Raw genomic sequence first — 49581 nt, forward strand, 5'->3', positions numbered from 1 at the left:
AATCACATCCACCATAGGTGACAACGAAAGCATGCCTCCGATTTTTCGCATGCTGATAGCAGTTTGACGAGTTTTTTCTGCAGCCAGGTCAGTATTGAACGAACATGCCAAACCAATTTGCTGTGGGTAAACCGTTGCTTCTTTTGCAGCAATACCTGTTATGACTTCTTCATGAAATAAGGCCGGTATTCCAGTTGGTGTATTCTTCACCAGCCACTCCTGCACTTGTTTTACCATATCGCGAAGCTCTTCGGGTCCATCTAACGAATTGCTGGCATACTGAGCAAAATGTCCTATTCCGTTAGGAATAAGTTCATAGCATCGGACTGTATCAAGCTGATTGTTTTTGTCGAAAAGTTCCGATAGATACATGCTCTGAAGTTGAGCTGCACGTTCATCCATACTCATGCGTTGATATATGTTATCGATTATCTTCTCGGTAAACTCATTTGACAACGGTATTTCCTGTGCTTTGTGTCGAAAGAAAACGGATGTCGATTTATTATCAGAGGCACAACCAGCCAGAATCAACGCTCCACATGCTAAAGCAATCAATTTATTGTATTTCATTCTATTGTCAAAAATGTTTTGGAGGGGTTATCGCTCCGCATCAGGCTTTAGAATGGCTCACTTACTGTTTATGCCTAATTCCTAATACCTAAATGCTTTATTTCAGATTAATGAATCCATTTCTGCTTGAGCGAGCGATAACTCCCATCTATTTTATATACTGTAAATTATGTACTATCGGGTACTTCCGACTTGGCTTCATGGTTTTGGTTTGAAGCACCAGAAGGTGCAAGCTGCCCATGGATAAAGTGCTTGCCCTTCTTCGGCAGGCGCAGCCAATACAAGATTATTGGCATCACACTTCACAATGAAGAACTCAGTGGGCAGGTACGTAGGCGCGGCACCCTCGCCAACCAGGGCTATGGCCGTACCATAAAGGATGGGGGCCGTTACCTTAAGCTTGCCTACCGACCAGTTGGGCACGATGTCGTCGAAGTCGTACGTGAAGGTGCCGGTGCGACCTGTGGGAGCGACAGAGAAATTGCCGTCTATATCGAGCGTCATGCTGCCGGTGGACTCACCCGTCAGGTGATTGATGGTGGGCATATACAGAGTAAACATGTCCATAATCTCTACACTGGCGGCAAACCACGCGGGGCCGGGGTCGGCCTCGTAACCGCCTAAGCCAAAGAAACTTTGGTCGGCCCAGGTCCATGTCTTCTCGCCATCCTCGCCTATCAGGTCGAGCACTATTTGCGGTAGATTGAAGTCCTTGACAATGACTGTACCCAGTTCTTCTGTCACCTGCTCGCCGTTGGCAAGGGTAAAGGTTGCCGAAAGGGGAAACTCACCCGCACCCGTCAGTCGCATCTGAGCCACATTCTTGTCTGAAGTGACACCGCCGCAGCTCCACACGGTCAATACGGGGTTGCCGTTCTTCACGGTGAGGAGATCTTCTTCGTTGGAGAACTCAATCTTTCCCAGGTCGATAGTTGTGCCAAAGTAGGTGGGGGCCCCCTCCTGACCGATGCACAGCCGGGTGGCTATATTGGCCGGAATCGTCGAGATGGTATCTACCTTTACGGTAAACGAGGTCTCGGTGAATGCCTTTCCACCCGAATTCAATCCACGGAAGTTGACGGTATGCTGCCCGGTGAAAGATACCGAAAGTTCGGCATACGCCTTGCGTGCGACAGACTCGCCTACACTCCATTCAGAGAGTATCGGAGAATTGTTTTCTACAACAATGATGTTACCATTTTTGCCATCGACCACCTTCGGAGCCACACTGAGTTGGAGCTCATCAGCGGGGATGGTGCTATCGTCTATGGTATATGTGTCGGTGATAGGGTCGCAAGATGCGAATGCTCCCATCACAGCGATTATACTGATGTATTTGCAAAAGTTTTTCATGATGATATTTTTAATAATTTAGAGCTACAAATTACTTAATCGAAATTCCAAGTGGTGTAGCGCGCGTCCGGAGTGTCCCAGCCGGGATTTTGCGTGAGTACACCGTCGGACAACTGAATTTGCGCGGGCGGAATAGGCCAGAATCCGCCGGTGGCTTGATAACGTGCGGCATACTTGCCATCGCGCATCACGGTACTTACGCCCAGATTCTTTAGCGTGGTATTGTTCTGTTTGTTGAGTTCAGTCTCTGCAATGTGCCAGCGACGAATGTCCTGAAAGCGCTGTCCCTCGAAGGCAAGTTCGTGGCGGCGCTCCTGCTGCAATGCCTCCAGCGAATAGCCGATGGCGGGCAGGCCAGCGCGGGCGCGCACCCGGTTCATGTTGTCGGCATTGCCGGTTAATTCACTGTGCATAAGCAGCACGTCGGCAAAGCGGATGATGTAAAGGTCCTCGAACATGGCTGCCCAACGGGGCTGAATGTAGGGATCGTTCATACCCGCAAATTCAGGATGGGCTATCCAAAAGAGCGAGTTGCCCCAGGAACCCATCTTGTCGTATGCTTGCTTGGAGAGAATGGGCTGTAATTTCTTGTTCCACAGACCGGTCTCTTCCCACTGTTGGCGCACCTCGCCACTTTCATAATTGGCCATATCGAATTCATCTTCGTCTACGATAACAGATGCTCTGCGACGGATATCATCAGGCTCGGCTGCTTCCCAGGAGTCCCAGAGACTGGTAGGAACCGTTCCAAAGGAGTTGGTGTTGCCAAAGGGGAAAGCAGCCCCATTGTCGCTTTTGCTCATGATGCCGAAGAAACTCAGATAGAGATTGCAGTAGCCGCCCTGATTTTCGTAGGAATAACCGGCAAAGTTGCCGAACTTCACGGCAAACACAGCCTCGGCATTGCCGTTGCCTGCCCAGCGGAGGGGCTGGCCATCTACTCCTGTTACACCGGCCGTATATGCGTAGTCGTCTACCGTATATTCGTTGGTGTATGCCCATAGGTTGCGGAAATCGCCCACCAACTGGTGTCCGGAGTTAGCGATGCAGTCTTCCAGCCAGGTTACCACTTGTTGCTTGGTTATGCTGCCACCGTCGGCCGTGGGCATAGCCTCTTTCTGGTAGTAGCCGGTATAGAAGAGGAAGCAGCGGGCCATCAGCGCCTGGGCTGCCCATTTGGTGGCGTGTCCGGACTCTATTTCGTGATACTTCTTATCGCTCATAAGGCTGATAGCTTGCTGCAAATCGGTAGCTATCTGCGCCCACACCTCGTCGGCAGTAGCACGGGGCGTGTTAGTCTCTTGCGTAGTGCTGAGTATCAGGGGTACGCCGCCAAACAGTTCGGCCAGTTCGTAGTACTGGAAGGCACGCATGAAACAGGCTTCGCCCTTACGTTGGCTGAAGAGTCCGGCATCGGGCACGTTGTCGGCAGCCTCCATCAGGTCAAGACCCTCCAGGCAGGTATTGGCGGCATAGATGCCCTTATAGTGAATATCCCAGCAGAAGTCAAACTGTGAATCACTCTTATACATCAGATGGTCGAGTTCCGCATCTTGACTTCCGGCAAACATATCGTCGCTGGCATAGAGGTTGGTGAGCAAATAGGAGGATTCGGGCTTTGCCGCCTGATGATTCAGGTTGGCGTACATAGATGTCACAAGCATTTCCACATCATCCATCGATGTGGGGAAATTTTGCGTGTTGGACTGTGTATAGTTCTTGGTATCGAGCAGATCCTCGCACGAGCAGAGCGTCATCGCGGCCAGCGCGACTATCCCCATATATTTCGTTACTTTTTTTGTTTTCATTGTTTTATTTTAATTTAGAGTTAACAGTGTCTTAGAACTTCAGATTGGCGCCAATCAGCCAGGTACGGGCGATCGGATAAGATCCCATATCTATGCCGCTCACCCACGAAGTGGCGTTTTCGCCATAACGGTCGGTACCGCCGAAACCTACCTCCGGATCCATTCCTTTATAGCCGGTGAAGGTGTAGAGATTCTGTACACTTACATAGAGGCGCAGTTGCGACAGTGGGCAATTCTTCCAGAGGCGCTTGAAGTCATATCCCAATGTCATGTTCTGAATGCGGAGATAGTCGCCGTTCTCTATGTCAATATCAGTCACATGTTCTGCAATCATGGCACTGTTGCCCAGACGCGGGTAGCGGTTGGATGTACCTTCGCCATGCCAGCGGTCAAATGCCTCGATGGTGTGCTGGCGCGTGCCATAGTAGAGTTGTTGCCCAAAGGCTCCGGAAGTGGTGACCGAGAAGTCGAAGCCCTTCCATCCGAGATTGACCGAGAAGCCCAGACGCCAGTCGGGGTGTGGATTGCCAATCATGGTCTTGTCTTTTTCGTCGATAACTCCATCGTGGTGGCGATCCACATAAATCAGGTCGCCGGGTTGAGGGTTGGCCTGTGCCACACCGTTGCCTGCTGCCTTCCAATCATCAATCTGCTTTTGGTTTTGGAAAACACCGGCTGTCTGATAGCCCCAGAAGTAACCGATGGGATAACCAACCTGTGCCCGGTAGAACTCGGCGGCGTTGACGGAAGCAATAGCTCCTTCATTGCCGTGGATGATGCCCTCTGAGTTGGCAATACGGGTGACTTCATTCTTGTTATACGAGGCATTTAGGCTCAATCCGTATGTGAAGTCCTTACCCACACGGTCGTTCCAGGCGAGTGAGAGTTCCACACCCTTGTTGCTCACGTCGCCACCATTGATGTAGGGGGCCTGGGTACCTGCTGTGGAGAGTACCGGAGCCTGTACGAGCCAGTCCTTGGTCTTCTTGTTGTACCAGTCGGCGCTTACCCGCAAGCGGTTGCCCAAGAATACGGCATCAATACCCAAGTTGATTTGTTCGGACTTCTCCCACGTCACATTTTCATTGGCCAATGTGGTGGCATAGGCACCGGTGGTAGGAAGCTTCCCCGTTGCGATGTGTGTCTGTCCAAACTGGTAGCCATGCGAGAGGTCGAAAGCAATGGGCGACACATACTGAAAGTTAGGTATCGACTGATTACCATTCTGTCCCCAACTGGCACGCAGTTTCAGGAAGTCGAGCCAGCCACGGGTGCTTTCCATAAACTTTTCCTCGCTGATAAGCCATCCGGCCGATACAGAGGGGAAGATGCCCCAGCGATTTCCACGGGCAAAGTTACTAGAGCCATCGGCACGAATAATCAGCGTAGCCATGTACTTGTCTTTGTAATTGTAGTTGATACGACCGAAGAACGAGGCCAGCGCCCATTCGTCAAACGGATAGCCCTCGATGTCGGTGGCGGCGTTTCCGATGGTGTTGGATATCCACGCATGATCCATATCGGGTTTCATCGTGGGCAATTGTTGCCCTTCCGTCACGCTGTTGATTATAGAAAGGTTTTCGCCCGGTATGGTCTTCTCAAACGACTGGCCTACCAGTACATCAAAGAGGTGACCGTTCCAATTGGGAAGGATGTAAGAGATTGTATTCTCCTGCGAAATGTTATGTCCCAATGCTGAGCTCTGGGCCACAATATATGAGGCACTTCCCTCGTTTGTAGCAGCCTGATAGGGAGCGGTAAGTGAACGGTAGGAGCTGTTGGTCATACGGTAACTGAACGAACTGCGCCACTTAAGATTCTTAATGGGTTCTACCTCCAGATAGGCAGTCGCGTTGAGGCCGTATGTGCGGTTCTTGTTCAGCCCATGCGCCTTCTGCATCATCAGAATAGGATTGCCCTGTTTATCGTCATACACCCAGCCCGTTTGCTGCATGTCGTGGTAGTCGAACAGTTCTCCTTCGGCATTGTGCATAGGCAATAGCGGAGTAGTCTTTATGGAATTATAGACATCGTTATAGAGAGTAGATGTCTGTGCTATCGTGCTCTGGTTTGAGTAGTAGAACAGTAAATTCTCGCCAATCTTGATGATGTCCCGATCGCTTCCCTTGAGGAGCACATGATCGGAGTTAATACGGGCGGTATAACGCGTATAGTTGGGCACAGTACCCTTGCCTATAATACCGTCTTGCGAGGTAAAACTGAAACCGGCTGAGAACTTGCTCATCTCGTTACCACCTGTCAGATTGATGGCATGGTTCTGCATCGCTGCATTCTCGTTGCGCATCTCGTCGAGCCAGTTAGTACCTTGCCAACCGTTCTGAAGCATATTCCAAGTGTATTCGCCCAATTGTGTCTGCCAGTTCAGCGCCGGAACACCGTTATTGAAGTTGGTTTCATCAGTAATTGCCATGAATTGCTGCGCATTGAGCGTGTTGGGCATCTTATATACGTTCTGCCAACCGTAATACATGTCGTAACTGAGCTGTATCTTGCCCGTCTTACCTTGTTTGGTCGTAACCAGGATAACACCATTAGCGGCACGCGAACCATAAATAGCAGCCGAAGCAGCATCTTTGAGCACATCGATAGACTCAATATCTGCCGGGTTGAGCGTATTGATGTCGCTACCGGCCACACCGTCAATCACATACAGCGGTGCAGAGTCGCCCACGGTACCGATACCGCGAATATTCACCTTGAAACCTTCGCCGGGCAGACCGTTGTTGGCTGTAATGTTGATGCCGGGCGTCTGGTTCTGTAATGCACCCAGTGCACTGGTGGTATTGAGTTTTGTCACATCATCACCCTTCACTTGTACGGTGGCGCCGGTAACGAGTTTCTTCTTCTGTACACCGTAGCCCACTACTACCACTTCTTCCAGTTCCCGATAGTCTTCTTCCAACGTAATCTGGAGATGAGTGACATCTGTTACTTCTATAACGCGGGTCTTATAGCCTACATAGGAGATTTCGAGTTTGGCTCCCCGGTTGACCGTTAGCGTGAAATTACCTTCAATATCGGTAATCACACCGTTGGTTGTACCTTGTTCTATCACACTGGCGCCGATAATGGCACCCATTGCATCGGATACATTGCCTGTCAACTTTACCGTCTGTTGCTGCATCTTCTGCACATCAGGACTCTGAACTGCATAGACCTGAGAGGTTGCTCCCAGTGTCATGGCAGACAATAATCCTGCAAATAGCATAGACTTGTTAAAACTAAATTTACGATTCATTGTTCTGTTTTTTAAGTATTAGTAATTAGTATAAAGTTACCTTATCTCAAGTTTCGGATTTAGGTTTATTAGTTTGTAATAGATATGTGAATTATGATACCCATTATCTTCTGCGACACCGTATGTTCATTCTTACCACACTTCTGCAACTGTGCCCACAAAGCTTCGGATGACACTTTGCAACCTGCTCCCTACGCAAACATAAACGATATGGGGTGCAAAGTCCGTTTCGATGCGACGCAATCTTAGAATAAAGGATTTATTTCTATGAATAAAGGCTTTAGTTATAGAAACAAAGGCTTTATTTTTGCGAACAAATCCTTTATTCTAAGATTTCATAGGCACAAAAGACACTTTGCGCAGACACGAGATACACTCTGCATAGGCACGGAAGATGGGTGATTTTCCCTTTTCACCATGCAAAGAGGTTTCAATCCTAACTTCTGATTCTAAATCCGAAACTCTTGCCTTATTCATTGTAATTTCCTCTAATGAATTTCCGTTTCTGCTGCTAAATTACGATATTAATATAGATGACCTAACTGCGGGTAGCTGGTGACGGTAGATTCTAATTCAGTATATTTATTTTATAATCAATGATTTATGCTTTGCATTGGACGATAAAAAAGTAGATTTTATAGACGATTTGATGAGGCTAATTTCCTTATCCGGATGAAAAAGTGTAGTGAAAAATTCTGCTTTTTACGTCATAGGATAATGAAAATTGTAGTGTTTCCAAATATCTTAGTATCTTTAGGGCAAAATAAGAATATAAGTATGAAAACAGTTGCCAGAACCTTTTTGTTACTTTTCCTATGTAGCCTACAAGGTAAAGCAGCATTCTATAGCGACAAGGCTGCAAACCTGTTGAACACACTGGATTCACTGATAGAGAACTACCCTCAAGTCATCGAACAGCGCCAATCGGCTATCAACCGGATAGCTAGTAAACCTATGCCCAATACGCTACAGGCGCGCTATGAACACAACAAACGTTTGTTTCAGGAATATCAATATTTCAATATAGATTCGGCACTCGTATATGTCAATGCCAATATTGTCATTGCCCAACAGACGGGTGATGACAACATGATGAACCTATGTCGTATACAGAGGTCATATATTTATGCCATTATTGGACAACTGCATGAATCTGTTGAAGAGATGCGACAAATAGACCACGACAAACTAACAGGAGGTATGCTTATAGAATATTTGGGACAGATGTCTCTGCTCTACTCCCGATTTGCCGAATATACAGACGGTGGTAGCGATAAGCGAGATTATTATTACGAGAGAGAACACTTTTATATAGATTCTACCTTGAATGTACTACCTCATGAAAATCCCTATTACATTCTTTATAAAGGATTAAAAGACTTACGAGCCGGGAACTATTCCGGTTCCATCGTTGCAATAAAAGTATATTTGGAAACATCAAAGACAATCAGCATCGCTAACAGCAAATTGCTATATATACTATCCACACTATATCGGGACAACAATCAACCGGATCTGAGGCTGGAGTGTTTGGCAGAAGCCGCCATCATGGATATGACACTGGCCAACAACGATAACGTTACATTGCATGACTTGGCTACGCTACTCAATGAAAAAGGGGATAATGAGCGCGCTTACAAATATATCTCCCTATGTCTGGAAATGGCCCATATCATGAACAATCGGGTCCGTATGGTTTCTTGTCTCTCTACATTTGATGCCATACAGAAGACAAGTCTGCAAATTAAGAAAGCTAAAAACAGACAGTTAAGCTGGTCGCTATGGGTTATCGGATTCGTTTCTTGCCTGCTCACCCTTACTCTGATATATACGTACAGAATTTTGAAACACCGTAGCCGGCAACGGATAGAACTGAAGAATCTGAATGGACTGCTTTCTGCTTCGAATACAGAGTTGGAGTCGGCCAATGAACGGTTGAAGAACAGCCTGCATGAAATTACCGTACTTCACCAGCAGATTACAGAAACCAACAACCTGCTGAAAGAAGCCAATGAAAAACTCTATGACCAGAATATCATCAAAGAAGAATATATAGGATTTGTGCTCACCCTCTGTTCTGACTACATCAGTAAGCTTGACCAATACCGAAAAAACATCAACAACAAGGTGAAAACCCAGCAGTATAAAGACCTACTGAAATTTACGGATTCTCCCATCATGATAGAATCTGAATTAAAGGAGTTTTATCGGACTTTCGATGCTATTTTCTTACATGTCTATCCTTCTTTCGTGAGCGACTTCAACTCTTTACTTCAACCCGAATACCGTATCATCCCCAAGGAAGAGGGGCGGCTAAACACGGAATTGCGCATATTCGCACTAATGCATCTCGGCGTTACGGATTCCAGCAAAATTGCAGATTTCTTCCACTGGTCAACCCAGACGGTCTATAACAAACGGGTGTACATCCGTCAGAAGGCTATTGACCGTGAAACCTTCAATGACCAAGTGCGCAAGCTGGGAAAATAGAAAGGAAGCAGCGTCTACTTACGAATTTCTGTATAGCTTTGGCGACATTCCTGTATGATTTCTGAAATATCGACCAAAATGGGATTGAGTCGAGAAATTCAAGTCATAGGCTATTTGTTGGATGGAGAGAGTGGACGATTTAAGCAAGGTCTTGGCTTCTAAAATAGTATATTTGTCAATCCAATCCGTTGCATGTTTTCCCGTTTGTTGTTGAATCACAGTAGAAAGATATTTCGGGGTCAGATTCAGCTTGTCTGCATAAAAACCGACACTCCTTTCCTTGCGAAAGTATTTTTCTACATTCTTTATGAACTCCTGAAAAATGGATTCGCTTCGGGATAAAACTGCCGGAGCGTAGTTGGTTAAAAGCAAATTAAAGATATTACAAGCCAAGATATATAAATAGTATTGAATGATCTGTTGACGAAATATATTTCCGGTATCTGTCATCGTTTGTTTCAAACATTTCAATAGGACTTCAAACTCCTGCTTTTTGGAAGCCAATACCGGTTGACAGGGATTTTCTCTGATTAAGTGGAGGAATCTTAGTATATGACTTCCCTGCAACTCGAAGAGGCTTTCTTTTAAGCACATCAATTCTGCCTTGAAGTTCTTGCTTAATTCCAACACCTCGAAAGGTTTGCCTTCCATCACTATCAAAAAGTGGTTTTCCAGCACTGTAATCTCTTCAAAACCGACTATTAACCGGGCATACCCCTCCGAGCATATTACAATTAAGAGGCTATCTAATTTGACAGGGTGTCCGGTAATGGCAAAAGTTCCCAGATGTTCCATCGGAGACGTATAGTTATCAAAAATAAGGAACTTGTCTGATAACGCTTCTGTAGAGGCGAACTCCTGCACCATTCGTAAACCAATATTCTGTGCTTTGTCTTTCATGAACGTCTAATTTGGTCAACAAAAATAATCATTTTTTCTTTTGTATGACTCGATTCCGACTTTTTGGTCAATAATGACGACTATAATGCCTAAATGGCATGTGAGAATTCTTCACCTTTACACAAAAATAATAATAACAGTAATAACAATGAAACTATTCAGCTTGTCTCTCCTTTGTTTTGCGCTACTCTGTTCTTGTGGGAACCATGGCGTCAAAGAAAAACCGATTGTAAAAAACGTGCATATCGTACATGCCGAGCCTATCGCAGGAAATACATTCCGGTCGTTCCCCGGAGTGGTCAAAGCAGCGCAGCAGATTGAACTCGGTTTTAAAACAGCCGGACAAATCAAGCAATTGTGCGTTGATGAGGGTGACTATATCCGTGAAGGACAGCTCATTGCCAGGTTGGACGATACGGATTATCAACTGCAACTGGCAGCTACCGAAAGCCAGTACCGACAGTTGAGTACGGAAATGACAAGACTGGAAGAACTACACCGTCGAAATAATATAACCGACAATGATTATGAAAAAGCCGTAGCCGGATTGGAGCAGTTGAAAGCACAACTGGAATCGAACCGGAACACCGTCAACTACACCCAACTTCATTCTCCTATATCGGGCTATATCCAGGCTGTTCATTTTGAAAAAGCAGAAATGGTCAATACGGGAACAGCCGTTGTTACATTGGTCGATGTAAATAACATAGAAATAGAGAGCGAACTCCCTGCATCTGTTTACCTGCAAAAAGATAACTTTATAAGTTATTCATGTCATTCCCGGTTATTGGCAGATAATAACTTCTCTTTGAAATTAGCCTCGATAAATCCCAAATCTAACAGCAATCAGTTATACAGGATGCGCCTGTTTCCCGAAACAGATGCGAAGAACGCTCTTTCGATAGGAATGAATGTAGAGGTAACGGTGGAAATTCGCAATGGAGAACATTCAGGTGGTTATACCCTTTGGCCCAGATCTGTATTTATGCAGAACGGTAAAAGTTATGTATGGGTCGTGAATGACCGTTCCGAAGTGAAGTTAAAACCCGTGGAGATATCCGGTCTCGACAGCAAAGGGCGAATCATCATCCTGTCTGGTCTGAACGAAACAGACAATATTGTCGAATCGGGGTTGAGCGCCCTCGATGAAGGTGATATAGTACGGGTAATCGCACAACCCGCCAAAACAAATGTAGGAGGGATACTATAATGAAACTGACTGATTTTTTCTTCAGAAACGCCACGTTCTTCTGGACGTGCGTGGTAATGATCGTATTCAGCGGTATATACGCCTACATTATTATGCCGAAACTGGAAGACCCTGAATTGTCTGTCAAGCAAGCAATGGTGGTAACTTACTATCCGGGGGCTTCTGCACACGAAGTCGAACTCGAAGTTACATCGGTACTCGAAGATGAACTACGGACACTCAGTAATATTTCCGATATGGAATCGGTCTCTTCGGAAAATATGTCAACTATCACTATCAATATCGACATGGCTGTTCCGGTCGAGGGTCTCGAACAACGTTGGGATATTCTTCGTAGAAAGGTGGAGTCAGCCGCGCAACGGTTGCCGTCAGGGGCTTATCCTCCAGTGGTGGTAGACGATGTAAGTGATATCTACGGAATGTTCTATGCCCTTTCCGCCGAAGGCTATACGCTTGCGGAAATGGAAGAATATGCCGGGCTTATTAAACGTGAACTCCTTGAATTGAAAGGAGTAAGGCGGATTTCATTCTTTGGCACAAGGAATGAAAATGTAAATATAAAGCTCCCCAAAGAAATGATTGCACGCAACAGCATCTACCCTGTGCAAATTATGACTACTATCGATGCCCGCAATCAGCCAGTCAATGCCGGGCATTACTATTCGGATGGTCAATTGCTGCGTAATGAGGTCGGTGGCAAACTAAGGAGCGCTGAAGATGTGAAAGACCTTATTATGCAAACGCCTTCCGGCGGGCAGGTAAAGTTAGGCGATATTGCCGAAGTCGCAAAGGAGTATGCCGATCCGCAGACCAGGGGCTTTTGGGTGAACGGCCATCCGGCAATCGCTCTTTGCGTTTCGATGGAGCCGGGCGTTGTGGTTACGGATGTAGGTAAGCTGGTCGAGGCGCGAATGACGGAGCTCCAAGAGCGGTTGCCTGCCGGATTTGAGTATGAAAAGATATATTTCCAACCGGATAGGGTATCGAACGCAATAGGCTCTTTCAACTGGAACCTCGTAATATCGGTAGTCATCGTAGTGCTTGTACTGATTCTTACAATGGGCATCAGAGGTGGGCTAATTATCGGTGCAGGACTGATTTTGACCGTATTGATGACTTTTCCCGTATTACTGATGACAGGAGGAACATTACAACGCATATCATTGGGGGCATTCATTGTGGCAATGGGTATGCTGGTTGATAACGCGGTTGTGGTTCTCGACGGTATACTTGTAGACAGGGGAAATGGTCTGCCGCCAAAGAAAGCATTGTTCCGGACAGCGGAAAACACAGCGTGGCCTTTAATGGGTGCAACTTTAATCGCCATAATGACTTTCCTTCCTGTCGGATTATCCAACGATACCGCTGGAGAATATGCACGTGATCTGTTTTTTGTGCTGGCCATATCATTGTTGGTAAGTTGGGTGCTTGCCATGACACAGATACCTGTCTTTGCAAAACTATTCTTATCGGCACGTGCAAACGGCGGTAAAAACCCAGAGAAGATAAAAGATCAACTCAACACACCCCTTCATAAGGTTATCCGAAAGGCGCTTCATTTTTTTATGAACCATAAAATATCAACTTTTTTGGTAAGTTTCGGATGTTTGGTTCTGGCTTTCGTTGGATTCTTTTCGGTTAAGTCGATATTCTTCCCCGACTTCGATTATAACCAGTTATATGTAGAATATACCCTGCCACCGCAAACGCACCCTGACAGGGTAAAACATGATTTGCTGGAAATATCGGAAAAACTCTCGGACTATGACGAGATAAACAAGATAACGGCAAGTCAGGCACAAACCCCCACCCGATATTGCCTTGTGCGTTCCATCAATGCGGTGGGCGACAATTACGGAGAATTGATTATCGACTTCGAGGATTACCGCGATGCATACAGACTTCTTCCGGAAATTCAGACACGACTGCGGGAAGAATATCCCGATGCGTATGTTCGGGTACGGAAATACAACTTCGCAGTCAGTACGAGCCACACGGTTGAGGCCATATTCTCCGGTCCCGATCCGCAGATATTAAGAGAGCTGGCCGGGCAAGGCAAAGAAATTATGCGCGATTGTGCAATAGTGGATGCTTATTCGGTTACCGACAACTGGCAACCTCAGGGAAAATCCATATATAGGGATTATTCCGAGCAATCTGCCAAACGTAGCGGAATGAACCGCAGCGATATTGCGAACGCTTTATTGGCTTCAGCAGAAGGCTTGCCCGTAGGTCTTATTTACGAAAATGACAAATCGGTTATTATTAATCTGAAAGTCCAAAATTCGGATGACAGTCGCATTACAGACCAGAATGACATACCGGTATGGGGGATGATTCCAAATACCAGCCTTGAAGAAGTAAATATAGGTAGAGTATTGCAGGGTACGGCGACACCCGACGATATAACTGACAATATGTTCCGCACAATCCCTTTAAGTCAGATAACGAATAACGAACGCGTTAAGTGGGAAGAAACAAGCGTGGCGCGTTACGACGGTAAACGGGCGATAAAAGTACAGTGTGACCCTCTTGCCGGCGAAGCTCCCGGCGAGATACTGTCGGAAATCCAGGATCGGTTTGAACAAATAGAACTCCCTGCCGGGTATTCACTCAAATGGTTAGGAGAACAGAAATTACAGAACAGCGCATTTGAAAATATTTTCGGATTCGTGCCGATAGCCCTTGTGTTGATTGTGCTGATTCTTGTATGGTTGTTCAATGATATGCGCAAGGTTCTGCTGGTTATTCTGTGTCTGCCTTTCGCATTCATAGGAATCACCCCCCTTTTGCTTGTAACAGGTACACCATTCACATTTATGGGTATAATCGGAGCGATGGGATTGATGGGAATGCTGATTAAGAACTCTATCGTATTGGTAGACGAGATTACGCGCCTTACAAAAGAAGGAATGGTTCCCTATGATGCGGTCATTAATTCGACAGTAAATCGTACCCGTCCGGTAATAATGGCTTCGGCCACGACCATACTTGGCATGCTCCCGCTTCTGTTCGACCCTATGTATTCCAGTCTGGCAGTTGTGGTAGTTGCCGGTTTGACAGCAGGCACCATAATTACGCTGATTCTGCTGCCTATTTTTTATTCATTATTTTTCAAAATTAAAAAAACTTCGCTAATAAATATTTACGAATGAAAAAGAAAACAATCATCCTTGTAACTCTGGCACTTATGCTTTTGGGAGTGAACACCAATGCTCAAATGTCAGAAAAGCCTCGTGTCATTGCAATGACTGACGGAGAGATAGATGACCAATGTTCTATGATCCGCTTCCTGCTCCATGCTAACGATATGGAAGTTGTAGCTATTATCCAAACCAATTCCATTTTTCAACGGGGTGGATGGAGTAATGCCGGATGGATAGAAAAGCAACTTGATGCTTACGAACAGGTATATCCCAACCTCATCGTACACGATCCTGCTTATCCTACTGCCAACGAACTAAGAAGCAAACTCTTCCTTGGTGACCAAGATTCAACACATATTGTGGTCGATACAGATGTCATCCGTCGTGTACCCGGAACTGAATCCATGATAGACCCCACGCATTGGGCTGATACACCCGGTTCCGATAAGATTGTTGAAACTCTTTTGGAAAACGATCCTCGCAAAGTCTATATACAGGCTTGGGGAGGTGGTAACACCGCAGCCAAAGCTTTCCAAAAGTTAAAAACCCAATACCCTTCCGAGTATGAGCGTGCTGTGAAGAAAGCAGTTATGTATAACATCTGGTATCAGGATGGCGCTGGAAACTACATTGAAACTTACCACCCCGACGTCACTCTGCTGGTGTCTTACTACTTTAGTGGAACTTGGGATTACGGTAGCCAACGTTATACCGACGGTTTTGCCAAAAACTATCTGCACAACGGTCACGGTCCATTGGCAGCCCTTTATCCACAGGATTACATCAGCGAAGGCGATTCACCTGCGTTCCTTTATACGCTTGGTAGCGGATTACGTGGTTATGAAGACCCTACTTACGGTGGTTGGGGCGGACAGTTCTATAAAATAGAAGGACTAAAAAACGTATATCGTGATGTAGACCGTGGTAGTTACCTGCGGTGGGTAGAAGTAGCCAACCGTGATTTTGAATCCAGACTCCGGTGGTGTGTAGCTGGCAAATATGAAGATGCTAACCACAAACCGGTAATCGCCATACCCGGCGGGCTGGAAAAAACAGTGAAATCCGGTGAAACCGTAACCCTAAATGCCGATATCACAGAACCAGATTCCCTCGATATTGACGGAATCTGGGCGAAATACTCTGCCCTTTATGAGCAGCTCGGCTTTAATAAAGAAAGTTTTGTCGAAATAGCTCCGCAACGTTATCCCAAATATAACGCTTACTGGTGGCAATATAAAGAAGCAGGAACATACAATGGCTATATCGACATTGTCGCCGTTGACTCAGGCAAATCTACCTTTGTTGCTCCCAAAGTCGACAAACCCGAAACCCTGCACCTCATCCTTGAAGTGACCGATACGGGGATTCCGGCGTTGACCACCTTCGCCCGCGTTATTGTTACTATCTTCCCCACAGATAAATAAGAACCAATAAGAAAATGTCATGTTAAGAAAAACGATACTTATGATTCCTGCCATCTTTTTATGGTTGGGCATCAATGCTGTACAAGCCCAAACCCGTTTATCAATCGAAGATTGCCGGAGAATGGCACTTGAGAACAGCGACGATATAAAAATATCATCCCGCAAGGTAGGCAAGGCGGTATCAGATCGACAAGCAGCAAAAACAGCCTATTTCCCGAAAATATCAGGATCGGCAACCTATGCCTATATTTTCGAAAACATCGATATGGGTATGGTGGGTATGGAAATGAGTATGAAAGGTATGTATATGGCAGGTATTACCCTGCAACAGCCTGTATATGCAGGAGGGAAAATTGTCAACGCAAACAAAATGGCAAAAACCGGCGTAGCAATCTCGGAAGAAAACAAAAGGCTTACCCGAATCAATACCCTGGTAGAGGTGGAGCAGACGTATTGGATGTATGTTTCGGTAGCGGAAAAGGTAAAACTGCTTACACAATATACTCAATTGTTGGATTCGTTGCATCAGCAGGTCAGCAGTTTTTTTGAACTCAAAATGGCTACTGCTCAGGATTTGCATAAAGTACGCACCCGACGAAGCAATGTGACATACGAACTCCAACGGGCGGAAAGCGGACGGGAACTGACTCGTATGTCCCTGTGCCATCTGATCGGACTGGAGTTGGATGCTCAAATAATTGCCACCGACACACTTATTTTAACTCAAAACTACAACAATCAATTATCACACGATATTGTCAATCGCCCGGAATACCGTATACAGGAAATGCAAGTGGAATTGAAGGATTTGGAGATAAAAAATACCCGTGCCGATTTTTTCCCTACAGTGGGGATTAGTGCTGGTTATCAATATATGGGGGGCATGAAATTAGCCGGTTCATCTCTCGATATGAAAATACCGATGGTAATGGCCAGTATAAGCATTCCTATATTCAATTTCGGGGAAGGACGTAAAAAAATAAGGAGCGCACGACTGGCACACGAAATCAGCACAGTGGAACTCAACAAAAATCGTTCATTGATGGATATAGAAGCACAGCAATCCAAATCCGCTTATGAAAGTGCATTGCTACTTATTCGTACAGCAGAGCATGGCCTTGAAGAATCAGAACATAATCTTTCTCAGACCCAAAACAATTATGAAATGGGAATGGCCACGATCCTTGATGTTATGGAAGCGCAGACACAATGGCAGGAGGCTTACAGCAACAATATTGAAGCCCGTACAAATTACAAAATACGAGAAATAGAATACCTTAGGGCGATTGGACAGTTGGAGTGATTTTTAATGACAGAAAACCTTAGATGCCCCCTTCTTATTAAGTACATCCCCAATCATCGCTTTCGCCTCCAGCCCAACCTCCACAAAGTTCCTGTAGAGAATCTGTTCCCGCTCTTCTTTCGAATTGAAAGTATAAAACCGTGGCAGCGGATAGTTTTACAGTCCGCTTCCTCTTTCTTTTCTTGTAATAGGACAGATAAAATGCCGCAACATCCGTATATTTGTTACGGGGAAGCCTTATGCCGAGCTTCCTGCAATGCATGCAGATGTGCCGGTAGAGCCTATTCGATGCTCTCCCAAAGGAGCTTCATGTCCGTAGGAAAACGCATATGACTTTCATAGCATGTGGTAAGAATCATCATTCTCCTTTCCGTTCTGTTCTCCGGCGAGACTACAAAAAAGGAGGAAATCCATTTCGGATTTCCTCCTTTTTTAGTTTATAGTTTTTTGTCTAAATTCTTATTTGGCTACTTCTACAACTGGCTCGGTACCTTTCTTGTTCTTCATCAGCAGATATGCGATAGGAGATGCAACGAACAGAGAAGACATTGTACCGAATACAACACCCAGAATCATGGCGAATGCGAAGCTGCGGATAGAGTCACCACCGAGGATGAAGATACACAGCAATACAATCAAGGTACTCAGTGAAGTATTGATGGTGCGTGCCAAAGTTGTATTCAATGAGTCATTGAACAACTGGAACTTGTCACGCTTCGGATAGAGACCGAAGAATTCACGTACACGGTCGAAGATTACCACCTTGTCGTTGATAGAGTAACCGATAGCTGTCAGGATGGCGCCGATAAAGGTCTGGTCGATTTCCAGAGAGAACGGCATCCAGCCCCAACAGATGGAGTAGGCACCCAGGATGATGGTGGTGTCACACGCCAGTGCGGCTACTGAACCGATACTGTATGCAATATTGCGGAAACGGATCAGGATATAGATACCGATGGCAATCAATGCAAGTACAACAGACCAGATGGCTGAAACCTTGATGTCGTCTGCGATACTCGGACCTACCTTCTGGGAACTGATGATACTTCCGCCCGTATGGTTTTCGCGGTCGATGAAGGTTTCCAAAGTGATGTTCTGAGTCAATACCGGCTTCAGAGTCTCATACAGATATGCTTCGATTTCAGAGTCGATGTTGTTACCTTCTTCTTCAATGCGGTAGTTCGTGCTGATACGTACAGTCTTGCCGTCTGTACCGATAGCGATAACGCTGACATTGGCATCGCCGAACTTGCTGGAGATAAGTTCACGAATCTGTTCCGGTTCCACTTTGTTCTCAAACTGTACCTTGAAGTTACGTCCACCGGTGAAGTCGATGCTCTGGCTCAGTCCACGGGTAGCGAGGAAAGCGATGCATACAACTACGGCAGCTCCGGTGATGGTCAACCACAGCTTGTTTCTGCCCATGAAGTCGAAGTGTACGTTCGCCATTAGGTTCTTGGAAATCTTGGAAGAGAATGTCAGGTTCAGCAATTTGTCTTTGCCCATGAAATAATCATAGAACAGACGTGTCATGAACACGGCAGTAAAGAACGAAATCAAGATACCGATAATCAGTGTAGTGGCAAAACCGCGGATAGGACCTGTACCGAAGTTGAACAGGATGATACCGGTGATGATAGACGTCAAGTTGGAGTCGAAGATAGCAGAGAAGGCGTTGGAGTAACCGTCAGCCAATGCTTTCTTCACACCCTTGCCTGCACGGAGTTCTTCTTTGGTACGCTCGTAAATCAATACGTTGGCATCCACAGCCATACCCAGCGCCAACACCATACCGGCAATACCGGACATCGTCAATGCTGCCTGGAAAGAAGAAAGGATACCCAACGTGAAGAACAAGTTCAGCACCAGAGCGCCGTTGGCCACCATACCCGGAATGAATCCGTACATGGAGCACATGTAAACCATCAGCAGAATCAATGCTACGATGAATGACATGATACCGGCATTGATGGAAGCTTGTCCCAGTGAAGGACCAACGATGTCTTCTTGTACGATATGTGCGGGAGCCGGCATCTTACCTGATCTCAATACGTTTGCCAAGTCTTTTGCTTGTTCCGGAGTAAAGTGACCGGTAATCTGTGAGTTACCACCAGTGATTTCATTGTTTACGTTCGGTGCGGAGTAAACGTAACCGTCCAGCACGATAGCGATGCTCTTGCCGATATTCTGCTTGGTGAGCTGAGCCCAACGGCGTGCACCGTCAGTGTTCATGGACATACTTACGGCAGGTTTACCGTAATGGTCGTATTCGTCTTTGGCGCTAACCACTACATCACCTTCCAGAGGCGCCTTGCCGTTACGTTCTGTAGAACGGATGGCATAAAGTTCGAAAGTCTGAGCTTTCGGATCATATTCATAAGGAGATACTCCCCATTTCAGACGCAAGTCTTTCGGCATTTCGGCTTGAACTTCCGGCATGGAAAGGTATCTGTTGATTTCAGCTGTATCCTTGTAGTTGGCATAGGCTACAACAGGACCTTGTCCGCTGGGGTTGACTTGCAAGATTGCGAACAGCGGGTGTTCTTTCTTTATTTGTGCAAGGTCAGCGGTTTGTGTCTTGTTTTCACCCTTTAAAGCAGCGGCAAGACTGTCGGCTGTGCTGGTAGCTTGGGCTACGGCAGGAGCTTCGGTAGCTGCGCTGTCTGCCTCTTCTGCCGGAGTTTCGCTTGCAACGATGGCACGCAACTTGGTGTCGGCAGCTTGCAGATAGGGAGTAACGTCTTTTGCTGTGTATGTTTCCCAGAATTCCAGATTGGCGGAACCTTGTAATAATTTTCTTACACGTTCAGGTTCTTTGATACCCGGAAGTTCTACCATGATACGGCCCATTTTGTCTTCCAGACTCTGGATATTGGGCTGAACTACACCGAAACGGTCGATACGGGTACGAAGTACATTGTAGGAGTTGTCAACAGCTGCCTTTACTTCTTCGCGCAATACTTTCTCAACTTCCGCGTCGGTAGATTTCTGAGTTACCTTGTCTTTTAATTGTTGGGTTGCGAACAGTTGTGAAAGAGGAGCACCCGGAGCAAGCTTGTGATACTCTCTGACGAATAGGGTGATCACGTCATCCTGGCTTGTGGTAGCTTGCTTGGCGGCAGTGGCCAATGCTTGGTTGAATGCTTCGTCAGTCTTGTTGTCAGCCAATACTTTGATGACATCGGGTACGGAAACTTCAAGGATGACGTTCATACCACCCTTCAAGTCCAAACCTAAACTGACTTCCATCTCACGACATTGTTTCAGCGTCCAATTGCCGAAATACACTTTCTCATTAGCCAGAGAATCGAGGTAGTCCTGCTCTACTTTCACATCGCCTTTTGCAAACTCTTTGGCCTTATTTGTGTAATGGCGAGTTACAAAAGAGAAGGAGAGATAGAACACACACACCAGTGTGAGCAATATCGCAAAAACCCTTACAAATCCTTTGTTTTGCATGTTACTTTTAGTTTATTATGATTACTTTTTAATTAAATTCTGTTGCATACAAGGCTGCAAATATAGCTTTTTTTTCACAAATCTTACTTCATACCGCGATTTTTTAACATCGGGTCTAATTGAGGCTCAGTTCCTCTGAAGTTTTTATAGAGAGTCATCGGGTCTTCGCTGTCTCCTTTTTCCAGAACATTCTGGCGGAAGAGGTCGGCTGTCTGCTTGTCGAAGATACCGTGTTCCTTGAAAGCTTCGAAGGCATCGTTGTCCAGAACATTGGCCCAGAGATAGCTGTAGTAGCCTGCAGCATAACCGCCGATGATGTGGTTGAAGTATGTGGTACGGTAGCGGGGAGCTATTTCCGGAATCAGCCCCAGTTGGTCCATCGCTTCTTTTTCGTATGCAACGACATCAAGACCTTCGGTATCAGTCAGGTTATGCAGGTTCATGTCGAGGATGGCGGCGGCCAGCAATTCGGTAGTCATGAAACCCTGGTTGAATGTTTTCTGGTTCAGTATCTTTTCAATCAGGCTGTCGGGAATGACTTCGCCGGTCTTGTAATGCTTGGCATACATTTTCAACACTTCGGGTTCGGTAGCCCAATGCTCGTTGATTTGAGAGGGGAGTTCCACGAAGTCGCGTACGACATTGGTGCCTGAAGTACCTTTATACTGGCATTGGGTCAATAATCCGTGCAGGGCATGGCCGAATTCATGGAACAAAGTTTCCACTTCGTCGATAGTCAGCAGGGAAGGAGTGTCGCCTACGGGCTTGGTGAAGCTGCATACGTTGCATACCAATGGACGTATGCTGCCTTGTTGTTCGCGGTAATTGCTCATCCAGGCACCACCGCTTTTGCCGGGACGGGGGAAGTAATCTACATAGAAGATACCTACTTGTGAGCCGTCTGCGGCTTTCACTTCAAACACTTCTACATCGGGATGATAGACGGGGATACCTTCGAGCTTTGTCAGCGTGATGCCATAGAGCTTATTGGCAACGGCAAAGGCGCCTTCACGTACGTTTTCCAGTTTGAAGTAGGGCTTAATCTCTTCTTCTTCGAGGTTATATTTCTCCTTACGGAGTTTTTCGGTGTAGTACCACCAATCCCATGCTTCCAGTTTCTCTCCTTTGCCTTCCTTGTCCATCAGCTTTTGCAGTTCGGCTGCTTCGGCTTTTGCTTTGGGGAGTGCATAACTCCACAAGTTGTTGAGGAAGTCCATCACGGCGGTGGAATTCTTTGCCATTGTATTGTCCAATACAAAGTTGGAGTAACAGTCGAAACCCAGCAGTTGCGCCTTTTCAAGTCTCAGGCGTACGATGTCGGTAATGATTTTCTTGTTGTCGTTCTTGTCATTGTTATTGCCGCGGTTGATGTAGGCCTTGTACATCTGTTCGCGTAGCGGCCGGTTAGCAGAGTATTGAAGGAAAGGCAGGCGGCTTGCATTATGGAGGGTAAACAGCCATTTGCCTTCCTGTCCGGTGGCACGGGCTTCAGCCATGGCGCTTTCGCGGAACCATTGGGGAAGTCCGGCGAGGTCTTCCTCTTTTCCTACATAAAGCTTGAAGTCGTTGTTTTCGTTCAGGATGTTGTTGCTGAACGTGATTCCGAGTGTGGAAAGCTGCTTGTTGATCTCACGCAGACGGGCTTGTTTGTCGGCCGGAAGATTGGCGCCGGAACGGATAAATTTCTTATGGGTTTTTTCCAGCAGCCTTTGTTGTTCGCGGGTCAGGCCGAGAGCATCTTTCTGGCTGTAGACAGCATCCACTTTCTTGAAAAGCTCCTGGTTGAGGGAGATGTTGTCTTCGTGTTCGGCCAATGTCGGAGCCAGTTTCATGGAAAGGGCTGTCAGTTCATCGGTAGTTTCGGCCTCCGTCAGGTTGAAAAATACACCACCTACACGGTCCAGGGTGGGAGAGCTGTTGTCAAGGGCAACAATGACATTTTCGAAAGTAGGGGCTTCCGTATTGTCAATGATGGCTTGGATGTTGGCATTTTGCTCTTCCATGCCTTTCTGGAATGCGGGTTCATAGTGCTCCAACTTGATTTTATCGAATGGAGGCACGCCATTGGGTGTTTGAAACTCGGTAAGGAACGGATTGCTTTCCGTCTGGGTGGCACAGGAGTACATCATACAACTTACTGCTAAAATTAGAATACATTTCTTGAACATTGTTTTCTAAGTATTAAATGGTTAAGTATTAATTTTCAATATCTCTTAGTGATATAGCACCATATCGGATAGTGGTCTGACTCTTTGATGGAACGGTCTACTGTACAATTGTAGGCTCTCAGGTTCTTGCTTGTCAGTATGTTGTCTATCCGGAAATAGAATCTGTTCTGGTTGTAGGAGATGCCCAGCCCCCGTCCTGATTGGGTGAATGCGTCGTCCAAATCCTGGGCGATGGTGCGGTGGGTATAGGAGATGGGGGTATCGTTGAAATCGCCGCATACAATAATGTAAGGATGCGGTGAAGCGGCTATTTCATGTGCAATAGTGTCAGCTTGCGGGGCACGGATGGCCGATGCTTCTGCCAGCTTGCGTATGAGCAGGCGTGCGCCGCTTTTCACTTTTTCCTTTTCGGGAGATTTCAGCATGTCTTCGTACACGACTTTATCGGCTTTGGTCAGCTTGTTGGACTCCAGATGATTGTTGATGAGGGTAACCGTGTCTTCCCCAATCTTGATTTCATAGAGTACCGAACCGTTGTATTCGCTGGGATAATCCAATATGCGTGACGAGAGAATCGGAAATTTAGAGTAACATGCTATCTTGTTGGTATGTCCCTTTCCGCTACCCACTGTGTTGATGCGGTGGTATGGATATGCCTTGAGTTCCCGCTCTACGTCTTTTTGCGAAAGATGCTTTGAGGATTGTACTGTGGAATATTCCTGCAGACAGAGGATATCGGCGCCACTTTCCTTCAAATAGGTCAATATCGGGTTTTTGCCATCTTGTTTGGCGGCACCGTCAAATCCCATAATGTTGTAGGAGAGCAGTTTGATACTTGTTTCCGGTAAGTGGTCTGTATGGAAGTTGATGGGCAGATAGGTGCGTATCTGCGAATAGCAGAGCAACATCCCTATTAGGGGCAGCAAAGCCGACCTATAGCGCTGGATGACCAGCCAAAAAATGAGGAAGCCGGCATTTATCATCAGGAACACGGGAAATGTCAGCCCCAGGCACGATTGCACCGGATGTGTGACCGGCTGGATGTGCGGACTATAGGCGGTGAACAGTAATAGGCCCGTAAATAAGGCATTGACCGCTAAAATCAGGAGAGCGACAAAATTACCGAGATGCTTCATTATAACAGTTGAAAATTGAAAGGTGAAAACTGAAAATAAGAGTGGCGGTTATATTCTCATTTTTCATTTTCCGTTTTCCATTTTCCATTGGTTTAACGTTTACTCGCGTCGAACAAGCTTTTCTTTTCCTCTGTAGTAAGGCTTTCGTATCCCGATTTCTTTAATTTGTCGAGAATGCGGTCTATCTCGTCGGATTGGGCTTTTTTCCGTGCGTTGTAATCATAATCTTTTTGTTTGCCAGTACCGTAGTGTACTTTCATTTTCGGCTTTCTAGGTTTGAAGCTGACGATGGAAACTAAGGTATCCAGACATTTGTTTATCCATGAGGTCAGGTCACTACCTTTGCTGAGGCTGGCGGCAAACCATACCCCTGCCAGCGCACCTCCTAAATGTGCGATGTGTCCACCGGCATTGCTGGAGGTGATGAACAGTAAATCGGTGCCTATAACGATGAGTGCCAGGTATTTCAGCCGGATGGTTCCGAACAGCAGTAGCCGTATCGGATAGTTGGGCTCGCGATAGGCGGTGGCGGCTACAATGGCAAGTACAGAGGCAGAAGCGCCCAGCATGAAAGAATAGTCTGTCATGGGACGGAAATACGGGAAAATGTTATAGGCGGCCATATAGAGCAGACCGCCGCAAATTCCTCCCAGAATGTATACACCCCGGAGATGCTTTGCAGAGAAGAAACTCAGGAACAGTGCACCGAACCAGTAAAGCCACAGCATATTGAAAAGAATGTGCATGAATCCTGCATGCATGAACATATATGTCAGTAGTGACCATGGTTGCAGGATGAAGCGTAGGACTGATGCCGGCAGTTCCAACCATTCGAATACGCCTGCTATACTCCGGTTGAACAACTGGAACATGACTTCGGTTAGCGTAGTAAGTATGAATACCGCTACATTGATGTAAATCAGTTGGATATAAATGTTCCCCCTACGGAAGGTTTCTTTCAAATCAGTTATAATAGTAGCCATTTCCTCTATTCTTTTTTCTCCAGTACATAATTAGGATAAAGCCGAATACCATACCACCCAGATGTGCGAAGTGAGCCACATTGTCTCCTGCACTGTTTGCAAATCCGGCATAAAGTTCAATCAAGGCATATCCGATAACAAAATATTTGGCCTTGATGGGAACCGGTAACGGGAAGATGAACATTTGCTGGTTGGGGAACAACATGCCGAATGCCAGCAGAATGGCGTATACTGCTCCCGAAGCTCCCACGGTAGTCATCATATTGAGATATTCCTCCATCGGGATGATGGCCATGCCAGTATTTACGCTGTCATAGGCGGAAAGTACTGTCTCATAATGAATATACTGTACCACCTCCTGGATAATTCCGGCTCCTATACCGCACACCAGATAGTAGAACAGAAATCGTTTTGGCCCCCATACCTGCTCTAAAATACGTCCGAACATCCATACAGCAAACATGTTGAAAAATATGTGCGCGAATCCGGCGTGCATGAACATATATGTTATCAATTGTGCTGCATTGAAATCTTCGGCAAGGAAAAAATGCAATCCCAGATATTGGGCGAGGTCGATGCCGTAGCTTTGGGCGACGATGGTACCCAGAAACATCAGCACATTAATGATTAAAAGGTTCTTGGTTACAGTAGGTATAGTATTCATAATCTGTTGTTTCAATTCATTTTACAGTTCAAAAACAGTTGCCTGTTTTTGCTTTCTCCGGCAAAAATACGAATAAATTCTGTTCTATAACAGAAAAAGCAGATTCTATTCCTTCTTTTTCGTTGTTTTCCAATATTTTTTTAATGTTTTTATTTGATATTCAGAAATATTGCTCTATTTTTGTGGAGGTTTGTGATGAAAAGTAAAAATATCTTTTGTGTAACATATTAATTAATTTTAAGCATTATGAATAAGGCGGAACTTATTAGCGCTATGGCAGCGGAGTCTGGTTTGTCAAAGACTGATTCAAAGAAAGCATTGGATGCATTTATCGCATCAGTCACTAAGGCAATGAAGGCCGGTGATAAAGTATCATTGGTTGGTTTTGGAACTTTCAGTGTGGTGGAAAGAGGAGCGCGTATGGGTATCAACCCCTCTACTAAAAAGCCTATCGAGATTGCTGCAAAGAAAGTTGTTAAATTCAAACCAGGTACGGAATTGACAGCTGAATAAGAACAGTATACTCAACATACAAAGAGGGGACGTTTTACAAGGAGCGTCCCCTCTTTGTATGTTGAATATCTTGTGAGGCCATAAAAACAAGCCTGCTTGTTTTGTACTGATTTCGGTTTACGCTATCTTTGCACGCAGGAAAATACATTTGAATCATGAATATAGAACAGAAACTGGTATCGTCCGTCATCGGCGGACTGAAAGCGCTTTACGGACAGGATGTTCCTGCCGCACAAGTGCAGTTGCAGAAAACCAAGAAAGAATTTGAGGGACACCTCACGCTGGTTGTATTCCCTTTTCTCCGTATGTCCAAGAAAGGACCGGAGCAGACGGCCCAGGAAATCGGTGAATACTTGCAGGCAAACGAGCCTTCGGTTGCAGCATTTAATGTCATCAAGGGCTTCCTGAACCTGACCATTGCCTCCTCTGCGTGGATAGAATTGTTGAATGGCATTCATGCGGACAAGCAGTACGGTATCGTGGCTGTTACTGACAACTCTCCATTGGTGATGATTGAGTATTCTTCTCCCAACACCAACAAACCGCTTCATTTGGGCCATGTACGCAATAATCTTTTAGGAAATGCGCTGGCTAATATAGTGGCTGCCAACGGTAATAAGGTAGTAAAGACAAATATTGTCAATGACCGTGGAATTCATATCTGCAAGTCCATGTTGGCATGGCAGAAGTACGGAAATGGTGAAACTCCCGAATCATCCGGCAAGAAGGGAGATCACTTGATTGGCGATTACTATGTTTCCTTCGACAAGCATTATAAAGCGGAAGTGAAAGAACTGATGGCCAAGTTCCAAAGCGAAGGCATGAATGAGGAAGAAGCCAAAGCCAAGGCGGAAGCTGAATCTCCTTTGATGAAGGAGGCTCGTGAAATGCTGGTAAAGTGGGAGGCCAATGACCCGGAAGTACGTGCGCTCTGGAAGAAGATGAACGACTGGGTGTATGCAGGTTTTGACGAGACTTACCGTATGATGGGTGTAACTTTTGATAAGATATATTACGAATCAAACACGTACCTCGAAGGTAAGGAGAAGGTAATGGAGGGCCTGGAGAAAGGCTTCTTCTACCGGAAAGAAGATGGCTCTGTATGGGCAGACCTCACGGGTGAGGGGTTGGACCACAAGCTACTGTTGCGTGCGGACGGTACATCCGTCTACATGACGCAGGATATAGGTACTGCCAAACTCCGCTTTGCAGATTATCCCATCGACAAGATGATTTATGTGGTAGGCAACGAACAGAATTACCATTTCCAGGTATTGTCCATCCTGCTCGACAAACTGGGCTTCGAATGGGGTAAAGGGTTGGTGCACTTCTCTTACGGTATGGTGGAACTTCCCGAGGGCAAGATGAAGAGCCGCGAAGGTACAGTAGTTGATGCTGACGACTTGATGGCGGAGATGATTGATACAGCCAAGGAAACCAGCAATGAACTGGGTAAGCTGGATGGTCTGACAAAGGAAGAGGCAGACAATATCGCCCGTATCGTTGGTCTGGGTGCCTTAAAGTACTTCATCCTGAAAGTGGATGCCCGCAAGAACATGACATTCAATCCAAAAGAGTCCATCGACTTTAATGGTAATACGGGGCCGTTCATCCAATATACTTATGCACGTATCCAGTCTGTTCTCCGCAAGGCAAAAGAGGCCGGTATCGAAATCCCTGCCCAGTTGCCTGCCGGCATTGAACTGAGTGAGAAGGAAGAGGGACTGATACAGATGGTTGCCGACTTTGCCGCTATTGTGAAGCAGGCAGGTGAGGACTACAGTCCGTCCATCATTGCAAACTATACGTATGACCTTGTGAAGGAATATAATCAGTTCTACCATGACTTCAGCATTTTGCGTGAGGAGAACGAAGCAGTGAAGGTATTCCGCCTTGCATTGTCCGAGAATGTAGCCAAGGTGGTACGCTTAGGTATGGGATTGCTGGGAATTGAGGTGCCGGATAGGATGTAAACATTGTACTATAAAAGAATAAGCCCGAGGATACTTCTTCGGGCTTATTTTTTTATAGTGCAATATTTATTCTTGTGGTAGAAATAATAGAAGTTTAAATTATCGTCTCCTTTCTCCCATTTTATACGTGTAGACTAAGTCCTATTTTGTCTTGCTTGTTTTGGCAGTTGCCTTGGCGGTTGTTTTAGTCGTTTTCGTTGCTTTCACCGCCTTTGCAGTCCGCTTAGACTTGCCCGTATCCTTGTCGCTTTGCAGTTTCACAATTTCCAGACAAGCCTGAAGGTTCAGGTCTTGAGGGATGATGTCTTTAGGAATCTTGTAGTTGCTGCCTTTATAAGCGATGTAAGGGCCATAGCGTCCATTCAGGATTTCCAGTTCCGGTTCTTCCTCAAACTTCTTGATATGTTTCTGGGCTTCTGCTTCTTGTTTCTTTTGCAAAAGTTCAATAGCTTCTTCCAGCGTAACAGTCATCGGGTCCATTGTCTTGGGTAATGAGGCATACAAGCCGTTGTTCTGGATATAAGGTCCGAAACGTCCCGCACCTACGACTACATTCTTGCCTTCGTACTCTCCGAGAGTACGGGGAAGTTTGAACAGCTCCAGCGCTTCTTCCAGCGTAATGGTCTCGATGGACATTTCTTTTTTTACCTGGGCGAAACGGGGCTTTTCCTCATCTTCGGCAGTACCTATCTGTGCTACTGGGCCGAAACGTCCGATTTTTACAGACACTTGTTTTCCGCTGACGGGGTCTGTTCCTAGAATCCGTTCGCCTGCCTTGTGGGCGGTTTTCGCGGCAAGCGTGTTCTCCACCGAAGGATGGAATTTCTTATAGAATGTTTTCAGAATGGCGGTCCATTGCTTGTCACCTTCGGCTATTTCGTCGAATTGCTTTTCGACGCTCGCTGTGAAGTTGTAGTCAAGGATGTCCGGGAAGTACTCTATCAGGAAGTCATTGACCACAATACCGGTGTCTGTCGGCATCAGTTTTGACTTTTCGGCTCCGGTGATTTCTGTATGGTTGTTGTCCGTTATTTCATTACCCTGCAGGTTAAGCACATTGTAGGTGCGTTCTTCACCTGCTTTTTCTCCTTTTATCACGTATTCGCGTTGCTGGATGGTGGAAATGGTAGGAGCATAGGTAGACGGACGTCCGATACCCAGTTCCTCCAATTTGCGCACAAGGCTTGCTTCCGTGTAGCGGGGAGGGTGTTGGGTGAAACGTTCGGTAGCGGTGATACCTTCATGTTCGAGCTTCTGTCCTTTTTTCAGAGGGGGCAGTAGGCGTGCCTCATCTTCCTGGGTTTCTACGTCATCATCGTATGATTCGCGGTAGACACGGAGGAAACCGTCGAATTTCACCACTTCGCCGGTTGCAGTGAAAGTCTCCGTCTCGTTGCTGATAGCAATGGTTACGGTTGTCTTTTCCACTTCGGCATCTGCCATCTGCGAGGCGATGGTACGTTTCCAGATGAGGTCGTACAGCTTTCTTTCCTGCGGGGTACCTTCTATCTTGGCATTCTCCATATAGGTGGGGCGGATAGCTTCGTGGGCTTCTTGCGCTCCTTTGGTCTTGGTGGCGAAGTGGCGGTTGTGTACGTAACGTTCGCCCATCAGGTTGGAGATGGTTTCACGGCTGGCGTTGACGGCAAGTTCGGAAAGGTTGACGGAGTCGGTACGCATGTAGGTTATCAATCCGGATTCGTACAGACGTTGCGCCACCATCATGGTCTGTGCCACGGTGAAGCCCAGTTTGCGGGCAGCCTCCTGCTGTAAGGTAGAGGTGGTGAACGGGGCTGCGGGAGTTTTCTTCAGCGGACGGGTAGTGATGTCGCTGATGGTAAACGTGGCTGCTTTACAGCTCTCCAGCAATTTCCGGGCTTCTGCCTTTGTCTTGAGCCGGTGCGCCAGTTCGGCTTTCATTTCCACTGTTTTGCCGTCAGTGTCCGGAACGAGGAATACGGCGGTAACACGGTAGGATGCTTCGGTTTGGAATGCATGTATCTCGCGTTCGCGCTCTACAATGAGACGGACGGCTACGGACTGTACACGGCCTGCAGAAAGGGCAGGTTTCACTTTCTTCCACAATACCGGTGAAAGTTCAAAACCTACGATACGGTCCAGGATACGTCGGGCTTGCTGGGCATCGACCAGGTTGATGTCAATGTCACGGGGATTTTCTATCGCTTTCAGGATGGCACCTTTGGTGATTTCATGGAAGACGATACGTCTGGTGTGTTCCGGTTTCAGTTTCAGCACTTCGTACAAGTGCCATGCGATGGCTTCCCCTTCGCGGTCCTCATCGGAAGCCAGCCATACGGTTTCTGCCTGCTCGGCTTCTTCTTTCAACTGGGTTACGAGTTTCTTTTTATCCGCCGGTATCTCGTAATGCGGTTTGAAGTCTTTGTCTACGTCAATACTGAATTCTTTTTTCTTCAAATCACGTATATGGCCGTAGCTGGAAAGGACTTTGAAATCTTTTCCAAGGAATTTCTCGATGGTTTTTGCTTTCGCCGGAGACTCGACTATGACAAGGTTTTTCTGCATAAATTTCTGTTTTTTAGTGACTCCCGCCACTGAATTCGCCCGCAAAAGTAGGAAAAAAAGATTCTTCCCACCTTATAATATAAGGAGAATTTAGCAAAAATGACCTTTTTTGTTCAAATTAGAGCTTCGGCTTGTGCTACCTCTATTAAAAGAGGAAGCTTACTCCACCTAAGAAACTGAGACCTTCTGAAGGGTATCCCCAGTAGTACTGGTAATCTTTGTTCAGCAAGTTGTTCACGCGCGCATACACGGAGATTCCTTTGAAGAGTTCGTAGCTGCCGTTTAGATAGAGATTGCTGACGGGGTCTGCCTTGTTGCCCTCCACGCCTTGGCGTGAGATGTGCTGATAGCCGATGCCGACAAGCAGTGGGGAGATGGGGCGTACCTTGAGATTGAGATTGCCTTCTACGGCCGGTTTGAAACTTACTACGACATCAGAACCGTCTGAGTCCGTTGTCCAATGGCGATAGACGGCATTGGCGGCGAGATAGAAAACATCCTTGTAGTTGTAGCTCAGGTCGGCTCCGGCATAGAGGTTCTTGGTGTCTTCTGTGAGGAAAACATTGCTTATCCCGTCGGACTTGACAGTCGGAGTGTCAATCAGGTCGTTTTTCAAATCTTGATACCCGCCGTATAGGTTGAACCACAATCCGCTGACCGGACTTGCCTTGAAGCCGATGGCTGCGTTGAGCTGTTCGTAGGTATTGTCAAGCTGCTGGTTTGTAATGCCATAAGGCGTAATGGTTTCCAGACGGCGGAAATCGTTCTGTAGCCGTCCTCCCTTACCTTGTGCGTAGAGGATGTAGCTGTCCGAGAAGATGTATTGTATTTCTACGTCGGGAGCGGCGCGGAACTTCTTGCCGAAGCCGAAAGCCAGGTCGACGTGTGCGCCGAGACGTATTTTCCAGTCGTCATTCTGAAAGAGATAGTATGGATTGAAGTCTACGTCGGTGTGATTCTCGAAACGTCCGTCGCTGTAGAATGTATTGTCCATGGCAAAAGCCATGCCGATGGTCTGCTCATCGGAGATGGAACCGGTGACATCGGCTTTGGTACGCACGATATTTTCTTTGATATTGCTCACCATGAGGTCGTGTTGGCGCTGGTAGACCAACAAACTGGTTTCGGCACGGAATTGGAGAGGCATATCGTCGCTCGTGGAACTTACCCCGAAATGTACATCACCCGAAACGAATTTCTGCTTGTTGCTGACGAAGTCGGGCAGGAAGTTGAAATTGCTTTGGTTGAACTTTCCGGCAATATTCAAATCGACTTTGCTGAAGGCATGTACATAATCCATGGCAGCATGGGTACGGTAGTAGAATGAATTCCACTTCCCGCCATTATCCGGCAAGTCCAGTTTGCCATCCATGCCATCCATTGTGAATGTCAGGTTGAGGCGGTCTTTGGGGGATAAAGAGAAGAGGTAGTTGGCGCGTACATCGAGGTTACCGTAGTTACCGTATCCCAAGCGTACATATCCGGGCAGCGCTTTCGCCTGCGTCTCTTTTCCGGTATAGGCTTGCATGATACCTGCGGGGATTTGGGTTGCCGGCATCAGGGTGGCGTCATATTCCACCGCCTTTTTGCTGACGGTAGGAGGTTCCACCCTGGGAAGCACGTTCACTTTGGAGGCATCCATGATGTCCGGATTATATTCTTGTTCCACGACTACCGTACGGTTCATGGTGGTGTCTTGGGGTTGTGTCTGGGCTTGTGCTCCCAAAGAGAGGGAGACAAGCATAGTTCCTGCGAGGATATATTGTATCTTTTTCATAATGTGCTATATTTCTTACTTCAATTTCTCCAGTCTTTCGTTAATCATGCTTGCTATATCGTCGTCGGCCTGGTAGTTCTGCTGCAGGCTCAATAGGTATTGGCGTGCATCGAGCTTCTTGTCCATGGCTACATATACATCAGACAGAAGGATGAAACTGCGTGCCAGCCAGTAGGCATACGGTGTGCTTTGGTCGATGAAATTAAGGATTTCCTTTTCTGCAGAGGCATAATTACCGGCATTGTACCATTGTAATGCCACCAGATATTTGGCTTCGGCTCCATAAAGGGTACGGGTGTCTTTGGCCAGCAGCTGAAGGTCATCCATTGCCTTCTTGTCGGCTTTCTGGTTGAGGTATGCCTTGGCACGGTAGTACAACGCCTCGTTCCGGAGCTCCGGAGACAGCTTGGCTTCGGCAAGCAAGGCTGTGGCGGCGTTGATGACTTCCGCATCATCATGCATCAGTGCTCCACAGCGCAGTACACCGATAGCGCCAAGCTGGCGGCGCTCTGCCGTGGTGGCTTTGGCCTGCAATTTCTTGTAGTCGGCCAATGCCAGGGCATATTGCTGGCGGTTGAACAGAATTTCTCCATGCATCAGCAAAGCCTCTTCAGAATATGGGTTATCGGGGTATTCCAGCAGTTTTCCGGCATGTTCCAATACCGCCTCGTCATCTTTCTGCTCTTTGCCTATGACGCAGAGGTAGTAGTGTGCATTCAGGCTGAAAGCGCCTCCCGGATAACTTTGCAGATAACGGGTGAAGCTCTCTTTGGCAGGTGTGGCTTCGCCTTTCATATATACTTTTTCGGCAGCGATGTAAGTCAGCGAGTCTTGCTCACTGGGTTCGAAGCGGATTTCTCCCGGCATCTGGGCGGCAAGGGCGGCAAACTCGTCCACGCGGTTGGCATCTACGTAGATGGACTTCAAGTCGCGCATGGCAAGGCGGGCTTCCTCGCTTCCGGGATATTGGGTGACCACATGCTTGTAGGCTTCTATGGCACGGTCATAGTCATCGTTCTGGTAGTAAAGCAGACCGATTTCGGCGGCGGCTTTACGGCTGACGGGGCTTTCGGGGTATTTGGCAAGCAGCTCGCGGAAGGTGGCGATAGCCTGGCGGCTGTTGTTGCTCTGTACGTAGGAGCGTCCCTTCTCGTAGAGGGCATTGATGGCGTAGGGCGAGTTGGGATATTTGGCTGCAAGTCGGTCCAGCATGCTCACCTTTTCCGTATAGTTTTTCTGCATGCCATATACCAGTGCTAATTGATAGACGGCATAGTCTCCGGCGGGAGTGTTCAGGTTCTCGGCTTTGGCGTAGTATTGCTTGGCTTCCTCGAAACGGCGGACGTGCAGGTTACAGTCACCGATGCGGTTGTAGGCATCTGCCAATGCGGTCGGGTTTTCGCCTTTCTCCAGTTGGACAAAGTTGCGGAAACGGTTCTCTGCCGTCGAATAGTCTTTCTGGTGGAAAGCGATGTAGCCCAGGTTATAGTAGGCAAGGGCAAACATTTCCGTATCCCTCTGCCGGGTGAGTGACAGATATTCGTTGAAATTGCGGGCAGCTTCTCTCATCCGGTTCAGGCGGTAATAAGACTCGCCGAGCCAGTAGAGGGCGTCTGCCTTGGTCTGGAGGTTGTATTGCCCCAACGTGACGCTTTGGTTGAAGTAACCGATGGCTTGTTCGAACTGCGTGTTGGCAAAAGACTGGGTCCCGAGTTGGAACAGAATCTTTTGTTTGGCTTCCAGAATGGCTTTGCTGGGATGGGAGATACGGTCGATGGACTTGAGTGCGGCATCATAGCTGCGTGTATTCATGTATACTTCCACCAGGTAGTTGCTGACCTTTTCGGCATAAGGAGAGTTCGGGAACTCGTTCAGGAATTTCTCGAAGACGGTCACCGATTCGCCGAAAGCGGAATAGGAGGTCTCGTGAATGCATAAGGCGTAGTTATAGGCGGCTTGTTCCTTGACTTTCATATCGGCGTTGGAGGCGGCAGCCTGCTCGAAGGCCATACGCGCTTTGGTCTTGTCTGCCAGTTGCAGATAAGCCAGTCCCATGTGCAGGTATGCGTTCTGCGAAAGGGCATCGTTTTCGGCAGTCACTCTGCCGAGGACGGAGGGGACTTGCGAATACACGCCGCATTGATAATAGGACATTCCCAGCATGTAAAGGGCATCCCTTCTATGAGCGGCAGATTCGGCATTGTGTTCTATATATTGTCCGAAGGACTTTACGGCTTCGTGATACTTCCCGAAATGGTATTCGGCTGTACCGAGGATACGGTTCAGCTCCGCCGTGTGGGTGTAGCTCAGACCGTCGGGATGGGCTGACAGTGCATTCTGCGCCACGATTTCCGCCTTGTCGTACTGCTTCTTCAACAGATAGATTTCGGCGATGTAATAGGGAACCAAGTCCTTGTATTTGGCATTGTCCTGCAAAGGCAGGAAACCGCTGAGCGCTTCGTCATACCGTCCTTGGGTATATCGGATATAAGAGATGTAGTAAGCACAGTCCGCTGTATACTTGCGGCTGGTGCTACGTAGCGTCTCGAACCAGATGGCTGCTTCCTTTACGTTGCCCGTTTTCAGGTAGCAGGTGGCAAGGCGGTAGGTCATGTCGTCTCGCTCCTCGGAACCCAGCAGGTCGAGGCGGACGGAGTTGAACATGGCGAGGGCATCGTCATAATTGCCTTCGAAGAAGTAGGCGGAGGCAATCAGGGCGTAGATGCGGTTGGCATGGGGAGTATCGGGATATTCGTCCAGGAAGGCACGGAGCAGGTCTATGCTTTTGGGGTCTCTGAGCTCGTATGCGGCGCATACCAGCATGTATTCCGCTTCTTGCCGCTCGCCGGTATCGGGCAGAGGCTTGCCGTCTGCATTCATCTGGCGTACATAGGCTTGCAACGGGGAGATGGCGGCAGCATAGGCCTTTTGCTGGAACAGCGTTTGTCCTTCTTGGTAGAGTCGCTTGGGAGAAGTACTCTTCTCGCTTGTTTGTGCTGAGGCGAGTAAAGGTGCGCAACAGAGTGCTGTGCACAATATTCGGGAGATTTTATGTTTCATCTTCTTTTGTTAGAATAGGTATTTTACAAAAATACGGGTTTTAACCCGGAAATGTTACACTTGTTTGGCTTTTTTAGGATATATACCATAATAGGAACGAATAATCATTCGCTTTTGTTCTTCCACATGTCTTCCAGGAAGATACCCACTCCTTTGCGGATGGAGCCGAGCCCGAACTCTTCCGTACGGATATCTTTCAAGGGGAGGAAGAAGAGGTCTGCCGCGTCGTCCATCGCCTTGAAGTGCAAGGTGTCCTCCACCGTACAACGGAAAAACATATCCAGCGTGTGTACGGGGAAGCCGGAATAGATGTAAATATTGGGCAGGGAGAAGAGATATTCGGCCTTTGCCACCTTCATGCCGGTTTCTTCTCTTACTTCGCGGGCAACGCCTTCCTCTCCGGTCTCGGTCATGTCGATGAAGCCTCCGGGGAGGTCCAGCGTCCCTTTGGCAGGCTCTTTGGCGCGGCGGCACACCAGTAGCTCGTCGCGCTCGTTCAGTATCAAGGCGACGGTGGCGGAAGAGGGGTTGAAGTAGTAGACGAAACCGCAGTCGGCGCACTGCTTCGACTTCTCGTTATGAACTTCGAAATGGGCTGAACCGCATTTCGGACAATATTTGAATTGCGAAAGTGGATGTTCCATGATATTTTAGCCTTTGTCCGGGGGACAAAGATAATGGAAACCAGGTGTAGAATGAAAGGAACAGAGTGAATTTTTCGTATCTTTGGCGACTATAAAACCATATCGGATGAAAGATTTTGCTGCCATTGATTTTGAAACGGCCAACGAACAGCGTACCAGCGTTTGTAGTGTAGGAGTGGTTATCGTACGTGATGGAGAGATTGTGGACCATTATTATAGCCTCATCCGTCCCGAACCGGAGTATTACACTTATTGGAATACCCGCGTGCATGGTCTGACGTTGGCAGATACCCAGGATGCTCCTATCTTTCCCGTTGTGTGGCAGGAAATAGCTCCACGCATTGAAGGCTTGCCATTGGTAGCGCACAACAAGGCCTTTGATGAAAGCTGCTTGAAAGCTGTTTTCCGTACTTACTGCATGGATTATCCGGATTATGAGTTTTATTGTACTTTGCAGGCATCACGTCGTGCTATAAAGGGATTGCCTAACTATCAGTTGCATACAGTGGCTGTTTGCTGTGGCTATCAGTTGGAACATCATCATCATGCGTTGGCTGATGCTGAGGCTTGTGCATGGATAGCGAAACAGGTCATATAAATAAACAGAGGAGACTTGTCATGAAGCCTCCTCTGTGGAATTGTTTGTTTCCTTGATAAAACTCTATCAGTTTATCCTAATGGATTTTCACCTTGGTCACCATCATTGCCGCCGCCTCCGCTTTCGTTTCCTCCGGGATTTTCTTCATTGTCCGGCACGATTTCAGAGCCGGTTACCAATCGTGTGATGCCCGATTGTTTCATCATGTTCTTCAAACGTTGTCCCGGCACGAAAATCAGTTTCTGGCGGTAAACGACATCAGCCGTTACAGACTTTGCATCCTCCTGGCTTTTGCCGTTCAATCCCGGTCGGAGGCTTCCGAAGTCTCCCAGCCGTACGGTTGCACCGATGCTGGCATAGGTGCAGAGCGCGTCAATCATACCGTCCAATACGGCTTTTACGATACCTCTTGGCACCATCCCTTGACTGGTCACCTGGTCGCATAATCTATCAAAATCAATATTTGCTACGGAATAAGAAGCAGCTACATACTTCTCGGTTTTGGTACCAATGCCTACCATTCTCTTTTTTACTACATAACGAAATGCCATAATGTTTTTTGTTTTTAATGGTTGTTACTTGCGGTTTCGTTCACTCGTCAGTTAGCGAGACCTGTTTCTTTGTGACCACGGTGCGAAGTTACAACACTTAAAAACGGCATGGTGCTTTAACGGGACTGAACGACTTTTTTTAACGTTGTATTTAGCCATTTGACGACATGGAAAGTCCTATGCTATAACCTATTGCCTATATTTAAAAAAAATGAGTGATTACATAAAATAATAATTTTGTGATTCTCCATCTGTAATCAAGTACAATCCATTGTCTGTAAACTTGATGACTTTGGGTTTGAATGTGAGTTTCTTCAATGCCTCTGCCAAATTGGATGGAATGTTTTTGTAATATACTCCGTTTTTGCAGCAAGCTATCATCCCGTAATTGGTAATATAGGCATAGTAAACCTCTTCGTATAGTTCTTCGGCTTTCAGTATGAAATTTTTGATGGTTTCATTTGAATAGCTGTAATGCTTGTCCGTGATAACTACCCATTCTCCTCTATCATTGAAGCAGACCGAAAGAATATTGTCGTCTCTTAAATCTCCTGTACGATATTGTTCCAGTTTTTTGAGGAATGCATCCGGATAACCAAGAGTCCAATACCCTGAACCGCCTAAGATAATTACATAGTTGCCATTTTCAGTGATGTTGATGTCTGTTATTTCAGCATTGCTGCTGTTGGCTTCTTCTATACGTTTCTTAAGCTTGCTGGGAGTACTGCCGGTGTAGGCATATCCACTATTCCCATACACTCCTACTCCTGCTCCATACATAGTGATTGCTCCGGTACGGCATTTCCCCCATTTGTTGATGGCTTCTGTGATGTATGACATGTATGAGCTGGTCGGTAAATTTATATAGCGAACAGTACCGCTATAGGAAAATGGTTTTGAAACGGTTCTGGTTCTGGCTGGAAGAACCGGTTCCGCTTTTTCTTTACAGATATAAGAAGTACCGGCTATCAATTCATTTCCAATCCATTTTCCTGACTGAATGGTGTGTGCCGTAATATCAAAGTAAGCGCCGTATCCATTTCTTTCACCATCCTTCCAAGGGCCGAACCACATATTCCCATTTTCCCAGATATGAATGCCGTATCCGTGGCGTTGTCCATTATAGGTTTCTCCCCAATATTTATTCCCGTTTGTGTAGTTTGTCCGTTCAAATATTTGTCCGGGATATTCTTTGGCTTCTATTTCATAACTGTAGGGGCGGAGCAGCATATACGGTTTTCCGGTGTTTCGGTTGTATTCTACACCATTTTCAGAGCCATTTTTAACTATTATGTCATCTTCTTGAATATAGATGAATAAAGTGAATTCTGAGTTTTTAGTAAAGCCAATTTTAATATTATCTTCTTTGAATTCTACCCTGAATCCATTTATTTCATCATTTTGGGTTTGTCCTAGAGAAGCCTCCCCTCCTATTGTTTTTCCCCACTCTACCGTGCTATTGCGAACAGATTCATGCATGCTTTTCTGTTCACTTTCCGAAGGTGCAGTGTAGAATGGTTTATAGTCCGGTATCATTTTGAGGAGAGTATTCTGTCCGTTGAATCCCGCTTCTTCCAATCTTTCTATGGCAGCTTCTGCTATAGACTTCTGGAGTTCTCCAATGTCTTTGTTGAGAGCAGCCTTTTTGTACCAATATAACGCTGAATTCCCATCTTTTCTCAAGATGTTGTCTATGCCGTATTCATAAGAGATTGCAAGCGAAATCTGTCCGCTTGCATTCCCGTTTTTAGCTGCTCGTTTTGTCCATGCTATTCCGGCGGGGTAATTCTTTGTGACTCCTAACCCGTTTTTCAGTAAATAGGCTAAGCGGCTTTGTGCATAATAAGATTCCGGGCTATTATTGTGTTCGGCGGCTTTTTTATACCAGATAAAAGCCTCTTCATAGTTTTCTTTGTCTTCATATATGCGTCCAAGGTTCTTTTGTGATAGAGCCAAATCTTTTTCAGCCGCTTTTTTATACCAATAGATGGCTGTTTCTTTATTTTGGGTTAAATTTCCCCAGCCATTACTATAGGCTACACCCATATTGTTTTGTGCAGTAGGATCTCCTTGCTCAGCCGACTTTCGCCACCAATAAACGGCTTGTATGGTATCAGGTTTTATACCCCATCCCCTAAAGTAGCTCTGTCCGAGATAGAATTGTGCAATCGCGTTTCCATTTATTGCATCTGTCCTATAGTCCGCAGCATTCTTGTGGTTTTGCCCGTAAATACTGATAGTAAATACGGCAAGGAATATGCACATTAAATAATTTTTCATGTTTTTCATAAATTAAGAGTTAATCAATTGCGTCCAATAAAATGAATGCAGCCCAGTAATAGGGGGAGGCATATCTCTTTATTTTCTTTATTTTTTGAGGAGCAGGCTCTTTGCTTTTATTCATTTTTTGTCTGATTTGCGATTCCCAGCGTTTGTTTGGAGTAATTTCAATTTCCTCTTCGTAGTCACGTACATATTTCTGTGCTTTGCGTAAGGATTCGAACTTACTTTCTCCTGCTAACAGATTTTTGTAGAATTCAGTCATCAGTAAGTGCGTGGCGTTATCGTCTACTTTCCAAAGACTCATTAATAAAGTGTTGGCTCCGGCTTTCTTGAAACCCCGCTGCAAGCCAAATACACCGTCACCTGCTATATCTCCTATGCCGGTTTGGCAAGCTGAAAGAACGGCTAGTTCTAATCCTCGTAAATCTAAAGTGGAGATCTCTTGGGCTGTAAGTATTCCATCTTCAACGTCTTTTAAATTTGCACCTTTTTTAAGAGCAATATTGGCTCCGGACATCAATAATCCACTTCGTTTTAAAGAGGAACTCTCTTTAGACATTCCTTTGTTTATTGAGGTATGAGGGGATTCTGAAGACCTCTTTTGGTTCACGTAGAATCCATGCGTTGCTATATGTAATATGTCTATTTGTTTTCCTGATAATGACTTGAATGATTCTTCAGTACCTTGCAGTTCAGAATAAAGTTCCGATTGGATATTGATTTGTTGCATTGAAGCATGAATGTTTTTTATCTCTGTCAGAGTAGCTGGTAAGTAGGAGACACCTCCTCTTAAAGTAAGGGAATCAATTACAATTGTGTCCAAATTTGGAGAATAACTTCTTGTTGCATATTTCAAATGTTCTTTTATAAGTGACACAGAATCTGCATCATATTGGAGACCACCGTATAATATCGCTTTTTTTGTGTTATTTCTATTTTTATTTTGTGCCAATAATCTGGTAGACGAGAGGCGGTACAAATTATATTTTTCTTGTAGAGGGATGCTGTCTGCCATGGTGTACTCTATGCCAATGTTATGTAGTATGCCGTCAGGCGTGAAATATATATTAGGGAGATTTCCTGAATAAGTCAGTATGGGTTTCCATAATAAGTTGTAGAGAGTGGAGGTTGAATAAATATCAGTTATTTCTTCTATGCTTTTTTGTTCACACAGTGGAATAAATTGTGGCATCCCTTTGCTTTTTAGAGTGATAGCAGCATACATGATACTGTCTTTTCCTATAGGAAAACAAGTAAACTCAACGGCTAAATCTTGCGGCTTTAATTCTTTCTGAATATCTTGCCATGAGCACTCCAGGCTTTTTGTGAAATCTCCTAATATAGCAGCTCTTTGCATAATTTCAGTGTTGAATCTGTCAGCAATTTTTTTAGCTTGTTCTTTTGAAATTTTTCGGTTCCCTTCTTGAATATATGAATCTCCTCTGTCCAACTCCTGTTCAATAGATAACATTCTTTCGTATTTTTTTATCAAGAGGCTGTCTCCTTCATGTTTTATAAGGTTAATGGCACTGATTGAAGAATTCAATAGAATGTTTTTTCGGAAGAGGAGGTTATTGTAGACTTCTCCGGGCGAAATACCTTGATGGTATCTGTATAATAGGTATTCTCCTAATGTATATGGAATTTGCTTATAATCCTCCCAAATACGTTCTCTATCTGCTTCTGTGGCATTACGAAAATTTTCTTTGAGTCGGTTTGTTATAGCGTTTGTTCCTTGACGGAAATAAGCAAGTAGCCTGTCTTCTTTATTCTGTTTCATATAATTGTCGAATAGGGACTTAAATACGTTTCCGATATATTCGTTATGGATATCTGCTGAGATAGCTTTTTCCCAATATTGTTGCTCCGTGGCCAACTCTCCTTTGTCGCGATATAGTTCTGCCAGACGGCATAATGACCAGAAGTGTAAATTTCTTAACTCCCCTATTTGTGAACTCTTGGCTACATTATTTTTTAATTGTTTTATGTAGTTCTCTTCACCTTCCAGCTCGGCAATATCAGTTAGGGTTTCAATATAGCGCTCATTATTGGTATGATTTGGGGATAGTTCTCTTTTTAGTTCTTCAAGGTGTTTCTTGTGATATAGAATAGCATTTGTGGTGTCTTTCATAATGCTATAATGCATTGCAATATCAGAATAATCATAGTATACATCGTTTTTATTATGTTCCAATATAGCCAATAACGAATCATTGAGTGCTCTGCATTTCTGTATGTCACGTTCTTCAGAGAATGCATATTGTAGAAACATTTTATTGATTTTATACGACTTTGTCCGTATATACATAGGATGCTTTTTCCCTTTGATGGAAACAATGAAGTCCATTTTTTTATCCAAACATGCAAGAGCGTCTGAACTATTCCCTAAATAGTCAAATAACTCATAGCATTTATCCCATGTATTGCATATCATATCAAATTCCACTTGAATTTGATTTGCCATGAGTTTGTCTTTACTACGTATTAGAAAATCGGACATAACTTGAACAGAATGTAAACTATGTTGTAGAGATAGCTCTGGTTCTATGGATACTTTTTTATACAGCTGACTAAAAGAATGTAATAATCCTCCATATGTATACCCATCTAATGTATCGGTTATCATTGTCATCGCTTTATTTAAGTACCGATGTGCATTTTCCGAATCATATAAGTATACGTATCTGTCACCTATTCGCCTATAGTTGTTCGATACCATGTTCTTATCGGGTATTTCTGTATGGTTCATTATAGAATCTATCTTAATTTTCAGGAAATCTATTGATTTTCGAAAATCTCGCCTAGTGTCATAGATGTTTATGATATTGTCTATATCACTTAGTTTGTCTTGAAAAAAGTAGTATGGATTTCCACCGTCATTGGTTTGGATAGCTTCTTCTCTCAATTTTAAAGATAAGTCCTCATATTTCCGGGATTGTATAGAATCATTGATTCTTTGATAGCAGTTAGATAGTAAATCTAACATTTGGGCATATGCAGAGATAGATGGCTCAACTGTTTTATCTGCCATAATATCTTTTATGCTAAGATAATCGGCTATTGCTTTATCATATTCTTGATTTAAATATTCAGTAAAGGCTTTGCTCTTTATGTATGATAAACATTGTTTGCTCTGTTTCTCTGGACAACAATTTATAAGCTGCTGATAAATAGAAATAGCTTTGTCGTATTTTCCAATGTTGTATGCTTTATAAGCCTCTGCCATACTCTCCATTAACAGATGATTCTCACAAAAGCTGAAGCTGTTTGTTTGAGTGATTTTTTTTGCAGTTTGCAGGAAGTATTCTTCGTCATTTAAGATACTGAATAAAGGATAAGAGCTGGCAAATATCTCTATCAGTTGCTTGGTTTGATATTTATTTGTGGAGAGTGAATCAATGAGTCTGGAGTTGAAGGCTTTATGTAACCAGTGTTTGGCTTTGTCAAAACTACGCTCTTCTTCCATTCTCATATAATAGTTTCCGAGTTTTAAATAAATCGTCGCTGTTTCCACAGAGTATTCCCCATAGTTCTCTAAAGCGATGTCTAATGCTCTTTGATATAGCGCTAACCCTTTTTTTCTGACTTCATAAGGTTGCGGAATAAGTATATTACCCGCATATAATGTTGCCAAAGAAGTTGCTATGATATATTCGTTTGCATTTCCCTTACGGTTAAGTCCCGAAATTTTCTTCAACGCTTCTTCACCGAATTCTATAGCACCGTTAATGTCGTTGGTATTGGTAAGCAAATTTATGCCTGCCTGAATAATGAGCCCGTAAATACTGTCATTTGCGCTACTAAAAGGAGCATTCATTGAGGGTTCGGCAAATAATGCTGCGGCATCGTTAATTTCAATGATGTCTTTGATATCATCGAAATTTATTTTGTTTCTTACAGCTAAGACGAAGGGTATGATGTTGTTGGCAATTTTCTTCCCCCATTCAGGATTTTTTAAATAGATGGGGACGATTTCTTTAATGCAGGTAGTGGCTTCTTTAATATTTTCCGTTATGCAAAATAACGGTAATAAATTAGTTAAGGTATTGCCATAGAATGGATGGTTTTCTCCTATGCATTCTTTTTCACTTTTTCCACACTCTTTTATTGCAGAAATTCCTGCTTCTAAATTGCCTTCTGACAAGAACTTCTCTCCGATGGCTGAAAGGGAATCCGATAGAACGGTCAAGCGTCTGTCTACAGGAATAATAGTGTAATATTGGTAATGTTTTTGGGCTGTTTGTATTTCTCCCAGCTTATAGTAACAACTCCCCAGCCACATTGCCGAATACTCCCTGCGGTTACTCGTCGAATCAAGTTCTGCTTTGTCTATTTTATCGCTTTCAGTAAATAGGGGAATGGCAGCTTTATAATCCTTTTGGTTATAAAGCTCCACCCCTTTGGCAAAGAGAGAATCTGATTTGAGCAGTGCCTGTTTATTTTGTGAATGACTATATATGCATATAAATAAACTTAGGGTAAAGAAAATTCGTCTCATACGCCGATTGATTATTGTATTTTGTCTTGATGGCATTTTCGCATGACGAGATAACGAAAGTTTTAGTATCTCGTTTCTGCTTCAAACCCCAACTTATCTATTACATCCTGGGTAATGATGTCTGCCGGTGCTTTCAGTGTTGTAATAACCCATTGCTTGGTCAGCTCATTCCATTGTTGGCTGGATACTACCTGCCAGCTGCGCGTCAATATGTCTTCCGAAGGTTCCATTGCTTTTCTTTGTTTCCGGTCTCTTTTCCAGTTCTTGCGATATTGTTCTGTTATGTCACAAGTCTCTTTCAATTCTATGGATAGCTTGTATTCTCCGGTACCGAAGCTGATGCGGTATTCATCGTTTTCATCGCGGAAGCCCATATAAGAACGAGGGACAATGAAGCTTTCGCCTCTGATTTTGTATTTGGGAGTTTCGTTCTCTTCCCGTACATAACGAAAGAATCCATTCTTGTCAAGTTGGCTCGAATCGACAGGTATTTCCAATGAAAACTCCCCTAATTCCTGGTCCTTTTGTAATTGTACAATCTCGTTCATCCAAGATGAGGTAAGCTTCATGGTCATAGAGAGACAGAAGTTTTTCCTTTCTTCAAATGAAAAAGGAATGTCTAAGACGGAGTTAGGCAAATTGGAACGGGTTGGACAGATAATCAGTGTGTCGAGTGCCAGCTCAAATTTGGAGTGGTTTATGATACGGCTGATTTTACTTCGGTCAATGTGGCATGAGATATAAAAAACAGTATCATTACCCTCTTTCCGCAAACATCCTATTCCGTCGAATCTCATGCCTTTGGGGTCTAACGCTCCATCGAACGAAGTTTCTTTATAGAAGTCGTTCATTTCCGATACAGTGCTGATTTGGGTGGTATATACATTTTCACTGCGGACGGTTTCCTCCCATTCCTCTTTTAGGCGCGAGTTTCGTGTCAACAAGGAGCCTATGGCATTTACTCCCAAATCAATGAAGGACGTCACGTAACCAGATGCAATACCTTTAGCCGATTCTTTGCTGGCATTGAATAAATCTCCCACATAACTGCGGGTAGAGTTTCTTTCTTCACATAAACTTTGAATTTCATCTGCTAAGTCGTCACTGCTGTAAATGAATGTTTCATACTTTACTGATTGTGCCAATGCTGTTATGGAACTTAGCAAGAATATTAAAAGAAATGATGGCTTTTTCATCTATTAAAGAGTTATGTTATTATTATTTGCGTATGCACTATCACTGTCATGTATTTTACAAATTTATAGGAATGTGACGGACTTTGCAAAAGTGTTTAGAATGTAAATGTACTATTGGCGATGTATCTGTGGTTATGCGGTTTTAAAATGGGATTAAGTGTGACAAATATTCTTCTTTAATATAGAAATATGCCTTTTTTATTTTTCACTTTACTTTTATCATTACCTTTGAAGGCTGATTTTAATTCGTTAAAGCAGGCTTGTCTTTACGTTGTATCATGGTTGCCGTTTCGTTAAACAATAGTCTAACGAAGAGACGACTCTGGTGCAACGAAGAAAAATTACTGAAAGGATAACTTATTAAAGTTGATTCAAAGATTATAATTGTCTAATCAATACATTAATGTCTTATGAGCGCTTATTATGATTTATACCAGAGTCCTCCGGACGAAAATGGTGAAGCCTCTTTGCTTCATGCACGTATCCTTCCCAAAGGGACCATCCCTGCCGACAAATTCCGTGAACTGGTTCACAAAGCTACAGGTTTCAGTCCAGCCATCCTTGACGGCACTTTACAGGCTATAACGGACGAACTGTACAGCTGGCTGGCAGATGGATGGATTGTGGAGGTGGGCGAACTGGGATTCTTCTCCTTGTCCTTGAAGTGTGACAAGACTGTGACAGATAAAAAGGATATCCGCTCTCCGTCCGTGCATTTCCGGAATGTGAATTTGCGTATCGGTAGTAAATTCCGCAAACGCTTTCAGACGATGGGGTTGGAACGGAAAGCGTCTCCTTACGTCTCCCACTCTAAATTGACTCAGGAGGAACGAAAGCAAAAACTACTGCAACATTTGGATAAGTATGGTTGTATCACCCGTGCGGATTATGAACAACAGACAGGAAGGGCGAAGCATCAGGCTGTGGCGGATTTGAATCTATTTCTTGAAGAAGGGATCATCCGTAAATATGGTAGTGGAAAGACAGTGGTATATCTCAAGCCTTGATTAATCTTAGTATATACTGCCGGAGCACTGATGATAATGAAAAAGAAACTTTTTAAATTGCCGATTTGTTCTTAACTTTGTCAAACAAAAAGCAATTAAAAAGAGAAAAGATGAATGTAAGAGGAACATCTATGTGCTTGCTATGTGCCGGAGCACTGTTTGTGGCTTGTGGTAGCAAGAGTGGAAAGACTGCGGAAGTTGCTGGACAAGCCGATACGGTACATGTCGTTGGTGGTGATAAGGATAAGCATGGTTGCATTGCATCTGCCGGATATACCTGGAGTGAGGTTCAGAAAGACTGTATCCGTCTGTGGGAAAAAGGAGTCCGTATGAACGCTGTGGATGATGCGGAGAAGATGTTGTTTCTGGTGCTCAGTCCCGATTCTACCCAAGTGGAACTGTTCTTTTCGGAAGAAGAAATGCCGAATGAGATTCTGGAGCGCCGTGGCCTTCCTGCGGGGGGATATGTTTGGAATGTGGAAGATGATGATACAAAGAATGTGCGTTTGGAAGATGGAAGATGGACGGTCAGCCAGCGCGGTCGGCTTATTTACCGGCAGGCAGAAGAGGCTGCGGGGAACTAATATGTAGAGAAATGGAGGATTTGAAGATATTGACAGAGTCTGTCTGCTGCATAGCCCGTGAAGCCGGATATTTCTTGAAAGAAGAGCGGAAAAACTTCAGCCGGGAAGCGGTACAGAAGAAACAAGCCCATGATTATGTCTCTTATGTAGACAAGGAGTCGGAGAAGCGGGTGGTGGCTGCGCTTCGGGAACTTCTTCCCGAGGCTGGATTTATAGCCGAGGAAGGTTCTGCTGTCTATCACGATGAACCCTACTGTTGGGTAGTGGACCCGTTGGATGGGACAACGAATTATATTCATGATAATGCTCCCTATTGTGTCAGCATCGCTTTGCGCGACAAGGATTCTTTGTTGCTGGGAGTTGTTTATGACCCTTGCCGGGATGAATGTTTTTATGCCTGGCAGGGAGGTGGCGCTTATGTGAATGGAGAACGGATGGAGGTCTCGTCTGTCCAGCAGGTGGAGGATGCCTTTGTAGTGACGGAACTCCCTTATAATTCCGACCGGTATGCACGTACCGGTGAGCATTTGATTCATGAACTTTACGGGCGTGTGGCAGGCATCCGCATGACCGGTTCCGCTGCGCTTGCCATCTGCTATGTGGCTGCCGGACGTTTTGATGCCTGGCTTGAGGCGTTTATCGGCAAATGGGACTTTTCTGCGGCGGCGCTGATGGTGCTGGAGGCTGGTGGAAGAATCACTGACTTTTGCGGTAGTGACGCCTTTTTGGACGGACATCATATCATTGCCACTAACGGACTGCTGCATCCGTTGTTCTTGAAGCTGGCAGGTGAGGTCTTGCCATTATAGCAAACAAGGCGATGGAGTGTATTGCTCTGTTGCCGTTTTTTTAATACTATACGATGAAAAACATAGTTAAAACCTGGTTCTTTTCTTTTGTCCATCTCTTTTTTCCGCGTCAGTGTGCCGTGTGTGGTGCTATCTTGCAAGAGGGTGAAGAGGGCATCTGCATGAAGTGCAATATGGATATGCCCCGGACAAACTATCATCTTCGTAAGGACAATCCGGTGGAACGTATGTTTTGGGGGAAGATACCTCTGGAACATGCCACATCTTGTTTCTTTTACCATAAAGGGAGTGATTTCCGCCGCATTCTCCATCAGTTGAAATATGGAGGGAGGAAAGACCTTGGCGAAGTGATGGGGCGGTTTATGGCGGCGGAGTTGTCGGCTACCGGTTTCTTCAGTGATGTGGATGTCATAGTCCCCGTTCCTCTGCATCCGCGTAAGCAGAAAATGCGTGGGTACAATCAGAGCGAATGTATAGCCCGCGGTGTTTCCGCTGTCACCGGTATTCCCGTAGATACTGCTTCCGTTGCCCGTATGAGGCATACGGAAACGCAGACCCGTAAATCCTCTTATGAACGGTGGGAGAATGTGGACGGTATCTTCTGTCTGCGTCGTGCTGACGCTTTTGCAAGGAAGCATGTACTGATTATAGATGACGTATTGACTACCGGTGCCACCACTACGGCTTGTGCCGATGCGCTCAAGGAAGTGGAGGGTGTGCGCATCAGTGTATTGACACTGGCGGTAGCGGCCTCATAAGTCAGAAACGATAACGGCCGCCTGCTACGATTGTTCCGGTATATCCTACTCCGAATTCTGTGAAGAAGGCAAACCGGCTTCCGTATTCGATGCCTAGAAAACTGAATTGATAAGCGAATTTTGTCTTGTGAAAGACTTCTCCTCCAAAACTGTTCCGGAGGAAATAGGCACCGAGCCCTGCTGAGGTATACAGAGAGAATTTGGGGCGGGTAAACCAGTGCCACCGGAAGGTGGGAAGAATATACAGATACCTTCGGTTGTCTTTGGTGTTTTCATCCAAAGCTTCGTAAAGGCTGCTGGCTGTCCCTTTGTTGCCGGTTATTCCTCCGGTTACTCCCAGGCTGATTTTGCGGTTGAATCTATAAATGTAGCTGATGCTCAGGGCACCGTAGTAGTTTGTCTTTTCGCGTGTATAAACTCCGAAACTCAGTACCGGAGCGAAGCACTCCTCGGCCATGCTGTTGGCATCGGTAATGGGCAGGAAACCATAGCTGACGGAAAATTCATGGTGCCGGAACTTTTCTTGGGGCAGAACGGGTATGTCTTGTGCTTTGCAAAATGTACATACAGTCAATCCGATGATTAAAAAGAGTAGGGCTGTTCTCATTATAGTCGTATTTTTGAATTAAATTTCATGGCTCTGCAAATAAAGACAGAAGGTCGGGATAAATTCCCTATAAATATTCCACAAATATATGTTAATTTCATGAAAGATGAAAGATTTCCGTTTGTTCGTTAAGTGCGGCTGATGGAGAAAACAAAAAAGGTTCGCCTAATTGACGAACCTTTTTGCTCTTCCTCTTGGACTTGAACCAAGGACCCTCTGATTAACAGTCAGATGCTCTAACCGACTGAGCTAAGGAAGAATATGGTTTTTTCTCAAATGCGCTGCAAAAGTAATAGGATATTTTGA

At 45.4% G+C, this 49581-nt stretch carries 31 protein-coding genes, 1 tRNA gene and 1 pseudogene (1 of these 33 cut by a window edge); 12 read left to right on the top strand and 21 right to left on the bottom strand.

The genetic code is table 11. The features are described 5' to 3' along the window. From DW096_RS11560 to DW096_RS11575, 4 genes are all read right to left on the bottom strand, one after another. A protein-coding gene (locus DW096_RS11560) for a glycoside hydrolase family 3 N-terminal domain-containing protein (RefSeq protein ID WP_057256552.1) crosses the window boundary here: on the bottom strand, positions 1-570 show its beginning. 1821 nt of this gene lie to the left of the window's left edge; only the first 570 of its 2391 coding nucleotides appear in the window; the start codon lies at positions 568-570; the stop codon falls past the left edge of the window. Between the two features lie 198 nt (positions 571-768). Then, positions 769-1923 (bottom strand): hypothetical protein, encoded by a 1155-nt coding sequence (locus DW096_RS11565; protein ID WP_117866722.1) that lies wholly within the window; start codon positions 1921-1923, stop codon positions 769-771. A gap of 35 nt (positions 1924-1958) precedes the next feature. Then, positions 1959-3731: a RagB/SusD family nutrient uptake outer membrane protein gene (locus tag DW096_RS11570; RefSeq protein ID WP_005830682.1), complete on the bottom strand. Its 1773-nt coding sequence runs from the start codon at positions 3729-3731 to the stop codon at positions 1959-1961. A gap of 31 nt (positions 3732-3762) precedes the next feature. Beyond that, on the bottom strand, positions 3763-6990 hold the full coding sequence (locus DW096_RS11575) for a TonB-dependent receptor (protein ID WP_005830680.1): 3228 nt from the start codon (positions 6988-6990) through the stop codon (positions 3763-3765). A 777-nt stretch (positions 6991-7767) separates the two neighbouring features. On the opposite strand from DW096_RS11575, the gene DW096_RS11580 reads away from it, so the two are divergent. Beyond that, positions 7768-9480: a DUF6377 domain-containing protein gene (locus DW096_RS11580; protein WP_057256550.1), complete on the top strand. Its 1713-nt coding sequence runs from the start codon at positions 7768-7770 to the stop codon at positions 9478-9480. An 18-nt stretch (positions 9481-9498) separates the two neighbouring features. On the opposite strand, the gene DW096_RS11585 is transcribed toward DW096_RS11580, so the two are convergent. Further along, positions 9499-10380: an AraC family transcriptional regulator gene (locus DW096_RS11585; protein ID WP_005830672.1), complete on the bottom strand. Its 882-nt coding sequence runs from the start codon at positions 10378-10380 to the stop codon at positions 9499-9501. A gap of 148 nt (positions 10381-10528) precedes the next feature. Here DW096_RS11585 and DW096_RS11590 point away from each other — a divergent pair, with 148 nt between their 5' ends. From DW096_RS11590 to DW096_RS11605, 4 genes are read left to right on the top strand one after another with little or no spacing between them, the layout of a single operon-like run. Further along, on the top strand, positions 10529-11590 hold the full coding sequence (locus DW096_RS11590) for an efflux RND transporter periplasmic adaptor subunit (protein ID WP_158589298.1): 1062 nt from the start codon (positions 10529-10531) through the stop codon (positions 11588-11590). Continuing rightward, a complete protein-coding gene (locus tag DW096_RS11595; RefSeq protein WP_057256548.1) occupies positions 11590-14745 on the top strand; it encodes an efflux RND transporter permease subunit in 3156 nt (1051 codons plus the stop codon). The genes DW096_RS11590 and DW096_RS11595 overlap by 1 nt, the downstream gene beginning before the upstream one ends. After that, complete coding sequence (locus DW096_RS11600; protein ID WP_057256547.1) at positions 14742-16160, top strand: DUF1593 domain-containing protein; 1419 nt, start codon at positions 14742-14744, stop codon at positions 16158-16160. The genes DW096_RS11595 and DW096_RS11600 overlap by 4 nt, the downstream gene beginning before the upstream one ends. Before the next feature lie 40 nt (positions 16161-16200). Then, positions 16201-17463, top strand: a complete 1263-nt coding sequence (locus tag DW096_RS11605; protein ID WP_070101230.1) for a TolC family protein — start codon at positions 16201-16203, stop codon at positions 17461-17463. A gap of 166 nt (positions 17464-17629) precedes the next feature. Here DW096_RS11605 and DW096_RS11610 read toward each other — a convergent pair. From DW096_RS11610 to DW096_RS11635, 6 genes and pseudogenes are all read right to left on the bottom strand, one after another. Then, positions 17630-17810: pseudogene (locus tag DW096_RS11610) on the bottom strand (DDE transposase); the annotation flags it as partial. Positions 17811-17922: 112 nt separating this feature from the next. Further along, entirely contained in the window at positions 17923-20922 is a 3000-nt protein-coding gene (gene secDF / locus DW096_RS11615; protein WP_118931110.1) for a protein translocase subunit SecDF, read from the bottom strand. Positions 20923-21005: 83 nt separating this feature from the next. Beyond that, the gene (locus tag DW096_RS11620; RefSeq protein ID WP_005834430.1) at positions 21006-23090 is read right to left on the bottom strand and encodes a M3 family metallopeptidase; all 2085 of its coding nucleotides are present in this window, start codon (positions 23088-23090) and stop codon (positions 21006-21008) included. Between the two features lie 35 nt (positions 23091-23125). Continuing rightward, entirely contained in the window at positions 23126-24226 is a 1101-nt protein-coding gene (locus DW096_RS11625; RefSeq protein ID WP_005834432.1) for an endonuclease/exonuclease/phosphatase family protein, read from the bottom strand. A 92-nt stretch (positions 24227-24318) separates the two neighbouring features. Continuing rightward, entirely contained in the window at positions 24319-25209 is an 891-nt protein-coding gene (locus DW096_RS11630) for a rhomboid family intramembrane serine protease (protein WP_005834433.1), read from the bottom strand. Further along, complete coding sequence (locus tag DW096_RS11635; RefSeq protein WP_005830648.1) at positions 25190-25873, bottom strand: rhomboid family intramembrane serine protease; 684 nt, start codon at positions 25871-25873, stop codon at positions 25190-25192. The genes DW096_RS11630 and DW096_RS11635 overlap by 20 nt, the downstream gene beginning before the upstream one ends. Positions 25874-26119: 246 nt before the next feature. Between DW096_RS11635 and DW096_RS11640 the strand changes: the two genes are divergently transcribed. Both DW096_RS11640 and argS read left to right on the top strand, forming a co-directional pair. Further along, positions 26120-26386 (top strand): HU family DNA-binding protein, encoded by a 267-nt coding sequence (locus tag DW096_RS11640; RefSeq protein ID WP_005830643.1) that lies wholly within the window; start codon positions 26120-26122, stop codon positions 26384-26386. Between the two features lie 155 nt (positions 26387-26541). Continuing rightward, positions 26542-28359 carry an arginine--tRNA ligase gene (gene argS, locus DW096_RS11645; protein WP_005834435.1) on the top strand — a complete coding sequence of 606 codons (1818 nt, stop codon included), beginning with the start codon at positions 26542-26544 and terminating at the stop codon, positions 28357-28359. A gap of 141 nt (positions 28360-28500) precedes the next feature. Here the strand turns inward: argS and topA are convergent, their stop codons facing one another. The 4 genes from topA to DW096_RS11665 all read right to left on the bottom strand — a co-directional run bounded on the left by topA (position 28501) and on the right by DW096_RS11665 (position 36384). Further along, positions 28501-30903, bottom strand: coding sequence for a type I DNA topoisomerase (topA, locus tag DW096_RS11650; protein WP_005834437.1), 2403 nt, complete (start codon positions 30901-30903; stop codon positions 28501-28503). 145 nt (positions 30904-31048) lie between these two features. Next, complete coding sequence (locus DW096_RS11655; RefSeq protein WP_005834439.1) at positions 31049-32680, bottom strand: TonB-dependent receptor; 1632 nt, start codon at positions 32678-32680, stop codon at positions 31049-31051. Between the two features lie 15 nt (positions 32681-32695). Further along, positions 32696-35740 carry a tetratricopeptide repeat protein gene (locus tag DW096_RS11660; RefSeq protein WP_120028764.1) on the bottom strand — a complete coding sequence of 1015 codons (3045 nt, stop codon included), beginning with the start codon at positions 35738-35740 and terminating at the stop codon, positions 32696-32698. A 104-nt stretch (positions 35741-35844) separates the two neighbouring features. Then, complete coding sequence (locus DW096_RS11665) at positions 35845-36384, bottom strand: NUDIX domain-containing protein (RefSeq protein WP_057258857.1); 540 nt, start codon at positions 36382-36384, stop codon at positions 35845-35847. Between the two features lie 106 nt (positions 36385-36490). Between DW096_RS11665 and DW096_RS11670 the strand changes: the two genes are divergently transcribed. Beyond that, the gene (locus tag DW096_RS11670; protein WP_005830635.1) at positions 36491-36982 is read left to right on the top strand and encodes a 3'-5' exonuclease; all 492 of its coding nucleotides are present in this window, start codon (positions 36491-36493) and stop codon (positions 36980-36982) included. 71 nt (positions 36983-37053) lie between these two features. Here DW096_RS11670 and DW096_RS11675 read toward each other — a convergent pair whose 3' ends face one another. The 4 genes from DW096_RS11675 to DW096_RS11690 all read right to left on the bottom strand — a co-directional run bounded on the left by DW096_RS11675 (position 37054) and on the right by DW096_RS11690 (position 45510). Beyond that, the gene (locus tag DW096_RS11675; RefSeq protein ID WP_005830632.1) at positions 37054-37533 is read right to left on the bottom strand and encodes a DsbA family protein; all 480 of its coding nucleotides are present in this window, start codon (positions 37531-37533) and stop codon (positions 37054-37056) included. A 219-nt stretch (positions 37534-37752) separates the two neighbouring features. Next, positions 37753-39822, bottom strand: coding sequence for a tetratricopeptide repeat protein (locus tag DW096_RS11680; RefSeq protein ID WP_118931109.1), 2070 nt, complete (start codon positions 39820-39822; stop codon positions 37753-37755). Between the two features lie 10 nt (positions 39823-39832). Further along, a complete protein-coding gene (locus DW096_RS19565) occupies positions 39833-44314 on the bottom strand; it encodes a CHAT domain-containing tetratricopeptide repeat protein (protein ID WP_227212844.1) in 4482 nt (1493 codons plus the stop codon). 62 nt (positions 44315-44376) lie between these two features. Beyond that, positions 44377-45510 carry a hypothetical protein gene (locus DW096_RS11690; RefSeq protein ID WP_133302538.1) on the bottom strand — a complete coding sequence of 378 codons (1134 nt, stop codon included), beginning with the start codon at positions 45508-45510 and terminating at the stop codon, positions 44377-44379. A gap of 410 nt (positions 45511-45920) precedes the next feature. Here DW096_RS11690 and DW096_RS11695 point away from each other — a divergent pair, with 410 nt between their 5' ends. The 4 genes from DW096_RS11695 (at position 45921) to DW096_RS11710 (ending at position 48668) form a co-directional block, all read left to right on the top strand. Continuing rightward, on the top strand, positions 45921-46517 hold the full coding sequence (locus DW096_RS11695) for a DsbA family protein (protein ID WP_057258851.1): 597 nt from the start codon (positions 45921-45923) through the stop codon (positions 46515-46517). Between the two features lie 110 nt (positions 46518-46627). Further along, positions 46628-47101 carry a hypothetical protein gene (locus tag DW096_RS11700; RefSeq protein WP_057258849.1) on the top strand — a complete coding sequence of 158 codons (474 nt, stop codon included), beginning with the start codon at positions 46628-46630 and terminating at the stop codon, positions 47099-47101. A gap of 11 nt (positions 47102-47112) precedes the next feature. Further along, positions 47113-47910, top strand: coding sequence for an inositol monophosphatase family protein (locus DW096_RS11705; protein WP_009037656.1), 798 nt, complete (start codon positions 47113-47115; stop codon positions 47908-47910). Positions 47911-47963: 53 nt separating this feature from the next. Next, entirely contained in the window at positions 47964-48668 is a 705-nt protein-coding gene (locus DW096_RS11710; protein WP_118931203.1) for a ComF family protein, read from the top strand. A 1-nt stretch (position 48669) separates the two neighbouring features. Here DW096_RS11710 and DW096_RS11715 read toward each other — a convergent pair whose 3' ends face one another. Both DW096_RS11715 and DW096_RS11720 read right to left on the bottom strand, forming a co-directional pair. Further along, on the bottom strand, positions 48670-49275 hold the full coding sequence (locus tag DW096_RS11715) for an outer membrane beta-barrel protein (protein ID WP_009037658.1): 606 nt from the start codon (positions 49273-49275) through the stop codon (positions 48670-48672). Between the two features lie 185 nt (positions 49276-49460). Beyond that, positions 49461-49534 (bottom strand) — tRNA-Asn (locus tag DW096_RS11720). Positions 49535-49581: the final 47 nt, after the last annotated feature.

The organism is Bacteroides sp. AM07-18 (assembly GCF_003602695.1).
GTDB classification, from domain to species: Bacteria; Bacteroidota; Bacteroidia; order Bacteroidales; family Bacteroidaceae; genus Bacteroides; species Bacteroides uniformis.

Bases quoted from the DNA above. Each gene is read 5' to 3' on its own strand.
- DW096_RS11665 (WP_057258857.1), bottom strand. From the start codon at position 36,384: ATGGAACATCCACTTTCGCAATTCAAATATTGTCCGAAATGCGGTTCA.
- DW096_RS11620 (WP_005834430.1), bottom strand. From the start codon at position 23,090: ATGTTCAAGAAATGTATTCTAATTTTAGCAGTAAGTTGTATGATGTAC.
- DW096_RS11680 (WP_118931109.1), bottom strand. From the start codon at position 39,822: ATGAAAAACATGAAAAATTATTTAATGTGCATATTCCTTGCCGTATTT.
- DW096_RS11705 (WP_009037656.1), top strand. From the start codon at position 47,113: ATGGAGGATTTGAAGATATTGACAGAGTCTGTCTGCTGCATAGCCCGT.
- DW096_RS11585 (WP_005830672.1), bottom strand. From the start codon at position 10,380: ATGAAAGACAAAGCACAGAATATTGGTTTACGAATGGTGCAGGAGTTC.
- secDF (WP_118931110.1), bottom strand. From the start codon at position 20,922: ATGCAAAACAAAGGATTTGTAAGGGTTTTTGCGATATTGCTCACACTG.
- DW096_RS11635 (WP_005830648.1), bottom strand. From the start codon at position 25,873: ATGAATACTATACCTACTGTAACCAAGAACCTTTTAATCATTAATGTG.
- DW096_RS11625 (WP_005834432.1), bottom strand. From the start codon at position 24,226: ATGAAGCATCTCGGTAATTTTGTCGCTCTCCTGATTTTAGCGGTCAAT.
- DW096_RS11580 (WP_057256550.1), top strand. From the start codon at position 7,768: ATGAAAACAGTTGCCAGAACCTTTTTGTTACTTTTCCTATGTAGCCTA.
- argS (WP_005834435.1), top strand. From the start codon at position 26,542: ATGAATATAGAACAGAAACTGGTATCGTCCGTCATCGGCGGACTGAAA.
- topA (WP_005834437.1), bottom strand. From the start codon at position 30,903: ATGCAGAAAAACCTTGTCATAGTCGAGTCTCCGGCGAAAGCAAAAACC.
- DW096_RS11565 (WP_117866722.1), bottom strand. From the start codon at position 1,923: ATGAAAAACTTTTGCAAATACATCAGTATAATCGCTGTGATGGGAGCA.
- DW096_RS11590 (WP_158589298.1), top strand. From the start codon at position 10,529: ATGAAACTATTCAGCTTGTCTCTCCTTTGTTTTGCGCTACTCTGTTCT.
- DW096_RS11575 (WP_005830680.1), bottom strand. From the start codon at position 6,990: ATGAATCGTAAATTTAGTTTTAACAAGTCTATGCTATTTGCAGGATTA.
- DW096_RS11660 (WP_120028764.1), bottom strand. From the start codon at position 35,740: ATGAAACATAAAATCTCCCGAATATTGTGCACAGCACTCTGTTGCGCA.
- DW096_RS11570 (WP_005830682.1), bottom strand. From the start codon at position 3,731: ATGAAAACAAAAAAAGTAACGAAATATATGGGGATAGTCGCGCTGGCC.
- DW096_RS11695 (WP_057258851.1), top strand. From the start codon at position 45,921: ATGAGCGCTTATTATGATTTATACCAGAGTCCTCCGGACGAAAATGGT.
- DW096_RS11715 (WP_009037658.1), bottom strand. From the start codon at position 49,275: ATGAGAACAGCCCTACTCTTTTTAATCATCGGATTGACTGTATGTACA.
- DW096_RS11710 (WP_118931203.1), top strand. From the start codon at position 47,964: ATGAAAAACATAGTTAAAACCTGGTTCTTTTCTTTTGTCCATCTCTTT.
- DW096_RS11630 (WP_005834433.1), bottom strand. From the start codon at position 25,209: ATGGCTACTATTATAACTGATTTGAAAGAAACCTTCCGTAGGGGGAAC.
- DW096_RS11700 (WP_057258849.1), top strand. From the start codon at position 46,628: ATGAATGTAAGAGGAACATCTATGTGCTTGCTATGTGCCGGAGCACTG.
- DW096_RS11675 (WP_005830632.1), bottom strand. From the start codon at position 37,533: ATGGCATTTCGTTATGTAGTAAAAAAGAGAATGGTAGGCATTGGTACC.
- DW096_RS11595 (WP_057256548.1), top strand. From the start codon at position 11,590: ATGAAACTGACTGATTTTTTCTTCAGAAACGCCACGTTCTTCTGGACG.
- DW096_RS11670 (WP_005830635.1), top strand. From the start codon at position 36,491: ATGAAAGATTTTGCTGCCATTGATTTTGAAACGGCCAACGAACAGCGT.
- DW096_RS11655 (WP_005834439.1), bottom strand. From the start codon at position 32,680: ATGAAAAAGATACAATATATCCTCGCAGGAACTATGCTTGTCTCCCTC.
- DW096_RS11640 (WP_005830643.1), top strand. From the start codon at position 26,120: ATGAATAAGGCGGAACTTATTAGCGCTATGGCAGCGGAGTCTGGTTTG.
- DW096_RS11600 (WP_057256547.1), top strand. From the start codon at position 14,742: ATGAAAAAGAAAACAATCATCCTTGTAACTCTGGCACTTATGCTTTTG.
- DW096_RS11605 (WP_070101230.1), top strand. From the start codon at position 16,201: ATGATTCCTGCCATCTTTTTATGGTTGGGCATCAATGCTGTACAAGCC.
- DW096_RS11690 (WP_133302538.1), bottom strand. From the start codon at position 45,510: ATGAAAAAGCCATCATTTCTTTTAATATTCTTGCTAAGTTCCATAACA.
- DW096_RS19565 (WP_227212844.1), bottom strand. From the start codon at position 44,314: ATGAGACGAATTTTCTTTACCCTAAGTTTATTTATATGCATATATAGT.